34 protein-coding genes and 3 pseudogenes (2 of these 37 only partly in view) are annotated in these 57671 nt (G+C 70.6%); 17 read left to right on the top strand and 20 right to left on the bottom strand.

All coding sequences use genetic code 11. The features are described from left to right. The 4 genes and pseudogenes from F9278_RS37575 to F9278_RS37560 all read right to left on the bottom strand — a co-directional run. A protein-coding gene (locus F9278_RS37575) for a glycosyltransferase family 4 protein (protein WP_152172275.1) crosses the window boundary here: on the bottom strand, positions 1–935 show its 5' portion. It extends 1162 nt beyond the left edge of the window; the window shows 935 of its 2097 coding nt (coding positions 1–935); its start codon is at positions 933–935; its stop codon lies beyond the left edge, outside the window. After that, positions 932–2695, bottom strand: a complete 1764-nt coding sequence (locus F9278_RS37570) for a stealth family protein (RefSeq protein ID WP_152172274.1) — start codon at positions 2693–2695, stop codon at positions 932–934. Before F9278_RS37570 ends, F9278_RS37575 begins: the two co-directional genes overlap by 4 nt. 281 nt (positions 2696–2976) lie before the next feature. Then, a pseudogene (locus F9278_RS37565) lies at positions 2977–4485 on the bottom strand (sugar phosphotransferase); the annotation flags it as partial. A 159-nt stretch (positions 4486–4644) separates the two neighbouring features. Beyond that, positions 4645–6279 carry a stealth family protein gene (locus tag F9278_RS37560; RefSeq protein WP_226967121.1) on the bottom strand — a complete coding sequence of 545 codons (1635 nt, stop codon included), beginning with the start codon at positions 6277–6279 and terminating at the stop codon, positions 4645–4647. Positions 6280–6658: 379 nt separating this feature from the next. Between F9278_RS37560 and F9278_RS37555 the strand changes: the two genes are divergently transcribed. The 7 genes from F9278_RS37555 to F9278_RS37525 all read left to right on the top strand — a co-directional run bounded on the left by F9278_RS37555 (position 6659) and on the right by F9278_RS37525 (position 20398). After that, complete coding sequence (locus tag F9278_RS37555; protein WP_152172273.1) at positions 6659–7756, top strand: LCP family protein; 1098 nt, start codon at positions 6659–6661, stop codon at positions 7754–7756. A gap of 247 nt (positions 7757–8003) precedes the next feature. After that, positions 8004–10529, top strand: coding sequence for a hypothetical protein (locus F9278_RS46500; RefSeq protein ID WP_193241815.1), 2526 nt, complete (start codon positions 8004–8006; stop codon positions 10527–10529). Positions 10530–10635: 106 nt separating this feature from the next. After that, positions 10636–11622, top strand: coding sequence for an AAA family ATPase (locus F9278_RS37545; protein ID WP_152172272.1), 987 nt, complete (start codon positions 10636–10638; stop codon positions 11620–11622). Continuing rightward, positions 11619–12800 carry a DUF58 domain-containing protein gene (locus F9278_RS37540; protein ID WP_152172271.1) on the top strand — a complete coding sequence of 394 codons (1182 nt, stop codon included), beginning with the start codon at positions 11619–11621 and terminating at the stop codon, positions 12798–12800. Before F9278_RS37545 ends, F9278_RS37540 begins: the two co-directional genes overlap by 4 nt. After that, entirely contained in the window at positions 12800–15166 is a 2367-nt protein-coding gene (locus F9278_RS37535) for a DUF3488 and transglutaminase-like domain-containing protein (protein ID WP_152172270.1), read from the top strand. The genes F9278_RS37540 and F9278_RS37535 overlap by 1 nt, the downstream gene beginning before the upstream one ends. Further along, positions 15163–19875, top strand: a complete 4713-nt coding sequence (locus F9278_RS37530) for a caspase, EACC1-associated type (RefSeq protein ID WP_152172269.1) — start codon at positions 15163–15165, stop codon at positions 19873–19875. The genes F9278_RS37535 and F9278_RS37530 overlap by 4 nt, the downstream gene beginning before the upstream one ends. 79 nt (positions 19876–19954) lie before the next feature. Further along, positions 19955–20398: an effector-associated constant component EACC1 gene (locus tag F9278_RS37525; RefSeq protein ID WP_226967367.1), complete on the top strand. Its 444-nt coding sequence runs from the start codon at positions 19955–19957 to the stop codon at positions 20396–20398. A 111-nt stretch (positions 20399–20509) separates the two neighbouring features. On the opposite strand, the gene F9278_RS37520 is transcribed toward F9278_RS37525, so the two are convergent. Further along, positions 20510–21631, bottom strand: coding sequence for a hypothetical protein (locus F9278_RS37520; protein WP_152172267.1), 1122 nt, complete (start codon positions 21629–21631; stop codon positions 20510–20512). A gap of 143 nt (positions 21632–21774) precedes the next feature. Between F9278_RS37520 and F9278_RS37515 the strand changes: the two genes are divergently transcribed. Further along, positions 21775–22149, top strand: coding sequence for a PIN domain-containing protein (locus F9278_RS37515; protein WP_152172266.1), 375 nt, complete (start codon positions 21775–21777; stop codon positions 22147–22149). A 112-nt stretch (positions 22150–22261) separates the two neighbouring features. On the opposite strand, the gene F9278_RS37510 is transcribed toward F9278_RS37515, so the two are convergent. The 9 genes from F9278_RS37510 to ngcE all read right to left on the bottom strand — a co-directional run bounded on the left by F9278_RS37510 (position 22262) and on the right by ngcE (position 34630). Then, positions 22262–23788, bottom strand: coding sequence for an amino acid permease (locus F9278_RS37510; RefSeq protein ID WP_152172265.1), 1527 nt, complete (start codon positions 23786–23788; stop codon positions 22262–22264). 146 nt (positions 23789–23934) lie between these two features. Beyond that, the gene (gene dxs, locus F9278_RS37505; protein ID WP_152172264.1) at positions 23935–25854 is read right to left on the bottom strand and encodes a 1-deoxy-D-xylulose-5-phosphate synthase; all 1920 of its coding nucleotides are present in this window, start codon (positions 25852–25854) and stop codon (positions 23935–23937) included. 226 nt (positions 25855–26080) lie between these two features. Next, positions 26081–27415 carry a sugar ABC transporter permease gene (locus tag F9278_RS37500; protein ID WP_152172263.1) on the bottom strand — a complete coding sequence of 445 codons (1335 nt, stop codon included), beginning with the start codon at positions 27413–27415 and terminating at the stop codon, positions 26081–26083. Then, positions 27412–28203 carry an ATP-binding cassette domain-containing protein gene (locus F9278_RS37495; RefSeq protein WP_152172262.1) on the bottom strand — a complete coding sequence of 264 codons (792 nt, stop codon included), beginning with the start codon at positions 28201–28203 and terminating at the stop codon, positions 27412–27414. The genes F9278_RS37500 and F9278_RS37495 overlap by 4 nt, the downstream gene beginning before the upstream one ends. A gap of 299 nt (positions 28204–28502) precedes the next feature. Next, complete coding sequence (locus F9278_RS37490) at positions 28503–29606, bottom strand: sugar ABC transporter substrate-binding protein (protein WP_404818976.1); 1104 nt, start codon at positions 29604–29606, stop codon at positions 28503–28505. Positions 29607–29730: 124 nt separating this feature from the next. After that, the gene (locus F9278_RS37485) at positions 29731–30930 is read right to left on the bottom strand and encodes an ROK family transcriptional regulator (protein ID WP_152172261.1); all 1200 of its coding nucleotides are present in this window, start codon (positions 30928–30930) and stop codon (positions 29731–29733) included. A 202-nt stretch (positions 30931–31132) separates the two neighbouring features. Next, positions 31133–32068, bottom strand: coding sequence for a carbohydrate ABC transporter permease (locus F9278_RS37480; RefSeq protein ID WP_152172260.1), 936 nt, complete (start codon positions 32066–32068; stop codon positions 31133–31135). Positions 32069–32087: 19 nt separating this feature from the next. Continuing rightward, positions 32088–33017: a carbohydrate ABC transporter permease gene (locus tag F9278_RS37475; RefSeq protein ID WP_152172259.1), complete on the bottom strand. Its 930-nt coding sequence runs from the start codon at positions 33015–33017 to the stop codon at positions 32088–32090. 137 nt (positions 33018–33154) lie between these two features. Beyond that, complete coding sequence (gene ngcE, locus F9278_RS37470; protein WP_152172258.1) at positions 33155–34630, bottom strand: N-acetylglucosamine/diacetylchitobiose ABC transporter substrate-binding protein; 1476 nt, start codon at positions 34628–34630, stop codon at positions 33155–33157. A 480-nt stretch (positions 34631–35110) separates the two neighbouring features. On the opposite strand from ngcE, the gene F9278_RS37465 reads away from it, so the two are divergent. Further along, positions 35111–38908 carry a GH92 family glycosyl hydrolase gene (locus F9278_RS37465; RefSeq protein WP_152174360.1) on the top strand — a complete coding sequence of 1266 codons (3798 nt, stop codon included), beginning with the start codon at positions 35111–35113 and terminating at the stop codon, positions 38906–38908. A gap of 297 nt (positions 38909–39205) precedes the next feature. Here the strand turns inward: F9278_RS37465 and F9278_RS37460 are convergent, their stop codons facing one another. The 3 genes from F9278_RS37460 to F9278_RS37450 all read right to left on the bottom strand — a co-directional run bounded on the left by F9278_RS37460 (position 39206) and on the right by F9278_RS37450 (position 42727). Then, positions 39206–40279, bottom strand: a complete 1074-nt coding sequence (locus F9278_RS37460; protein ID WP_193241814.1) for a lytic polysaccharide monooxygenase auxiliary activity family 9 protein — start codon at positions 40277–40279, stop codon at positions 39206–39208. A 298-nt stretch (positions 40280–40577) separates the two neighbouring features. Further along, on the bottom strand, positions 40578–42224 hold the full coding sequence (locus tag F9278_RS37455; RefSeq protein ID WP_152172256.1) for a PQQ-binding-like beta-propeller repeat protein: 1647 nt from the start codon (positions 42222–42224) through the stop codon (positions 40578–40580). Beyond that, a complete protein-coding gene (locus F9278_RS37450) occupies positions 42221–42727 on the bottom strand; it encodes a hypothetical protein (RefSeq protein WP_193241813.1) in 507 nt (168 codons plus the stop codon). The genes F9278_RS37455 and F9278_RS37450 overlap by 4 nt, the downstream gene beginning before the upstream one ends. Positions 42728–42938: 211 nt before the next feature. Between F9278_RS37450 and F9278_RS37445 the strand changes: the two are divergent. The 3 genes and pseudogenes from F9278_RS37445 to F9278_RS37425 all read left to right on the top strand — a co-directional run. Beyond that, positions 42939–43193: pseudogene (locus F9278_RS37445) on the top strand (VOC family protein); the annotation flags it as partial. Between the two features lie 677 nt (positions 43194–43870). Further along, a complete protein-coding gene (locus F9278_RS37430; RefSeq protein ID WP_152172255.1) occupies positions 43871–47539 on the top strand; it encodes a S8 family serine peptidase in 3669 nt (1222 codons plus the stop codon). Between the two features lie 56 nt (positions 47540–47595). Beyond that, entirely contained in the window at positions 47596–48657 is a 1062-nt protein-coding gene (locus F9278_RS37425) for a response regulator transcription factor (RefSeq protein ID WP_152172254.1), read from the top strand. Between the two features lie 91 nt (positions 48658–48748). Here the strand turns inward: F9278_RS37425 and acnA are convergent, their stop codons facing one another. Further along, positions 48749–51463 (bottom strand): aconitate hydratase AcnA, encoded by a 2715-nt coding sequence (gene acnA, locus F9278_RS37420; protein WP_152172253.1) that lies wholly within the window; start codon positions 51461–51463, stop codon positions 48749–48751. A gap of 305 nt (positions 51464–51768) precedes the next feature. Here acnA and F9278_RS37415 point away from each other — a divergent pair, with 305 nt between their 5' ends. The 4 genes from F9278_RS37415 (at position 51769) to F9278_RS37400 (ending at position 56112) form a co-directional block, all read left to right on the top strand. Next, positions 51769–52521, top strand: coding sequence for a TnsA-like heteromeric transposase endonuclease subunit (locus F9278_RS37415; RefSeq protein ID WP_152172252.1), 753 nt, complete (start codon positions 51769–51771; stop codon positions 52519–52521). 362 nt (positions 52522–52883) lie between these two features. Further along, positions 52884–54413, top strand: coding sequence for a transposase family protein (locus F9278_RS37410; RefSeq protein ID WP_226967366.1), 1530 nt, complete (start codon positions 52884–52886; stop codon positions 54411–54413). Further along, positions 54410–55459: an ATP-binding protein gene (locus F9278_RS37405; protein ID WP_193241812.1), complete on the top strand. Its 1050-nt coding sequence runs from the start codon at positions 54410–54412 to the stop codon at positions 55457–55459. Before F9278_RS37410 ends, F9278_RS37405 begins: the two co-directional genes overlap by 4 nt. Before the next feature lie 341 nt (positions 55460–55800). Then, positions 55801–56112 carry a hypothetical protein gene (locus tag F9278_RS37400; protein WP_152172250.1) on the top strand — a complete coding sequence of 104 codons (312 nt, stop codon included), beginning with the start codon at positions 55801–55803 and terminating at the stop codon, positions 56110–56112. Between the two features lie 67 nt (positions 56113–56179). On the opposite strand, the gene F9278_RS37395 is transcribed toward F9278_RS37400, so the two are convergent. Together F9278_RS37395 and F9278_RS47700 are read right to left on the bottom strand one after the other, a co-directional pair. After that, a complete protein-coding gene (locus tag F9278_RS37395) occupies positions 56180–56620 on the bottom strand; it encodes a hypothetical protein (RefSeq protein WP_152172249.1) in 441 nt (146 codons plus the stop codon). Positions 56621–56752: 132 nt separating this feature from the next. Then, positions 56753–56862, bottom strand: a pseudogene (locus F9278_RS47700) (GNAT family N-acetyltransferase); the annotation flags it as partial. 518 nt (positions 56863–57380) lie between these two features. On the opposite strand from F9278_RS47700, the gene F9278_RS37380 reads away from it, so the two are divergent. Continuing rightward, positions 57381–57671, top strand: partial view of a VOC family protein gene (locus tag F9278_RS37380; RefSeq protein ID WP_152172248.1) — the 5' portion only. Its footprint extends 462 nt past the window's final position; the window shows 291 of its 753 coding nt (coding positions 1–291); it begins with the start codon at positions 57381–57383; its stop codon lies off the right edge, out of view.

Below are 57671 nucleotides of genomic sequence, written 5' to 3'. Positions count from 1 at the left end.
CGGGGGCCCACGGGACAGTCGGTGGAGACCACGGGCAGGCCGCAGCGCATGGCCTCGACCAGGGTCATACCGAAGGACTCGGCGCTCGACGTCACGGCGGCGATGGAGCCCTTGGCCCACTCCGACTCGATGGGTGAGAAGCCGCCCATGAGCAACGCCCGTCCCGCGAGGCCGAGTTCGGTTACCAGGGCGCGGAGCTTCCCGGCCTCACCGCCGTCGCCGTAGATGCGCAGCTGCCAGTCGGGGAACTCCTCGGCGAGCATCCCGAAGGCGCGGACGAGAAGGTCGTACCGCTTGATGTGGTGCATCCGGCCGGCGCTGACGACGACCTTGTGCGTGCAGTCGGAGGGCGGGACGGCGGGCCGGGGCACGCTGTTGGGGATGCCGACGACGGTGAGGCCGGGGATCGGGGTGTGCTCCATGAAGGAGCGGGCGTCGGCCTCGGTGACCGTGGTGATGCCGTCGAGCCGGGGGTAGACGCGGGCCATCTCGGCGCGCACGGCGGGCGGGATGGCCAGGTGGGTCATGTGTTCCTGGGCCACCCGCAGGGCGCCGTCGCGGGTGTGGGCGGCGACGAAGAGATTGAGGCTGGGGCGGGTGCCGACCACGACATCGGCGTCCGTCTTCTTCAACTCGCGGATGATGCGCTGGTCGGTGAATCCGCTGTACTGCGCGAAGAACTCCTCCTGGCGCGGCACCACTTCACTGGGCTCGTCGCTGCCCGCCGCGCCCCGGTCGCCGGATCCGGGCCGCAGGTCGACCAGCGCGCGGACGGTGATCCTCGGGGAGATCTCGAACTTGGTGGCGGTCGTGCGGCGGAACACCGAGACGATCTCGACCTCGTGGTGGACGGCGAGCGCCTCGGCGAGGTTGATGACCGTGCGGTTGGTGCCCCCGATGCCGTAGATGTTGTTGATCAGGAAGGAGATCTTCACCGGACCTCACGCTCCTTCCGCTCGAAGGGACTCGGCACGGGGTAGTAGGAATCGAGGAACCGGCCGAGCATCGCCGTCTGCCGGTCGATGTCGTGGCCGTCGGAGAGGGTGTCGTTGATGCAGAACGCCTGCCGGTCGCGGCGGGCCAGCAGGATGCCCAGGCGCCGCTGGATCTCGGGGCGGGCCAGGTCGAGATAGGCGAAGCTGATGTCGGAGGGCACGGCCCGGCCGGTGAAGTACGCGTAGTAGTGGTACAGCGACGACGGGATGGAGATGTCGTCCGCGCTGCGGAACCGGCTGTGCGAGGTGGCCCGGTGGGCGTCCGCGAACTCCCGCTCGATCTCGTGCAGCACACTGCGGCGCAGGGCGTACGGGGCGTGCCGGACCTTCTGCACGATGACGGAGCCGAAGTTGTCCAGCAGCAGCCGGCGGTTGTTCTTGCCGGCCGCGTCGACCGGGCGGTCGCCCTGGGTGCGCTCCCACCTCGGGACCTGGGAGGGCGAGAAGAACGTACGGGTCATGCCGTTGGAGAGGAAGAAGTCCCCCGGGGTGACGGGGCGGCCCAGGAACATGTCGTCGTTGAAGTAGAGGAAGTGCTCGGCGAGACCGGGGATGTGGTGCAGCCGGCTCTCGATGGCATGGGAGTTGAAGGTGGGCAGGGCGCTCGGGTCGGCGAAGATCTCGGAGTGGTCGACGACCGTGACGCGGGGGTGGCGGTCGAGGAGCCAGGCCGGGCGCTGCCGGTCGGTGACGACGTAGACGTGACGGACCCAGGGGGCGTTCTGCTCCAGGGCGCGCAGCGAGTAGCGCAGTTCGTCGCGGCTGATGTAGCGGGCGGCGTTCGCGGACTCGGTGTGGTAGCCGGTGTGCCCGAAGTCGGCGCGGCGGCGCTGCCAGGCCGGGTCGTCGCCGTCGACCCAGGTGTAGACGACGTCGACGGGGAAGCGGACGTCCTCGGGGAGGGCGTCGGCGCAGGGCGCGATGGTGCGGACCGCGCGGGTGCGGCGGGTGTGCAGGGCGGCGAAGCCGGTGAGCCGGCTGACGGGGACGGTGACCCGGGGCTCGGCGGGCGAGACGTCCTCGGTGACCCGGTTGGGGCGCGGGGCGACCAGGCGGCCGTCCTCGGACCGCCAGAACTCGATGTCGCAGCCGTGTTCCGGGCCGAGCACCAGGGAGCCCGCCGGGTCGCTCCACAGCATGCCGACGCGCAGCACCCGGGCCTCCCCCGCGATCCGCCGGCCGGGCTTGGAGCCGCACAGCGCGGTACGGCCGGTGGCGGTCTCGCCCCGGCAGGCCGTGACGTACACCGGTGCGCTCGCGGCGCAGCGGTCGAGGGCCGCGCGCACCCGGTCCCGGTCGGTCTCGGCGACCGCGAGGCAGGAACGGAAGTCGGAGTTGCCGCGGATCGCGAAGTAGTCGACGCCCGCCTCCTCCAGCAGGCTCACCACCAGTTCGAGGTTGGCCTCGCGCAGCCCGAGCGGCGACACCGTGGGGCGTACGAGGGCGATCTGCGCCCCGGGTCCGGCCAGCGCGGCGAGCCGTTCCTCCGCGCGGAACAGATGCGGCCAGCGGCGGCGGGCGCGGGCCGCGCGGAGCAGCCGGGAGCCCAGGGTGACCGACTGGAGGTGGCGCAGCAGCTGCTTGAGCGCCATGCGCAGCCGCGGCGGGACGCGGCGCGCGATACGGCGGCGCAGCCCGGTCGGGACGAGCGTGCGGTACGCCCCGACCAGGGCGGACGCCTCGGGATTGCCCATGCTCACGACTGGTTGTCCGACCCCTCGGAGTCCCCGTGCTCGAAGACGCTGGGCACGGGGTAGTAGCGGCGCAGGAAACGCAGGACGGCCTCGGTGCCGCCCTGGGCCGGGGCCTGCGGCGGAAGCGGCGTCGTCCGCCCGGAGGGCGGGCCGGGCGGCGTCTGGTGCGTGCTCTCGGCGTGCCGGGCGGAAGGCCTCGTACTGGATGTACTTGGGCTTTCGCCCGGTGCGTCGAGAGTGCGTGCCAGGCGTCGCCCGGCAGGCGCCACTTCCGCCGCAGGCCCCAGGGCCTGTGGCGCGCCCAGGCCGGTGAGTTGGAGCTGTTGGCTGTCCCTGCGGACGAGCAGCCGCTCCAGGTGGTGGGTGAGGCCGGGGAGGGCGGTGTGCAGGGTGACGGTCGCCTCGCCGGAGGGGTCGGCGAGTCCGGCGACGGCGCCGAAGTGGTGGATCAGCCCGTCCATGGGGTGGGTGCCGGTGGCCGCCGGGGCCGTCTGGACGTCGGGCAGCGGCAGGAGCGCGGCGGCGCCCGACTCCGCGAGCCGGGACAGGGTCTCGCAGCTGTACGGCTGCGGGCCCTCGGCATAGCCGTGCGCGGTGACCCGGCCGGTCGCCGCGTACGCGGAGCGGGTCCAGGGCGCGAAGGACTCCTGCGCGGTCCAGGGGCCGCGGCGGGGGCGGGTCACACCGTGCGGGGTGAAGTAGTCGAAGGCCCGCACGGGGCGGCCGAGCAGCGCGCCGGGCCGCAGCAGCAGGAAGTGGTCGGCGATGTCGGGCAGTTGGTGCAGCCGCCACTCGGCGCCCGGCCGGGCGGGCACGATGCTGAGGCGTTCGTCGGCCCGCAGCCAGTCGGGGACGGGGGCCTGCGCGACCACGTGGACGACGTCGGTCCAGGGCGCGTACTGGTGCAGCGAGCGCAGGGCGGCGCGCAGCAGTTCCTCGCCCCAGGGGGTGGCGTGCTGGTGGAGCAGGACCGCGTCGACGGGGAAGGTGATCTCCTCCAGGCGGGCGATGTCGAAGTTCTCCAGGGTGATCGTCGGCTCCATGGCGCCGTCGATGTCGAGATAGCCGGAGAGCCGGTCGAGGCCGATCTCGATGCCGAGGGCGTCGCTGGGCACGGCCCGCTGGACCCGGTTGGGGCGCGGGCCGACGACCCGTTCCCGCGGCAGATCGGTGTTGACGGTCCAGAACTCGATCTCGACGCCCTGGTCCTCGCCGACCCACAGGTTCTCGGTGGGGTCGGTGCGCAGCCAGGTGAGCCGGATCACCCGGGCCTTGCCGAAGTGCTTCCACGCCTTCACATGGCTGCCCGGGATGTCCTGGCTCTCGCTGTTCGCGGGCGAGACGGACACCACGTACCCGGTGTGTTCCTCCAGCAACGCGCGTAGTGCCCGGCGGACCGCGCCCTTGTCCCGCTGCTCCACGGCCAGACAGATCCGCCGGTCGTCGAGGGCGGGCACCGCGAACCAGGGGATGTCGGCGGCGTCGAGGGCGTGGGTGACCAGGTTGTGGTCGAGGCGGCGGGCGAGGTCGACGGTCAGTCCGCTGTGCACATGCCCGATCCGGCCGTCGTACGCCTGGGTGCGGCGCTCGGAGTGCCCGAACTCCGCCTTGCGGACCCGCCGCAGGGCACGCTGGTGCAGCCGGGCCTCGCGGCGGCCGAGGGCACGGGCCAGCGACCGCTTGGCCTTGCGTCGGACGCGTCCGGGGACGGTGGTCGCGGCGACGGTACGGACCGGCTGCGGGACGAGGCGCTGATAGACGTGGGCGGCGGAGCTCAACGACGTCTGGTCGGACACGTCATGAACTCCGTTCCATCGCTCGCGGGGGCTTCGTCGCTTCTGGGGACTTCGTCACTTGCAGGGGCTTCGTCACTTGTAGGGGCTTCGTCACTTGTAGGGGCCATGCATCGGGTCGGAGGTCCGCTCGTCGGTCGAGCGGACCCCGTCGGGCGCCGTTCACCGCTCGTACGGGCTCGGGGTGGGGAAGTACGCGTCGAGGAATCCGTCGAGGAGTTCCTGCTGGGCCTCGATGTCCTCGGGCGTGGAGAACGCGTCGTTGAGACAGAAGCTGTCCTGGTTCCGGCCGTCGAGCAGCCGGCCCAGCCGGTCCGCGAGGTCGGGGACGGCCAGCTGCAGATAGGTGAAGGGCATCGAACCGGGCTGGGCCCGCCCGGTGAGCGCCGCGTAGTAGAGCGCGAACGACGAGGTCGGGGAGAGGTCCGTCATCGCGCGGAACCGGCTGGCCGAGGTACGCGCCCAGGCCTCCGGGAAGTCCCGCTCGGCCTCCTCCATCGCCGAGCGGCGCAGCGCGTACGGGATGTGCTCCATCGGCTGGGTGATCACCTTGCCGAAACGTTCCTTCAGGAGCGCACGGTTGTTCTTGCAGGCCGCGTCGACCGGGGTGTCGGTCTCGGTGACCGGGCCCTGCGGGATGCGGTTGCGGGAGGGGAAGTAGCGGGCGGTGCCGGACGGGGTGAAGAAGGCGTGCGGGGCGACCGGGCGGCCCATGAACATGTCGTCGTTGAAGTACAGGAAGTGCTCGGCGAGGCCCTCGATGTGGTGCAGCTGGCTCTCGATCGAGTGCGAGTTGAACGTCGGCAGGTCCGCCGGGTCGCGGAAGATCTCGCGGTGGCTCGTGATCCGCAGACCGGGCAGGTCCTCGCGCAGCCAGGCCGGGACCTGGTCGTCGGTGACGATGTGGATATTGCGGATCCAGGGTGCGAACAGATGCAGCGACCGGACCGAGTAGCGCAGTTCGTCGCGGCTGATGAAGCGCGCGTCGCTCGCCGACTCGGCGTGGTACGCCTCGCCCTTGGCCAGCGCCTTGCGCCGCTGCCACGCGGGGTCGTTCCCGTCGACCCAGGTGTAGACGGCGTCGACGGGGAAGCCGATGTCGTCCGCGCAGTCGACCAGGAACTCCGGGCGGGTGGCGAGCGCGGGCGCGAGGTGCGGCGGGGTCCAGTCCGACACGAAGCGGCTGAACAGCCGGGCGGCGCCGTACACGTTCACGCCCCGCGCGGCGACGGCCCAGGTGGCGCGGTTGGCGCGGGGCGCGACGAGGTGGTCGCCGTGCGGCTGCCAGAACTCGACGGCGCAGCCGTACTCGTGGCCGAGCAGCAGATGCCGGCCGGGGTCGGTGCGGTACCAGCCGACCTGGACGATCCGGGCCGTGGAGACCCCGCGCCAGGCCTTCGGGTCGCGCGAGGAGACGGGGCGGGCGGGCCGGGGCGCGTCGGGGTCGATCACGCTCAGATGGCCGGGGTACTGGCCGAGGCCCCGGAAGACCGCGCCGAGCACCCGCTCGCGGTCCTGCTCGGCGACGGCGACGACGGTGCCGTGGTCCGAGGTGCCGCGCACGGCGAAGTACGGGACACCGGCCGCGTCGAGCAGGGAGGTGAGGGCGCCGCGGTTGGCCTCGCGGGCCGCCAGCGGGGTCAGGCCCGGCTCGACGTAGACATCACCGCGCTCGGCGGCCACCGCGGGGTTGGGCGGGTGGCCGGAACTCTGCGGCGGAGAGGCGGAGGGGATCCGCCGGGCATGGCTGGAATCACCCGGTGTCCGTTGGACGCCGGGCTCGGAAACGGTTGTCACGCCTACTGCCCCTCAACCCCCGTTGGCCACCCGGCTTCGCACCCCCCGGGGCGAAACGTGACCACTTACACACCGACGACACTGTCGGATTCATTCATATAAAAACTTGAACCTTGCACAGGTCTGGCACATCATCACGACCAAATCAGCCAACTGTCAACAGCAGGCAAAAAATGACAGAAAACACACAGCAAACGACATCGTGACCGAACTCTCGGTAACCGAAGGGTGAACAGGGTGCCACCCGACCCGCCCTGACGGTCGGTTTATAGTTCGGACTCGTCGCATTTTGTCGAACATTCGTATGTCTGTGCCTCCTGTGTCGCCAGGGTCGGCATCGATCGCATCAAGCCACACCACGAGAGGACACCGAGGCGCCATGACGCACGCCCTGACGGAGCCGGACCAGAGCCCGAGATCCAGGCGTGCGCCGTCGAGTCGCCGGGCCGGGCGGCAGCGCGGGCGCCGGGTGTGGCGCTGGATCGCGCTCGGTCTGGTCGTCCTCGTCCTGGCGGCCGGCGGCACCGGCTACTGGCTCTACAGCGACCTCGACGGCAACATCGACGGCGTCGACCTCGACAAGGCGATCGGCGACGACCGCCCGGAGAAGCTGCCCACCTCCGGTCAGAACATCCTGGTCCTCGGCTCCGACTCACGCTCCGGGAAGAACGCCGACCTCGGCACGGGCGATGTCTCGGGCGCCCGCTCCGACACCGCGCTGGTGATGCACATACCCGAGGGCCGCAGCGAGGCCGTCGCGATCAGCATCCCCCGCGACACCCTGGTGACCCGGCCCGAGTGCGTCAAGTCAGACGGCTCCACGCTCGCCTCCGCGAAGCGTGTGATGTTCAACTCGGTCTACTCGCTGGCCGGTCCGGCCTGTGTGGTGAAGACCGTGGAGCAGATGTCCGGCATCCGCATGGACCACTTCATGGAGATCGACTTCGCCGGGTTCAAGGGGCTCGTGGACGCGATAGGCGGCGTGACGGTCACCGTCGACGAGGCCATCCACGACAAGTCCAGCGGCCTCGACCTGGAGGCGGGCACCCACCGGCTCGACGGCACCCAGTCCCTGGCCTTCGTCCGCACCCGGCACGGCGTCGGCGACGGCAGCGATCTCGGCCGTATCGGCCTCCAGCAGCAGTTCATGATCGCCCTGCTGGGCGAGATCAAGAAGCAGGACCTGCTGGGCAGCCCCACCAAGGCCTACAGGATCGCGGACAGCCTCACCGAGTCCCTCACCACCGACTCCGACCTCGACTCCCTCACCGCGCTCTCCGACTTCGCCCGCAGCATGAACGGCGTCGACCCGGCCACCATGGAAACGATCATGCTCCCGGTCGCCTACGACAAGACCGACCCCAACCGGGTCGTCGCCGCCGAACCCCAGGCGACGACGCTCTGGAAGGCCCTGCGCGCCGACAAGGAGATCCCGGACTCGGCGAAGAAGTCCCCGGCGACGGGCGGCGCCTCGTAGGTGTGGGTCCGGTCAGGGGCGCGGGGACCCACCCAACACTCCAGGAACACACGTACGACAGATAACCCATAGGGCTGAATTTCGTACGAACACGGGCGCTTTCTGCGTGCCGGAGGTTTGACTGTGCATCCCGCCGATGGTCGCCGCACGACCACGGCGCGGGGACGGACCTACCGGGAAAACGGGAAAGCGGAGCGCGCGAGAGCCGATGAGTGTCGAGTGGTATCGGTCTCCCCACCCGCGTGCGGTGGACGGAGCGCCTCGGCGCCGCACGCCTCTCGTCCTGGCGCTGGCCGCGCTCACGGCGTTCGCCTCGATGATGGCCTTCGGCAGCCCTGACGACCGGCTCCGGCCGGAGCTGGAGGACGGCTCGGTCTGGCTCCCCAGCAGCGGCCCCGGCCTGCTGACCCAGATGAACGGCGTCGCCGTGTCACCCCAGTTCCAGCTGCCCGTACCCGCGTTGCGCGGCCATGACCGGATGACCGTCGCCGAGGTGACGGGTCCCGGGCGGCGGGCCGTGCCGCCGGACGCCTCCGGCGACACGGCGGCCGACCCCCGCTCCCTGGTCGTCACGGACTCCTCCGGCCGCCTCGGCGGCGACTCCTCGTACTCGTTGGTGGACCCCGTCAGCCTGCGTGTGGAGGGACCGTTCGCCCCGAGCGACACCTGTGCCCACACCGTGATCGGGTCCCGCGTGTACTGCGTCGCCCCGGAGCGCGGCGAACTCGTCGAGGTGACACCCGGCTCCCCTCCGGCCTGGGAGCGGCGGACCCGGCTCGGCGGTCGCCTGGGGCAGTCCGCCGAGGACAGCGACGGCACCCTGTGGGTGGCACTGCCCTCGGACGGGACCGTGGCCGCCGTACGGAGCGGGCGCGGCCGTGAGCGGGTCCGCCGGACGGCCGTCGGGGAACCCGGCGACCAGGTGTGGCTCACCTCGGTGGGCGGCGCGATGTACGCCGTCAACGCCGACAGCGGCCACTTCGTCGCGCTGACGGGCGAGCACGCGCGCACCCGTGTGCCCCTGCCCGAGTCGGTGTCCGGCCGCGACCCCGTGACGGGGGTGGGTGCGGCCTCGGCGTCGGCCGCCCATCTCGTCCTGCTCCTGCGGTCCGGAAAGCTCGTCTCCCTCGATCCGCGTACCGGAGCGGGGATCGCCGTCGTCAGCACAGGGGTGCGCGCGGACGCCGAGCTCGGCCGGGCCTTCGTGGAGGCGGGCGATCTGGTGCACCTGCCGAAGGGGCGCAGCGGGCGGGTTCTGGTCGCCGACATGCGTACGGGTCGGCTGCGCGGGTCGATCCGCGTCACCACCCGGGCCTCCGCCCACCTGCGTCTCGTCGAGCGGGCGGGCGTCGTCTGGATCCACGATCCCCGGGGCCCGGAGGGTGTCGCGGTCCGCCGCGGCAAGGCGCAGCCGTTCCGGAAGTACGAGACGAACCAGCCGCCCCGGGGCACGCACGGCGGACCCGACGGCGAGCCGTCCACGTCCTCCTCCCCCTCACCCACCGCCACCACGGACCCGCCCCCGCCCAGCCCCACACCCTCCACGTCCGCCACCTCCTCCGCCGACACCCGACAATCGGCGCCCCCGGACAGTCCGCGTCCCAGCCGCTCCGGTGGGTCCCCCAGCGGTACGCCGAGCGGTACTCCCTCCGGCAGCCCGAGCGGGACTCCCCGTACCGGCACACCGAGCGGCACCGGCGCTCCCGGAACAGGCGGCGACAGCGGGCCCACCGCCTCGGGCGAGCCGCGCAACGGGCCGTCCGGCGGCACGGGCGGCGCCAACGGTCCCTCCGCCGCGCCCTCGTACACGAAAGGGCCGGACGGCGCACCGACCCGCGTGGCCACACTGCCGGCCGCCGGTCCGGCCAAGTTCCGGCCGGACGGCTCGGTCATCGCCCTCGGCGGTGACCTGTGGGACATCAGCGATCCGGCCGACGCCCATCGCCTCGGCCCGTTGTCCGCCGAAGCCGTCAAGGCAGGCGTGTCCAACCTGGTCTTCACACCGGACGGAAAGACCCTCTTCGCCCGCAGCCGGTACGAGATCTTCGTCCAAGGAGTCGAGGACCCGTCCGCTCCCGTGCTGCTGACCCGCTGGGTCGCCCCGCACAGCACGGGCAACAGACTGGAGCTCTCGGCCGACGGCCGACGGCTCGCCTACGGGTTCTCCGACCTGATGGGCAGGAGCGGCAACTTCTTCGTGGACGACGTCTCGGTGCCCCACGCGCCACGCCCGTTCGCAGGCGGTGGCATCCAGGTGCAGAGTCCCGTCTGGAACACCTCGCTGAGTGCCGACGGAAACCTGATCGCCGTCTCCCTCAGCTCCCAGACGGCCATTCTCGACCTCTCCGGCATCGCCCCCGGAACCGAGGAGTCCGGTCCCGGGCCCGCGGCTCAGCAGAGCCTCGTTCCGAAACTGCGGGAGGCGACCTTCGCACCGCGGGGGCCGCTGCTGGTCGCGGCGCACGACGACGGCGGCTGGGCCGTCCTCAGCCTTGAGAACCCGGCCGATCCGCGAACAGTCGTCAGAAACACCGATGTACGTGATGTCTCCGACTTCGTCTTCAGCGAGGACGGCGGACGGCTCGCGTTCATGGCGAACGACCCGGTCACCGGTGCCCGGACCGCACAGCTGTGGGACATGAGCCGGCCGGAGCGTCCACGGCTGATCCACCGGGTGCCCTCCTCGTCCGGCGACCGCCTTGACCTCGACCCGACCGGCAGGCTCCTCGCGGTGAGCGGCGACGACAAGACGGAGTTGTGGCGCTTTCCCTGACGATCGACCACCTCCCCGCCCACCCCCCTCGCCCTCTTCGCCCCTCCACATCCCCCCATATCCCCCCACATACCCCCACATCCCGCTGAGCGGAAGGCTCCCGACCATGTCCCAGTTCCCGCCGTACACGGCCTTCGACGACGGGGGCCGTGTCGCCGAGGGCTTCCACAGCCTCCTCAAGAACGTCGAGCAGGTGATCACCGGAAAGACGCACGCCGTCCGACTGGCCCTCACCACCCTGTTCGCCGGGGGGCATCTGCTTCTTGAGGATGTGCCGGGCGTGGGCAAGACATCTCTGGGGCGAGCCGTCGCCGCGTCGATCGGCGGCGAGTTCCGCCGTATCCAGTTCACCCCCGACCTCCTCCCCTCGGACATCACCGGGGTGTCCTTCCCGCCCGGCCTGGAGGCGGCACGCCAGGGGGACTTCCGCTTCCTGCCCGGCCCGGTCTTCGCCAACATCGTGCTGTGCGACGAGGTCAACCGGGCCTCGCCCAAGACGCAGTCGGCCCTTCTCGAAGTCATGGAGGAGGGGCAGGTGACCGTCGGGGGCGACTCCCACCCGGTGCCCCGGCCCTTCATGGTGGTGGCGACACAGAACCCGGTGGACTTCGACGGCACCTACGCCCTCCCGGAAGCCCAGCTCGACCGGTTCCTGATGCGTGTCCGGCTGGGCTACCCGAGCGAGGAGGCCGAGTTCGGCCTGCTCAAGGCGGAGGGCGGCGGCATGGCCCGGACGGAACCCAGTCCGGTGCTGAACGTCGACGAGGTCAGGAGGCTCACCGAGGCCGCCCGCAGGATCGTGGTCAGTGATCCGGTGCACCGGTACATCGTGGCGCTGGTGACCGCCACCCGGGCGCCCGATCCGAGGATCAGGCTGGGTGCCAGTCCGCGTGCGGCTCTCGCGCTGCTCCGGGCCGCCCGGGTCTGGGCGGCGGCCGACGGTCGCCACTTCGTGGCCCCGGAGGACGTCCGCGAACTGGCAGGTCCGGTACTCGCGCACCGGCTGCCGCTCACGTCCGAGGCGGACTTCACACGGTCCGACGCGGAGGACTTGGTGGCCGAACTGCTCGGCAGGCTGAAGGTGCCGCGTTGATCACTCGCCGGGGTCTGTTCCTGGTGGCCATGAGCGTCGCGCTGGGCGTCCTGTCCTCGGTGCTCGCCTCCCCCGCTCTGGCCGTGCCCGCCTCGGCCGGAGCGCTGGGACTCGCCGCCGCCCTCGTGGTGACCCGTCCCACGACCGGGGCGCGCGCCACGCTGCACACGACGTCGGCGAGCGTGCCCCGGGGCGCGGAGGCGCGGGTGGAGATCAGACCCCGACCCGGCGCGCACCTGCCGAGGTTCGCGCACCTCCGGCTGGAGCACGAGTGCCCGCACGAGGCACCCGCTTCCCTGCCGCTGCCCGTACAGGCGGAGCGGCCCCTGGAACTCGCCCTGCCCACGACCCGACGAGGACCGCTGCGCATCGGCCCCCTCGTGCTGCGCCAGGAGGATCCGCTGGGCCTGTTCCGCCGCGACACGGAACTGGCCGCCGCCAGGACCGTGGAGGTGCACCCCGCCGTGACTCCCGTGGCGGTTCGGAACCTCGCCCGCGGCCCGGTCGACTCCGGCGACGGGCAGCGGGCCGGGGCCTCGCTCGACGCCGACTTCTTCACTCTGCGCGCCTACGACCACGGCGACGACCCCCGGCACATCCACTGGCTCAGCAGCGCCCGCAGCGGGCAGCTGATGGTCCGCCGGTCCGCCGAGCCCGTCCTGACCCGACTCACGCTGGTGCTGGACCTGGATGCCTCGTCGTACGCGGACGGCATGCTGTTCGAGGAGGCCGTCGACGTGACGGCGTCCCTGCTGGTGGCCGTGGTGCGCCAGGGTGCGACGGCCCGGCTCTGGACCGTCGCGGGCGACGCGCCGTCCTACGAGGCCGAGTTCGGCACCGGCGTCCGGATCCTCTCCGAGCTGTCCCGCGTCGAGGCCGTGACGGAGGCGGACACCCGTCCGGGCAGAACCGGCGCGACGGGGCGGACGGCCCCGCGTCGCGGTGCCGTAGGGGGCCCGGTCACCGTCGTCACCGGGTCCCGCCGGTCCGGGGCGCCGGTCCTCCCCCCACCGCTCCGGGGAGCGCGGTCACGCACGGTCCTGCTGCGCCTTGGCCCACCGGGGCCCGGTCCCGCGCACGTCTCCCGAGGCACCGTGGTGCGGACAGCCACCGACGCCGTTCACGCCCTTGCCCTGTGGTCCGCGGCGATGAGGCCGTCCGCGACGGGAGGGACCTGATGACAGGACAGCGATCGGCACCGGACAGGCTCGTCGTGCCCCTGGTGGCGGGCATGGCCGCCTGGGGCGCGGGACTGGTGTTCCACCGCGCCTTCGGGTACGGGCCGCTGCTGCTCCCCCTCGCCGTCGCGGCGTTCGTACCGCCCCTGTGCCTGGCGCTGTGTGCGGTGCGCCGCAGACTGCCGCCCGTGGAGTGCACCGTGCCCGGCTCCGCGGTGCTGGGTCTCCTCGTCTGCGCCCTGACGCTCTTCGGGGACGGCGGCGGGACCGGATGGTCCCCCTGGTCCGCCGTGGGTGCCGCCGCGGAGGCGGCGCCCCGGGGCTGGATCCGTCTGCTCGGACACGGCCTGCCCGCGCCCGCCACCCCCCGGCTCCTGTGTTTTCCCTTCCTCATGACCTGGTTCGCCGCCCTGCTGGGAACGGAGGCGGCGCTGCGGCTGCGGGCCGGCGGCATCGCCTGTCTGCCCTCCGTGTCACTGCTGATCATCGGTGTGGCGTGGTGCGTGCCCGGCGAGGGCTCCGCTCTGCCGCAGGCGGTCGTCGTCACCGCGGCGGCGGGCGCGCTGCTGGCCCTGCCGCACGCGGACCGCGCCCCCGGCGACGCCATCGCTCCGGCGACGCGGCGACCGATGTCCCGCCGGGCCCTGACGGCAGGCGTCTGGACGACCTCGGTGGCGACGGCGGCCACGGCCGTCACCTGGTCGGTGCCCTGGCCCGCGCAGAGCGAGGGCTACGACGTACGGCGGCATGTGACGGCGCCCGTGCACACGTCCACGTCGGTCGATCCGCTGGCGCAGCTCGCCCACTGGCGGCGGTCGCCCGGCACACCGCTCTTCTCGGCGCGCGGCCCCGCCACGGAACGCTGGCGGCTGTGCGCGCTCACGGTGTTCGACGGACAGCGCTGGGCTCCGGAAGGCACGTTCGCACCGACCGGCGGTCTCGTACCGGCGGGCGCCGAGTCGCGTGCGCGGACCCAGCGGACGGTACGGCACCGGGTCGTGCTCTCCGGTCTCGACGGCGGCTTCCTGCCGGTGCCGGCGGAGCCCGTACGCGTCTCCGGTCCGGCGGTGGCGATCAGTCCCCGGGACGGAGCGGTGCTCGTGACCCGGCCGTCCGGGCGGGGCACCTCGTACTTCGTGGACTCGGCGCCGCGCACCACTCCCCCGCCGGTCGAACGGCCGGGGCTGCGTGTGGCCACGGCGGGACGGGCCGGCCCTGCCGCCGGTGCCCTGCCGCCCGGAGCACCCGGTGCCCTGCGGGAACTGACACGACCGTCCGCCGCCGATACCGATGCCGGTTCCGACGGCCCGTACGCCCGTGCCGCCGTGATCGCCACGAGGCTGCGCGAGGGGTACACCCATGTGCCGGACGCCCCCGGTGTCACCACGTACGGCGGTGTCGCGCGGTTCCTCGCGGAGCGGCAGGGTCCGGCCTCGGTGTTCGGTGCCGCCTTCGTCCTGGCGGCCCGGCAGAGCGGTCTGCCCGCACGTCTCGTGGTCGGCTTCGCGCCGGGCGCCTCGGGCGGCGGCGCTCGCGAGCACCGAACCGTCGAGGTGACAGGGCGGGACGCCCGGGTCTGGGGAGAGGTGTACTTCGAGAACGTCGGATGGCTGCCGTTCGATCCGGTCCCCGGGGCGGGCAAGCCGCGCTCGGTCGATGTCCGTCCGTCCGCGACGCCCGAGCGGCCGACACCGTCACCGTCCCCGACTCGTCCCAGCGCGGCACACGCGCCCTCCCCGTCACCCGAGAGCGCCTCCTCCCCACGACGTGCGACTCCGCGCGCGCTCGCGTCCGATCCGTCGACGTGGTTGCTACCGCTGTCCCTGACGCTGTTCGGGCTGCTCTTTCTCACGCGGGCGCTGCGGCTGACCGTCCTGCCCGTGCTGCGCGAGCGGGCTGCCCGGAGGGCGGCGCTCCCGTCCGACCGGGTCCGCGGTGCCTGGGACTCCGCCGTCCGTCGGCTGGGCCACTGCGGGGTGGAGGTGCCGTCGTCGGCGAGCGTCACCGACGTGGGCCGACTGCTGGCCCAGGCCGCGGGCACCGGGTCCGAGGCCGCCGCGAGCGGCTTGGCACGGGCCGCGCAACGGGCTCTGTACGGCGAGCCCGGACCGTCAGGCAGCGGCCGGACCCCGTGTGTCGGCGCGGAGGAGGCCGACCGCGCCTGGGATCTCGGCGACCGCCTCGCGAAGGGCCTGCGGCGGCGCTCGGGGCTCGGCGGTTCGCCGTGGTGGCCGCTTGTCGTGCCGGGGCCGCTGCTCTCGGCCTGGCGCGGCGCACGGACGAAGGCGCGGGAGTCCCGGGAGAAGGCACGGGAGAGCCAGGGTGCCGACGAGGCAGACACCTCACGGAGGTCGCGAACGCCATGACCGAGACGGCCCGACAACGCACCGCGGCCCGGCCCCCGCTGCTGGGCACCGCCGGAGCGGCGGTACTGGTGGCGACGGCGCGCACCGCCGACGACACACGGTTCCCGCCGGTCGAGGCCGCCGAACGCTCCGCCGACGACCTGGCCCGTGTGCTCACCGAGCGCTGCGGTCTCGCCCCGGAGCGGGTGCGTCGAGTCGTCGACCCCGCCGGGCCCGAGGAGGTCATCGCCGCCGTGGAGAGCGCGCTCGCCCTCGCCCCCGACTCGCTGCTGCTGTACTACGTCGGTCACTCGGAGGTCGGTGAGAGCAACGAGCTCCGGCTGAGCACCGGGCGCACGGGCGCGCTCGGTACGGCCATGCACTACTCCTCGCTCGACTTCGCCCATCTGGTGAAGACCGTCGGCTCGGCCACCCCACGACCGCGCGGCGTCGTCGTCGTACTGGACTGCTGCTACGCGGGCCGCGCCCTCTCCGTGAACTTCGGCCCTCTGCGGCAGAGTTACCTGCTGACGGCGGCCTCGGCGGACGAACAGGCACTGGCTCCGGTCGGCGAGCGCCATACGGCGATGAGCGGTCGGCTGATCGAGTTGCTGGAGCGAGGGGCGGCCGGACTGCCCACCGATCTGACGCTCGGGGACGTCGCGGCCCATCTGACACGGCAGCTGAGCCCGACACCGACCGTCCAGTCCCGTGGCAGAGCCGAACTGATGGTGCTGGGCCGCAACGTCCATCCCGAGGCCGCGGCCGACGACTCGGCGCCCGGGGAGCGGCATGTCCGCGACAGCGGGGTGTGTCCGTACCCCGGTCTCTCTCCCTTCGACGCCGGTACGGCCCACTGGTTCCACGGCCGTGAGCGGATCATCAGCCGCCTCGCGGTCTGTCTGACCGCGCCCTTCGGTCCGCCGCTGCCGGTGATGCTGCTGGGTCCCTCGGGTTGCGGCAAGTCCTCGCTGATCCACGCCGGGCTCCTCCAGGATCTGGCGCGGGCCCGGACCGTGGCGGGCAGTGAGCACCGTCCGCGGATCGTGCTGGCTCCCACCCACCGCCCCCTGGACGCGCTCGCGGAGGCCTTCTCCGCCGACCTGGGCAGACCGCGCGCGACGCTGCGCGCCGAACTGGACCGGGGCGGCGCGGCGACCATGACCACCTGGGTGCGCGAGGTGGCCGCGCGGCGGAGCACACCACCGGGCCGGCCCGCGATCCCGGCACCGCAGTCCGCCGGGGCGGTGGTTCCGCGTCCCGGGGCCGCCGACGGCCGCGTGCCGAGGGCGAAGGACCGGGTTCTCGGGCCCGTCATCGTCGTCGACCAGTTCGAGGAGGCCTTCACCCTCTGTGAGGATCCGCGCGAGTCCTCGGCGTTCGTCGAGGCGCTGTGCGCGGCGGCGCGCGCCACGGACCCGGCCGACGGCGAACCGGCCTCGCTGTCGGCCCATGTCCTGCTGGCTGCCCGAGCCGACTTCCTGGGTGCCCTGGCCTCCCACCCCCACCTGCTCGAAGCCCTGAACGGCAATCAGATCGCGGTCGGCCCGCTCAGCCACGACGAGGTGCGCGAGGCCGTGCTGGGGCCCGCGCACGCGGAAGGGCTGGCGGTGGAGGAGGGGCTCGTCGAGCTGATCATCGCCGACCTGGACGTGTCCCCCGACAGCGACCACGGGCCCGGCATGCCCGCCGCGCCGGCACCGGGCCGGAACAGACCTGCCGAAGGAACATCCGTCCGCGGAACGTCCGTCCGCGGAACGTCCGGGCAGGCCGAGTACGACGCGAGCGTCCTGCCGCATCTCGCGCAAGCGCTGCGGGTCACCTGGGAGAACCGGAGCGGCGGCCTCCTCACCCGTGCCGCCTACCGGTCCTCCGGCGGTATCGCCTCGGTCGTCGCCACGCAGGCCGACAGAGCCTTCCAGGGCCTCGGCCCCAAGGAGCGGCGTATCGCGCGGCTGCTGCTGACCCGGCTGGTCCAGTCGGTGGAAGGCAGACCTCCGACCCGGACCAGGACGACCCGTGACCGGCTGCTGCGTGAACTCGGCGACCCCACGGGTACCCGGCACGTACTGGAGCACCTGCGGGCGGCCCGGCTGCTGGCGCTGGACACCGATCCGGCGACGGGCCGGGAGACCGTGCGGCTCATCCATGAGGCGCTGCTGCCCGCCTGGCCGACGATGCGCGACTGGCTGGAACAGGACCGCGACTGGCTCACCCGCCGACAGCGGATCCTCCAGGCTGCCCACGCCTGGCACGAGGCCGGGGGCGACGAGTCGGTGCTGTACACGGGCCGGATGCTGGACGAGGCCTGGGCCGCCGCCGACACCCGGCCCGCCGACGACCTGGGCGCACTCGGATGGCGTTTCCTGCGGGCCTCCGCCCGGCGGGAGCGTATGTCCGCGCGTTCCCTGCGGAGGCTGCGCCGGTGGCATCGGCTGCTCGCGGCGGCCGTGGTGGCGCTGCTGCTCGTCACGGCCGGTGGCGCGTGGGACCGGGCGCGGATCAAGCACTCCCTGACCGCTCATCAACGGGCGGCGCTGTCCCGGTCCTTGGCCGCCCGGTCGGACGAGGTGCGCGAAACCGACCCGGTGCTGGCGGGCAGGCTCGCCGTCGCCGCGTACCGCACCGCGCGGACCGCGCAGGCCCGCGCGAGCCTGTACGCCAGTGCCGCGACCGCGCTGCCCGCCCAGGAGTCACAGGGTTCGTCGACCGTGCTGCCGGCCGCCGAGACCCTGGCGTTCGACCCGCGCGGGAACCGGCTCGCCGTTCAGGCGCACGGGCGGGTGTGGCTGTGGGACACCGTCCGACACCGGCGGACCGCGACGCTCGATCTGCCGCAGGGCTCGGCGCTGACCGCGCTCCGCTTCAGTCCCGACGCCGCCCTGCTGGTCGGCGTGGACTCCGACGGGCGGCTGCTGGTGTGGCGGACCGGTCCCGGCCGGCCTCGTCCGGGCCCGACCGTGGTGAGGGAGGCAGGAGCCGAGTCGCTCGACACCGCCGACCTCACCTTCCGCGCCGACGGCGGCATGCTGGCGGTAGCCCAGACGCTCCCCTCGTCCATGGGCCAGGAGGGAAACCGCGACGTCACGGAGCTGTGGCGGGTGACCGACGGCGGCGGGCTGGTGGCCGACGGCACCCTGCCGGACGCCTTCGCCGTGTTTGGCCCGCACGGCGACATCCTCGCCGAACGTCGTGCCGACGGCCGCCTCCTGCTGCGTCACGCCCGTACGGACGAGGGCCGGACGCTGAGAGGCCCGCTGCCCAGGAGCAGGCGGGCGGATGTGCGCGGGCTGCCGCTGTCCTTCAGCCCGGACGGACGGCGCCTCGCCGAGGCTCGGGCCGGAGGACGCGTGGCCCTGTGGACCGTGCGTCCCGACGGTGGCGGCGCGGCACTGTCGTCCCCCGCCGAGGGGTTCCGACTCGGTACGGAAAAGGTGACCGGTGTCGACTTCTCCCCCGACGGCCGGGCCCTGGCCGTCGCCGCGGACGGCGTACGCCTGTGGGACGTGAGCCGGGCCGGCGAACCACGGCTCGCCACGACCCTGGAGCCCGGCATCGAGTCGCCCCACGTTTTCCACCCCGCGCCGGTCCACAAGGCGGTCTTCGACGGCCACGCGTCACTGCTGGCGACGACCGGCGGGACGACTCGGCTCTGGAACACGGGCTGGCTGCTGAGCCCCGGGCATCTGACGACGCTGCACCTCGCCGCGGCCCCTTCCGCGGTGGCACTGTCCGATGACGCCGGCACGGTCGCGGTCGGCCTGCGGGACGGCTCGGTCCACGCATTCCCGCTGGACGGCGAGGTGGGCCCCGGCACCCGGGCACCCGAGCCGGTGCGGATCTCCGGCTCCACGGCGGGACCCGTCGGCCTGCTCGCGTTCCGGCCCGGCATCGGCGGCCTGCTGGTCGGGCGGAAGCGGACCACCGAGTCGTGGCGGCTCGGCCCGGGAGCGCCACGACCCGGCACCATCCGGATCCCGGGGCGCACGACGGCGCTCCAGTACGCGCCCTCGTCCGACACACTGCTGACGTCCGACGCCACGGGCCGTCCCCGGCTGTGGGACCTGTCGGCCGCCTCGGGTCCGCGGCGGCTGCCCGCTCTCGGGTCGGAGACCCTGGCCGACACCGCGCAGCCGGCCGTTCTCGGCGGCGACGGCACCCGCCTCCTCGTCCAGGGCGCCTCGGCCCCCGCCCTGTACGACGTCACCGATGCCGGGGCCCGTGCCCTGAAGGTCGCGGGGTCCGACTGGGTCTCCTCCTCGTACACGGTGTACGTCCCTTGGTCCCGAGTCGCCCTGTCCTCCGACGGCCGGCTCCTGGCGACAGCTCACGGGAGCACCCTGACGACCGCTGCGACGAACGATCCGGTGCGGCACGGCTCGCGGGCCGCTCTCCCCGCCACCATCACGGCCATGGCCTTCAACGAGCGGGGCACCCTCCTGGCGACCGGTGACGACGCCGGGCACGTCCGGTTGTGGAGCGCGGACACCCGTGGCCGGCTCCGTGCCCTGACCGATTCCGCAGGCCCGAGCCCGGTCTCCGCCCTGGCCTTCGGCCCACAGGACACACTCGTGGTCGGTCATGAGGACGCGACGGTCACCGTGTCCCGGCCGTCCCCCGAGTTCCTCGTCTCCCGACTCTGCGCCGTGACACCGCCCGACGCCATGACGGCGGCCTGGTCCCGGTACGCGAACGGAGTACGCCCGCAGGACGCGTGCCCCGACCCCTGACCCGCCCACCGCCGCAGGTGCCGACCCGAACCCCTTCCGCCCCGCTCCCCTTTCTCACCCAGGAGACCACGTGGACCAGATGATCCTGACCGTCGCGGCGCACCCCTCGCACCCGATGACCGCCGACGACCTGCGCGACCTGTACCGCAGGCTCGGGGAGGAGCCGGACATCGACGGCGTACGGCTGTGTCAGGAGCCGGCGGCGCCCGGCACCCTGGGCGGCCCCCTCACAGCCCTGGAGATCATCATGACCGGAAGCGCGGTCACCGCCTTCGCCTCGGTGCTGCGCGCCTGGATCCGGGTGCGCGCGGTTCCGGTGAAGGTCTCGGTGCGCAGCTCGCACGGTGATCAGGAGTCGGAGGTCGTCGTGGAGGCGAAGGTGACGGGAATCGACACCGAGGAGTTCCGGCAGACACTCAGCGAAGCCATGGACCGAGCCGGCCTGTCGGCCGACGTACGGGGCACGCTCGGGGCGGGCGGGGACGACGGCCGGTGGCCGCCGGCGACGGGGCAGCGGTCCTGAAAGGCATGGGGCGCAGCCCCTGCTTTTCAGGGGCGCGGGGAACCGCGCGAGCAACCACGAACGACCCGCACCCGCCGACGCACCCACCCCGGTGGATTGGCTCTGGCGCCGTCACACAAGGACAGACGGCGCCAGAGCCAATCCACCCTCGTCCCGCTGCACAGCGACCCGCAGCGCCCCGTCCGCCCCGAGCACCCCCAGCACGACCCGCCCGTACGCGTCCCGGGCCAGCGCCGGCGCCCCCACGCACCGCTCGCCCGTGGGCGACCACCACACCCCGGCCTGCTCGTTCTCCGTTCCGCACGCCGCCAGCATCACCTGCCCCTCGATGTCCCGATGGGCCAGCACCACACAGTCGTAGCCGTCGAGCGGCGCCCGCAGCACGGCGACCGGTCCCTCGGCCGGCGCCCCGCCCAGCGGAATCACCCACCCACCGGGCCGGTGCGCGACGACACCCCCGGTGGCCGGGTCGGTCCAGTAGTACGTGGCCCGGTCGGGCCCGGTCTCCAGCCCCACCGCGCTGCCGCGCAGCACCGACAGCGGAATGGTCGGCGTCTGCGCGAACGCGCCGTCGGGCTTGTCCTGGGTCCAGCGCATGATGAGGTCCTGGCCCCCGGCCATCACCTCGACCCGCCCGGAGGCGTACGCCACCACCGCCACCGGGTCCCGCACCCCGCTGCCCTTGAGGTCGGTCCACGGGCTCCACTTGCCGCCCGCCAGCTCCCGGCGCAGCATGACGCCGCCGCCCGCGTTGCGCACGAGGACATGGACGTCGCCGCCGGCGCTCACGGCCCCGGCCGGTATCCCGAACCGCGCGGCCTTCACCGGGTCCTTGTGCGGATTGCCCAGCGAACGCCACTCGGTGACCGGCCGCCCGGTCTGGTACTGGATGGCGTGCACGATGTCCACGGCGGCCGGACCGTCGCCCTTGGCGGTCTCCCGCCGCCCGAGGAAGTGCACATAGCTGTCCGCGCCCCGCACGAGGTGGAGGTCGGTCAGTCCGGCCACGGGGAAGAGGTCCGGGCCGGTCCACTCGGCGCCGCCGGGCCGGCTCTGCGTCCAGCGCAGCAGCCCCGTACGCGCGCGGGCGTACGCGGTGAGCCTGCCGTCCTTGCCGAGGACGAGCCAGGTACCGGCGAGGGTGGTCTCGGCCCGGTGCCGTCCGCCCCCGCCGTTCGCCGAGGTGTCGGCCGCCGCCCCCTGGGCAGCGGCGCGCCCGGATCTGGTCCGCATGACGTGACCTGCCCTTTCGATGACGCTCGGCGCGGCTCCCCGGCCGCCTTCTCGCACAGGAACGCGGAAGGCCGAGCGGCCCCCATCATAGGATGAACGTTTCACCAACCGGGAGGGGCTGCCGGGCGTGCGACCCTGTCCGCATGGACGACCCCCTGCTTGTGATCGTCGACGCGGCCAATGTCGTGGGCTCCGTCCCCGACGGCTGGTGGCGCGACCGCCGGGGCGCGGCGGAACGCCTGCGCGACCGGCTCGCCCGGGACGGGGTCCCCGGCCGGGACGAGCCCGTCGAACTCGTCCTGGTCGTCGAGGGCGCCGCCCGTGAAGTGGAACCGGTCCCCGGCGTACGGGTCGAGGCGGCCCCCCGCAGCGGTGACGACCGCATCGTGGAACTGGTCGCCGAGGAGGCCCGCGACCGCCCCTGCCTCGTCGTCACCGCCGACCGCGAACTACGCCGCAGAGTGGGCGAGTTGGGCGCCGAGGTGACCGGTCCCCGGGCGGTGCGCGGGGAGTCCTGAACGGGCGTCCACCGCGAGGCCCGCCCCCGTACCGACGACGTGGCCCCGTGGGCACCCGCCACAAGCGGAACCCACGGGGCCACAGCCACCACGGGACTACAGGGCTACCGGCCTACGCGGCGCCGTTCCCCGGCGGCCTCCCGCCGACCTCGTCCACGGTGGTCTCCTCATGGCGTCCGAGGCGGCTGTGCGAGCGGCCGTAGACGAAGTAGACGACGAAGCCGAGCGCCATCCAGCCGGCGAAGCGGAGCCAGGTCTCGGTGGGCAGGTTGAGCATCAGCCACAGCGAGGCGAGCACCGAGAGGATCGGGATGAACGGCACCCAGGGGGTGCGGAACGCCCGGTGCAGATCGGGGCGGGTCCGGCGCAGGATGATCACGCCGATCGCGACGACCACGAAGGCGAACAGCGTGCCGATGTTCACCAGCTCGGCCAGCTCGCTCAGCGGGGTGAAACCCGCGAGGACCGCGATGACCACACCGAGCAGGATGGTCGGCCGGTGCGGGGTCCTGAACCGCGGGTGGACATGGGAGAAGAAGCGCGGCAGCAGTCCGTCGCGGCTCATCGCGAAGAACACCCGGGTCTGGCCGAGCAGCAGGATCATGCACACCGTCGTCAGACCGACGGCGGCGCCGAAGCTGATGAAGCCCGCGAACCACGGATGCCCGGTGGCCTTGAAGGCGTCGGCGAGCGGCGCGGTCACCGACAGCTCGCTGTAGTGCCGCATCCCGGTCACCACGATCGACACCGCCACATACAGCGTGGTGCAGATGACGAGGGAGCCGATGATGCCCCGGGGCATGTCCCGCTGCGGGTTCTTCGTCTCCTCGGCGGCCGTGGCGACGACGTCGAAGCCGATGAACGCGAAGAAGACGACGGAGGCGGCGGTGAAGATGCCCATCACACCGAAGTTGGAGGGCGCCCAGCCGAACATCAGCTGGATCAGCGGGGACTGCAGGCTGTCCCCCGCCGGCACCGCCTGCGCCTTCGGCACGAACGGGTCGTAGTTCTTGCCCTCGACGAGGAAGGCGCCCGCGATGATCACGGTGAGGACGACCGTCACCTTGATGGCGACGACCACCGAGGTGACCCGCGCGGAGAGCTTGGTGCCGACCACGAGGATGGCGGTGAGCACCAGGACGAGCGCGGCGGCGAGGATGTCGAAGCCGAAGCCGTCCGCCCCGTCCCTCGTACTGAGCGCCGCGGGCAGTTCCCAGCCCGCGTTGGCCAGCAGCGAATGGATGTAGCCGGACCAGCCGACCGCCACCACCGCCGTCCCCAGCGCGAACTCCAGCACCAGGTCCCAGCCGATGATCCAGGCGGGCAGCTCCCCGAGGGAGGCGTAACTGAAGGTGTACGCGGATCCGGCGACCGGGACCGTGGACGCGAACTCCGCGTAGCAGAGAGCGGCGAGCGCGCAGACGACGCCGGCCACGACGAAGGCGAGGGCCACGGCGGGACCGGCGTTGTTCTTGGCCACCGTGCCGGTGAGGACGAAAATGCCGGTGCCGATGATGACACCGACGCCGAAGACCGTCAGATCCAGCGCGGACAAGGATTTCTTGAGCGCGTGCTCTGGTTCCTCGGTATCGAGGATGGACTGCTCGACCTTCTTCGTCCTGAAGAGTGTGCTGCTCACTGGCGAACCTCCCACGCTTGTCGTCCTCGACATGATCGAGAGGGGGCGTGGTCCGTATGCCCCGGCGCGAGCGATTTCACGCGAATGGGCCGGTCTCACCACCGTAAAGGATGGTGGGACCGGCCCGAACAGCCCAACCGGACGGCTCAGTCGCGCGTGGACTCCACCTCCGCGGCGGTGTCGTCGTACCGGCCGTCGATCTTGGAGACCAGTCCGGTGACCTGGCGGGCGATGTCGGGCGCGGTGAGCCCGATCTCGGCCAGCACCTCGGCGCGGGTGGCGTGGTCCAGGAAGCGCGGCGGGATGCCGAAGTCCCGCAGCGGGATGTCCACACCGGCGTCGCGCAGCGCCTGGGCGACGGCCGAACCGACGCCGCCGACACGGGAGTTGTCCTCGACGGTGACGACCACGCGGTGCTTGTCCGCGAGCGGCGCCATGTGCTCGTCGACCGGCTTGACCCAACGCGGGTCGACGACGGTGGTGGTGATGCCCTGCTTGTCGAGCAGGTCGGCGATCTCCAGGCACATCGGGGCGAGGGCGCCGACCGAGACGAGGAGCACGTCTGGGGTGTCGGTGCCCGGCTCGCGCAGTACGTCCATGCCGCCGACGCGGCGCAGGGCGGGTACGGCGGGGCCGACGGCGCCCTTGGAGAAGCGGACCACGGTCGGCGCGTCCGTGACCTCGACGGCCTCGCGCAACTGGGCGCGGACCTGGTCGGCGTCGCGCGGCGCGGCCAGCCGGAGCCCCGGGACGACCTGGAGGATCGACATGTCCCACATGCCGTTGTGCGAGGCGCCGTCGGTGCCGGTGACACCGGCCCGGTCCAGGACGAACGTCACCCCGCACTTGTGCAGGGCCACATCCATCAGGACCTGGTCGAAGGCGCGGTTGAGGAAGGTGGCGTAGACGGCGAAGACGGGGTGCAGTCCGCCGGTGGCGAGGCCCGCCGCCGACACGGCGCCGTGCTGCTCGGCGATGCCGACGTCGTACACCCGGCCGGGGAAGGCCTTGGCGAACCTGTCGAGGCCGACCGGCTGGAGCATGGCCGCCGTGATGGCGACGACGTCCTCGCGCTCCTTGCCGAGCTTGACCATCTCCTCGCCGAAGACGGAGGTCCAGTCGGCGCCGGAGGAGGCGATCGGCAGACCGGTGTCCGGGTGGATCTTGCCGACGGCGTGGAAGCGGTCCGCCTCGTCCTGGAGGGCGGGCTGGTAACCGCGGCCCTTCTCGGTGAGGCAGTGCACGATGACCGGCCCGCCGAACCGCTTGGCGCGGGACAGCGCGGACTCCAGGGCCTCGATGTCGTGTCCGTCGATCGGCCCGACGTACTTGAGGCCGAGGTCCTCGAACATGCCCTGCGGGGCGATGAAGTCCTTCAGCCCCTTCTTGGCGCCGTGCAGCGTCTCGTAGAGCGGGCGGCCGACGACCGGGGTGCGCTCCAGGAGGTCCTTGCCGCGGGCGAGGAACCGCTCGTACCCGTCGGTGGTCCGCAGGGTGGCGAGGTGGTTGGCGAGGCCGCCGATGGTCGGCGCGTACGAGCGCTCGTTGTCGTTGACGACGATGACCAGGGGTCGGTCCTTGGCGTCCGCGATGTTGTTGAGCGCCTCCCAGGCCATACCGCCGGTGAGCGCGCCGTCGCCGATGACCGCGACCACGTGGTCGTCGCGTTTCAGCACCTCGTTGGCCTTGGCGAGGCCGTCGGCCCAGCCGAGCACCGTGGAGGCGTGGCTGTTCTCGATGACGTCGTGCTCGGACTCGGCCTGCGAGGGGTAGCCGGAGAGGCCGCCCTTCATCTTCAGCCTGGAGAAGTCCTGACGCCCGGTGAGGAGCTTGTGGACGTAGGACTGGTGGCCCGTGTCCCAGAGCACCTTGTCCTTGGGCGAGTCGAAGACCCGGTGCAGGGCGATGGTCAGCTCCACCACGCCGAGATTCGGGCCGAGGTGACCGCCGGTCTTCGACACCGCCTCGACGAGGAAGGTCCGGATCTCCTCCGCCAGCTGGTCCAACTCCTCCAGGCTGAGCCGGTCCAGATCGCGCGGTCCCCTGATGCGGGTCAGCAGCGGCACCCGTGCCTCCTTGCGATAGTGCTGTTCGAGCGTTACCGGGCTCGTCGAAGTCTAATCTTCCGCGTGCACGGCCGACCGCCGGGCGGTCGACTCCCACGTCACACGAACGGCCGTAAACCATCCTGCGCAGACGTACCCGTACGAAACGTCCGACAACAAGGAGAAGTGCCCGGCGCCTGAAAGGCACCGGGCACCTGCGCGCCCCGAAGGGCGCCGGGCCGGACCGCTACGCGCGGCCCGCCGCCTTCTGGCTCCGGCGGCTGACGGAGTCGATGACGACCGCGCCCAGCAGCACCGCACCCGTGATCATGTACTGGATCGAGGTGTTCATGTTCAGCAGGTTGAGGCCCGTCGTGATCGACTGGATGACCAGCATGCCCAGCAGCGCGGACCACACCGATCCCCGCCCGCCGAAGAGGCTGGTGCCACCGATGACGGCTGCGGCGATCGCGAGCATCAGGACGTTGCCACCACCGGCGGACAGCGTCGCGCTCGCGGTCTGACCGGCGAAGAACATGCCGCCGATCGCCGCGAACCCACCGGAGATGGCGAACACGGTGATCCGGACCATCGGCACATTGATACCCGCACGGCGGGCCGCCTCGATGCCGCCGCCGACCGCGAACACCTGACGGCCGTAGGTGGTACGACGCAGCACGAAGTCCACGATCACCAGTGCCGCCAGGAAGATCACCAGCGCGTTGGAGACACCGGCCGCGTCGTTGAGCACGGCGGCAGCGACGAAGGACACGACGGCGAGCGCGCCGACACGCAAGCCGATCTCGCTGGTCGGCCGGAACGGCACACCCGCGGCCCGACGACGGCGCTGCTCGTTGACGTTGCCGACGAGCGAGAGCGCCACAGCGAGGCCGGCCAGGATGTACGCGCCGATGATGGCCTGGTCCATGAAGAAGGAGCTCTTGCCGAGCAGATGGACCGGACCCGTGTCCGACGGGATGTTGATCGTGCCGCTGTCACCCAGCATCCACAGCATCACGCCGTTCCAGCCGAGGAAGCCGGCCAGGGTGACGACGAACGCGGGTACGCCGACCCTGGCGAAGAACCAGCCGTGCAGGGCGCCGATGGCGAGACCGGTGACGATCGCGAGGAGCAGTGCCAACCAGGAGTTCATGCCCTGGTTCACCGCGAGCACGGCGAACAGGGTGGAGGCCAGACCGCTGACCGAACCCACGGACAGGTCGATCTCGCCGAGCAGCAGCACGAACACCAGGCCGATGGAGAGCATGCCGGTGGCCGAGAGGAAGTAGCTGATGTCCGAGAGGTTCTCGGCGCTCAGGAAGAGGTCGTTCTGCAGCTGGAAGATCGTCCAGATGACGATCAGCCCGATGGCCACCGGCAGCGAGCCCAGCTCGCCGCCCTTCACCTTGCGCTTGAACTCGGTGACGTAGCCCTTGAGACCCTCTTCGCGGACCAGCAGACGCGGGTCGACGACGGTGACCGGCGCGGCCGTGGGGTCGTCGGCGGGGGCGACCGTGGTCTGCCCCTCGGCCCCGGTGTCCGGCGCGGAATCGCTCTTCACGGTCTTGGACGTGTCGCTCACTTTGCCGCCTCCGTGGTGCGCCGCCCCGCACGACGGGTCACGGCGTTGTCCGTGGCACCCGTGATCGCGGCGATGATCTCTTCGTGACTGGTGTCCTTCACGGAGAAGGAACCGTTGTTCCGGCCCAGCCGCAGGACGGCGACGGTGTCCGCGACCGCCTTCACATCGGCCATGTTGTGGCTGATGAGGATGACGGCGAGGTCGCGCTCGCGCAGCCGCTCGACCAGGTCGAGGACCTGCGCGGTCTGCTCGACACCGAGGGCGGCGGTGGGCTCGTCGAGGATGACGAGCTTGGGGTCGCCGATGAGGGCGCGGGCGATGGCGACGACCTGGCGCTGACCTCCGGAGAGGCTCGCGATCGGGATACGGACGCTGGGGATCCGGATGGAGAGCGTGGACAGCAGCTCGCGGGAGTTCTTCTCCATCGACACCTCGTCGATGACACCCCTGTGCAGCAGCTCGCGCCCGAGGTAGAGGTTGCCCACGACGTCGAGGTTGTCGCAGAGCGCGAGGTCCTGGTAGACCGTCGCGACGCCGAGTCCCTGGGCGTCGTGCGGCTTGTTGATCCGGACCGGGTCGCCCTGCCACTCGATGACGCCCTCATCGATGGGGTGGACACCCGCGATCGTCTTGACCAGGGTGGACTTTCCTGCGCCGTTGTCGCCCACCAGGGCGACCACTTCTCCGGCGTGGACCTCCAGATCGACGTCGGTGAGTGCCTGCACCGCACCGAATCGCTTGGAGACTCCGCGCAACGCCAGCACGGGCGTAGCGGACACGTGAACCATCTCCTTCGCCGCCTGACCGGCGGGGATGCCGCGCCTGGAATCAGGCGCGGAAATGTGCCGACCCCTTCGACTCGGGGGCCGTGCACAAGGCTTACAAGGGGAACATGGGGGGAGCCGCCGCGCTCCCCGAGCCCTGAAGGGGCGCGGGGAACTGCGCGACCAGCCACGACGGCGCGTTCGACGACCGACGGCCCGTCGTGGCAGTTCCAGCGGAGCGTCGAGGTTCCGTCCGGCGCCCGCCCCGGAAGCGGGGTCTGAAGGTGGGGCGGGCGCCGGACAGGCTCAGCGGGCCGGAGTGACTACTCCAGACCGGCGGACTTGCACGCCTTGGCGTACTCGGCGGTGCAGATGTCGGCGACCGTGTACAGGCCGTCCTTCACCACCGTGTCCTTGATGTTCTCCTTGGTGACGGAGACCGGGGTCAGCAGCTTCGCCTGGACCTTGTCGCCGGAGCCGCTGGTCACCTCGGTGTCGGCCAGGGACTTGATGTCCTTGCCCTCCAGCAGGTTGACCGCCAGCTCGGCGGCCGTGTCGGCCTCCGGCTTGTAGGCCTTGTAGACCGTGGAGGACTGCGTGCCGGCGACGATCCGCTGGATGGCGGCGAGTTCGGCGTCCTGACCGGTCAGCGGGATGCTGCCGATCTTCGCACCCTTGAGGGTGTTGGCGATGCCACCGGCCATGCCGTCGTTGGCGGCGTAGACGCCCGCGATGTTCTTGGCGCCCAGCTGGGTGATCGCCGCGGACATCTTCTCGGCGGCGACGGTGTCCTTCCAGAGGCCGGACTGCTCGTAGGCGATGTCGACCTTGCCGTCGAGGGCCTTGTGCGCGCCCTCCTTGAACTGACCGGCGTTCGGGTCGGCGTCGTCACCGTTGATCATGACGACCTTGGCCTTGGGGGTCGCCTTGTCGCCGAGGGCGTCGAGGAGGGCCTGGCCCTGCAGCTCGCCGACCTTGACGTTGTCGAAGGAGACGTAGGCCGAGACCGGGCCCTGGGCGAGACGGTCGTAGGCGACGACCTTGACGCCCTTGTCCACCGCGGCCTGGATGGAGGACTTGATGGCGGCGGAGTCCTGGGCGGAGACGACGATGACCTTGACGCCCTTGGTCACCATGGTGCTCATCTGCTGAGCCTGCTTGTTCGGGTCGGCCGCGGCGTTCGCGTACTGGACGTCGCAGTCGTCGCAGAGTTCCTTGACCTTGGCCTCGAAGTAAGGCTTGTCGAACTTCTCGTAGCGCGCGGTGACCGAGTCGGGCAGGAGCAGGCCGATCGACTTGCTGTCCGAACCGCTGGTGCTGCCGCTGTCCGAGTCGCCGTCGTCGCCGGCCTTGCCACAGGCGGCCACGGACAGCGCCAGCGAGATCGCGGTGGCGCCGATCGCGACTCTACGCATCGTTGCGTTCATTTGGGTTGTGCCTCCCTGACACGGGCCGCAGCACTGCGGCCGAGGTGGCTGGAAGTCAACTCGGCCACACGTGCGACGTCAAGAAGTAAATCCTTAACGGGTTGGCAACGGCGTGTTTCGTTCTCTAAGTGAAGACAGGGGTTGCTGCGGAGAGGGTCCCGTCCAAAAGGGTCGAATCACCCATCTCACTGAGGGCCAGGGCCAGTGCCCCGAGCACCTCCGCGCGACCGCCAAGCGCCCCTGGCAGCACCGAGAGTTGACGTGCGGCACTCGGGATCGCGTACCGGCCGACCGACTCCCTTATGGGTCCGAGAACCAGCTCTCCGGCCTCGGCGAGATCGCCACCGAGGACCACGCGGCTCGGGTTCAACAGATTGCAGAGATTGGCGACTCCACTTCCGATGTGTCGGCCGACGTCGGCGATCACCCGACGGCAGCCCGGGTCCCCGTCCCTCGCCAACCGTACGACCCCTTCCATGGTCAAACCGGTGCCGTGGCTGGACTGGAGGAGCGGCAGCACATAGCGCGCGGCGGCGAAGGTCTCCAGGCAGCCCCGGTTGCCGCAGCGGCAGACCGGGCCGGATTCATCAAGAGTAATATGCCCGATTTCTCCCGCCGTGCCACCCGGGCCCCTGTAGATCTTGCCATCGATCACCAGTCCGGCACCAACGCCGCTGGACACCTTGATGTACGCCAGGTCCCGCACCCCCCGGCCGCTGCCCCAGACCAGCTCGCCGAGGGCGCCCAGATTGGCGTCGTTGTCCACGTGCACGGCGACGCCGAGACGGCCCTGCATCTCGGCGGCGGGCTTGGTGCCGGTCCAGCCCGGCAGGATGGCGGTGGAGCCGAGCGTCCCGGATTCCACGTCGATCGGGCCGGGCACACCGAGGCCCACCCCCGCGATCTTCGTGGGGTCGACGCCCGTCGCCTCGACCAGCCGGGTGACCAGCTGCTCCGCCCGGTCGAAGCCCTGGGCCGAGGAGGCGTCCACGTCCAGCGGCTCGGACTCCTCGGCCAGCACCTGGTGCGCGAGATTCCCGATCGCGACGCGCAAATGCGTATGGCCGAAGTCCACGCCGATCACGATCCCGGCGTCGCCGCTGAGCGAGACCGCGCGCGCCCGGCGACCGCCCGCCGAGGTGGGCGTGACCTCGACGGTTCCCCCGTCCTTCAGCTCGCGCACGATGTTGGAGACCGTGGCCGCGGAGAGGCCGGTGCTCCTGGCGATCTCCGCCTGCGTCAGCGACCCGGCGAGCCGCACCGCCCGCACGACGCGTTCGAGATTTGCTCGGTGCAGCGACGACTGCGATCCCGGAGTCTCCATCGACTCATCCACTCCCGTCCCAGGACGGGCGGCCCGCACGCCGCCCATGACCCAGGTCACAGCCACGGGACCCGGGTCACTTACAAGTTGTGAACTCCAAACTCCGCTGAACGGGTTACCGCAGTCAAGTCCTTGACGGAAACTGGGGTCGCCGAATGACCACTAAATGTCACTCTGCGGCTACTTGGGGTCCCGGGGCGGGCTACTTGAGCGTGGCCGAGGTGAGGCCCGCCTGTACCTGGCGCTGGAAGGAGAGGTAGACCACGAGCATGGGGATCATGGCGATGGTGACACCGGCGAAGAGGACGGGCAGGTCGGAGGCGTAACCCTGCTGCTGCTGGAGCTGGATGAGGCCCTGGGTGAGGACGTACCGCTCGGGATCGTCGCCGCTCTGCGGCTGCATCAGGACCGTGGGCAGGATGAACTGGTTCCACTGGCCGAGCGTGTTGAAGATCCCGACGCTGATCAGGCCCGGCTTGGCCATCGGCAGCATGACCTGGAAGAACGTACGGGTGTGCGACGCCCCGTCGAGGATGGCCGCCTCGAAGACCGCGGTGGGCAGCGTCCGGAAGAACGCGTGCATGAAGAACACGGTGAACGGCAGCGAGTAGGCGACGTAGACCAGGATCAGCCCCTGGTAGGTGTTCAGCATGTCCAGCCGTCTGACCATGAAGAACAGCGGCACCAGGGCCAGGAACACGGGGAACATCGCCCCGGCGACGAAGAAGTAGTAGAGCAGCCGGTTGCCCCGGAACGGGTAGCGGGCCAGCACGTACGCGGCCATCGAACCGAACAGCATGGTCAGCGGGACGGAGAAGACCAGCACGATGACCGTGTTGACGAAGTAGTCGCCGATGCCCTTGTCCCAGGCGCGGGAGAAGACGTCCAGGGTCCAGTTCTCGGGCCAGCCGAAGGCCGAGCCGCCGATCTGGGCGTCGGTCTTGAAGGCGCTGAGCACCAGCCACAGCAGCGGCAGCACGATCAGCAGGGCCCACAGGGCGAGGAAGCCGTGCGAGAAGACGTTGAGGACGACGCCTTCGCCGCGCTCGTCGCCGGGGCCGCCGGGTCCCCGCTTGGTCACGGTCGGGCCGGTGGGGACCGATTCGCCGCGCGAGGCGGTCTTGAGGGGTGCGCTCATCTTGTGTCGTCTCTCCCGCTCAGAACTCGACGCGCTCGCGACGGGTGGCCCGCAGCATGACCACCGACACGATCAGGGTGAGGAGCAGCATCACGACGCCCATCGCACAGGCGTAGCCGCTCCTGCCGTACAGCAGGAAGTTCCGCATCATCACGGTCGCCATGACCTCGCTGTGGTGGTCGGGGCCGCCCCCGTACTCGCCCGCGGTCATGGTGGAGACCAGGATGAACATGTCCATCGCCGCGATGCCGAGATAGACCCAGGCGGTCTGCACGGAGTCCCACAGCAGCGGCAGGGTGATGCGGAAGAAGGTGTGGGCGCGGCCGGCGCCGTCGATCAGCGCGGCCTCGTAGATGTCTCTGGGGATGGCCTGCATGGCGGCGGAGAACAGCACCAGATAGAAGCCGACGCCGTGCCAGACGACGACCAGGATGAGTGCCCAGAGCACATAGTTCGGCTCGTTCAGCCACTCGACGGGGCTGTTCTCGTCGACGAGCCCCAGGCGCATCAGGAAACCGTTGAGCATGCCGCCGCTGTCGCTGCGGTACACGGCCCCGAACAGGACCGCGAGGATCGCCAGCGACAGCACCTGCGGGAAGAAGTACACGATCTTGTAGAAGCCGGATCCGGCGACCCCGGAGACTCCGCCGGCCCGCCCGCGACCGCCCGCGTTCAGCATGAACGCGAAGAACAGCGCGAGCAGGATGGTGATCACCGGGATGAAGACCAGGAACAGGATGTTGTGCCAGATCGCCTGGAGGAAGATGTCGTCCTCGAACAACGCCGTGTAGTTGTCGAGTCCGATGAACGAGAACGTCTGGGACTGCCCCTTCCAGTCCGTCAGCGAATAGCCGAATGTCTGGATGTACGGCCAGATCACGAAGATCAGATAAAGCGCCACGGGGACGAGGAGAAATCCCGCGACGAACCGGTTCTGCCCTTTACGCATTGGCGTTTCCCTGCCTCGGGTTCCATGAGACGAAAAGCGCGCCCCGTCATCTCAGGGGCGCGGGGAACTGCGCGACAAGCCACGACGAACCCGCAGCTCACCACAGTGCGCAGCTCCCACGGCGCTCCGACGCCCCACTAGTCCCGGCGGTTCTTCTTGGAATCCGGGTCCTTGGCCTGCTTGTCCACCGCGGCCTGCGCCCGCTTGAGCCACTCGGCCGGCTGGATCCGCTTCGCCATCAGTTCGTTCGACGCGTTCTGGATCGCCGTGTCCATCTCGCTGTACCACTCGGTGTACAGGTAACGGAACGTGTTGTCACCGGCGGCCTTGGAGACCTCCACCGTCGACTGCGTACCGGGCCGCAGCGAGACGCCGGTGTCGACGCCGTCCTTCACGATCGTCAGGGAGTTCGCCTCCTTGGCGAACAGCGTCGACCATTCCCTGGAGAGCATCATCCGCATGAACTCCTTGGCCGCCGGCAGGTTCTTCGCCTTGGCCGGGATGATGAACGGCTCCCCGGAGCCGGCCCGGATCGCCTCGAACGGCATCACGCTGTCGGGGAGGACGGGCATCGGCATGAACGTCATCTCGAAGTCGTCCGGCGTCTGCGTCAGCTGCTCGTTCTCCAGCCAGGAGCCGGAGGTGATGAACACGGCCTTGTACTGGTTCCAGCGGGCCTGGGACTCGGTGTGCGTCAGGCCGTTCGTGCCGGGCATCAGATAGCCCTTCTCGACGACCTCGTAGATCGCCTCGACGCCGGCCTTGGCGGCGTCGGAGCCGACGAACGCCTTCGGGTCGAGGTTGTCGATGGCCTTCATGGCCTCCAGGCCGCCCGTCTTGGCGATCAGGTCCATGATGGCGACGTTGATGTAGTACGGGTACTTGCCCTGGTGGGCGAGGCCGCCGATCTCCTTGGCCTTGGCCTCCTTGCAGATGGTGAGGAAGTCGGCCCAGGTCTTCGGCTCCTCCCAGCCGTTCTCCTTGAAGAGCTTGCCGGAGTACCACAGGCCCCACACCGTGTAGATGTAGTTGAGGGCGACGACCTTGTTCTCCTGCATGCCCGCGTCGAGCGTGCCGGGGATCAGCGTGTCGCGGACCTTCTTGCTCGGGTCGTCGATCGACGGCGAGTCCAGCACCTCGGCGAGGTCGAGGAGCTGGCCGTTCTTGTAGAGGACGTCGATCGGGATCTGCTGGGCGCCGGAGTCGTCGACGATGTCCGGCGGGTTGCCCGCGTTGAACCGGGGCTGGAGCTTGCCGGTGATCTCCTGGGTGCCGGTGTGGGTGGAGGTGACCCCCCACTTCTTCTGGAAGGCGGCCTCCCAGGCCTTGGCGTAGGCGTCGCCGTAGCCGCCCTTGAAGATGACGACGTCGAGTTTGCTGCCCTTCTTGACGCCGAAGGGGTTGGACTCGGAGGCCTCGCCCTGGGTGTCCTCGGAGGTGTCGTCGTCCCCGCCGCCCCCACTGGCACACGCGGACAGGAAGCTCATCGTCGGGACGGTGATCAGGCCGAGCGCGGCGGAACGCTTGATCAGATCGCGGCGGCCCACGCCTTCGAGGTCGGTGGTGCCGGCACCCTCGGGGCCGTGGTCGTTCTCGGCGGTTGTGGATCCCATGCTCAAGTCCTCGCCTTCTCCAGGACTCAGGCGGTGAACCGGATCCTCCCGGCACCGCGGTCGGTTCAAGCTGGGGTCGTGCGTGAGGATTCAACAGGGGCAACACGGCGGTCGGCGCGCGGACACGTCCGCGACCACCGGTAATTCCCCCCAGGTAGCGCCTGTCCACGGTTGTGCGACCTGTGCGACCACTATGCGGACGCCGACAGGTATAGTCCACTTCCCGCCAACGGGGCAAGATCGAATGCAAGGTTCGTCTTCGGTCTTTTCCGAGTTGAGACCTCTCGGAAATATGAGCGCCCTTGCGCCACCTGACCGGAAAATCCCCGCCATTCACCCCGGATGGCGCACTCAACACCCTTGACATCAGACGTCACTTCAACCACTACTGGTCCCTGCGTTACACGGTCGACAACGTTGTCCTCTTTCGATCATTTCTTGATCGAAAACTGTCTGCTGGACGTAGGGAGGGTGCTGCTGATGCGGCACGGACGGGGTTCCACGGCGGCGCTCGGCGCCGCCGCTTTCGCTCTGGTGGTGGCCTCGCAGGGCGCGGCCGTCGCGTTACCGGACCGACCGGCGGCCGGGGAGCGGGAGTTCGCCTCCTCCTTCGAACCGGACGACCCGGCTCCGGACTGGCTGAGCACGGTCGACACCGCGCCCGACGGCTCCCCCCGCGCCTCCGGCGTGGACGGCGGCTACACCACCGGCATCCCCGGCAACATCACCGACCATGTCACCGATGTCCGGGCCAGCGGCGAGAACGCGGGCAGCGGGGAGGTGAAGGAGAACCTGGTCGACGGCGAGTCCGGCACCAAGTGGCTCACCTTCCAGCCCACCGGCTGGGCCGAGTTCGACCTCGACCGCCCGACCAAGGTGGTCACCTACGCGCTGACCTCGGCGAACGACTTCGAGACCCGCGACCCCAAGGACTGGACCCTGAAGGGCTCCACCGACGGCAAGGAGTGGAAGACCCTCGACACCCGCTCCGGGGAGAGCTTCGGGGAGCGGTTCCAGACCAGGTCGTACGACATTCCGGGTGACGCGGCGGCCGAGTACCGGCACTACCGGCTGGACATCACGAAGAACAACGGCGCCTCGATGATCACCCAGCTCGCCGATGTGCAGTTCTCCACGGGCGGCGGGCAGGCACCCGCGCCGAAGGAGATGCTGTCGCTGGTCGACCGGGGCCCGAGCGGCTCGGCGACCGCGAAGGCCGGCGCGGGCTTCACCGGCAAGCGGGCCCTGAGATACGCGGGCCGGCACACGGCGGACGGCCGGGCCCACTCGTACAACAAGGTCTTCGACGTGAACGTGGCCGTCGAGCGGGACACCGAGCTGGCGTACCGGATCTTCCCGTCGATGGCGGACGGTGATCTGGACTACGACGCCACGAACGTCGCGGTCGACCTGGTCTTCACCGACGGCACCTCGCTGAGCGAGCTGGGGGCCGCGGACCAGCACGGATTCCCGCTGTCGCCGCGCGGCCAGGGCGCGGCGAAGGTGCTGTACGTCAACCAGTGGAACGACGTGGTCGCGCGGATCGGGTCGGTCGCGGCCGGACGGACCGTGGACCGGATCCTGGTGGCCTACGACTCCCCGAAGGGCCCGGCGAGGTTCCGCGGCTGGCTCGACGACGTGACGCTGCGCGTCCGCGCGCCGGAGCCGCCGAAGAAGCATCTGTCCGACTACGCGGTGACCACCAGGGGAACGAATTCCAGCGGCGGTTTCTCCCGCGGCAACAATTTCCCGGCGACCGCGGTGCCCCATGGCTTCAACTTCTGGACGCCGGTGACCAACGCGGGCTCACTGAGCTGGCTGTACGACTACGCCCGCGCCAACAACGCGGACAACCTGCCGACCGTCCAGGCGTTCAGCGCGAGTCATGAGCCGAGCCCCTGGATGGGCGACCGGCAGACCTTCCAGGTGATGCCCTCGGCGGCCTCCGGGACCCCCGAACTGAGCCGTACGGCACGGGCGTTGGCGTTCCGGCACGAGAACGAGACGGCCCGGCCGTACTACTACGGGGTGCGCTTCGAGAACGGCGTCAAGGCCGAGATGGCGCCCACGGACCACGCGGCGGCGCTGCGCTTCACCTATCCCGGCGACGACGCGAACGTGATCTTCGACAACGTCACGGACCAGGCGGGGCTGACCCTGGACAAGGAGGCCGGGGTCGTCACGGGATTCTCGGATGTGAAGTCGGGGCTGTCGACGGGCGCGACCCGGCTCTTCGTGTACGGGGTCGTCGACGCCCCGGTCACGGACGGTGCCTCGGCCGGGGTGAAGGGCCACCTCCGCTTCGACGCGGGCGACGACCGCGCGGTGACGCTCCGCCTCGCCACCTCCCTCATCAGCCTCGACCAGGCGAAGGACAACCTGCGCCAGGAGATCCCGGAGGGCACCTCCTTCGAGACGGTGAAGGACCGGGCGCGGGCGCAGTGGGACCGCGTACTCGGCAAGGTGGAGGTCGAGGGCGCGACCCCCGACCAGCTGACCACGCTGTACTCCAGCCTCTACCGGCTGTATCTGTACCCCAACTCCGGTTTCGAGAAGGTCGGTTCGACGTACAAGTACGCTTCTCCCTTCTCCCCCATGACCGGCCCGGACACCCCGACCCACACGGGCGCGAAGATCGTCGACGGCAAGGTGTACGTCAACAACGGCTTCTGGGACACCTATCGGACGACCTGGCCCGCGTACTCGCTGCTGACGCCCGGTCAGGCGGGGGAAATGGTCGACGGGTTCGTGCAGCAGTACAAGGACGGCGGCTGGACCTCCCGGTGGTCCTCCCCCGGCTACGCGGACCTGATGACCGGCACCTCCTCGGACGTGGCGTTCGCGGACGCATACGTCAAGGGAGTCGACTTCGACGCGAAGTCGGCGTACGAGGCGGCCCTGAAGAACGCCACGGTCGTCCCGCCGTCGGCGGGCGTCGGCCGCAAGGGCATGGCCACCTCGCCCTTCCTCGGCTACACCGGCACCGACACCCACGAGGGCCTGTCCTGGGCCCTGGAGGGCTGTCTGAACGACTACGGCATCGCCCGGATGGGCCAGGCGCTGTACCGGGAGACGGGCGAGCGGAGATACCAGGAGGAGTCCGCCTACTTCCTCGACCGGGCCCAGGACTATGTGCAGTTGTTCGACGACAAGGCCGGCTTCTTCCAGGGCCGGGACGGCAACGGGGCCTGGCGGGTGGACTCCGCGAAGTACGACCCGCGTATCTGGGGCCACGACTACACGGAGACCAACGGCTGGGGGTACGCCTTCACCGCGCCGCAGGACAGCAAGGGCCTGGCCAACCTGTACGGCGGGCGCGGCGGGCTGGCGCAGAAGCTGGACACGTACTTCTCCACGCCGGAGACGGCCTCCCCCGAGTTCGTCGGGTCCTACGGCGGGGTCATCCATGAGATGACGGAGGCCCGTGACGTCCGTATGGGCATGTACGGCCACTCCAACCAGGTCGCCCACCACGCGATCTACATGTACGACGCCGCCGGACAGCCCTGGAAGGCGCAGGAGAAGGTCCGCGAGGCGCTCTCCCGCCTCTACACCGGCAGCGACATCGGGCAGGGCTACCACGGCGACGAGGACAACGGCGAGCAGTCGGCCTGGTATCTCTTCTCCGCGCTCGGCTTCTATCCGCTGGTGATGGGCAGCGGTGAATACGCCGTCGGCTCGCCGCTGTTCACCAAGGCCACCGTGCATCTGGAGAACGGCAGGGACCTGGTGGTCGAGGCGCCGAGGAACAGCGCGAAGAACGTGTACGTGCAGGGTCTGCGGGTCAACGGCAAGGCCTGGACGTCGACTTCACTGCCGCACTCCCTCATCTCCCGTGGTGGCGTGCTGAAGTTCGACATGGGCCCGAAGCCGTCCCGCTGGGGCACCGGTGAGCAGGCGGCGCCGGTGTCGATCACCAAGGGCAAGCGGGTGCCGAGCCCTCGCTCGGACGCCGTCGAGGGCGACGGCGCGCTCTTCGACGACACGTCGTCGACGAAGGCGTCGGTGGAGACGGTTCCGCTCCCGACCCCGGCCCGGACCAAGGCGGTTCAGTACACGCTGACCTCGGCCGACCGCGCCGAGGCACCGAGCGGGTGGACCCTCCAGGGCTCCAGGGACGGCACGACCTGGAAGACCCTCGACGAACGCTCCGGCGAGTCCTTCACCTGGGACCGCCAGACCCGGGCCTTCTCGGTCCCGGCCCCGAAGGCGTACGACCACTACCGGCTCGTCCTCGACGGCACGGCGACGCTCGCGGAGGTGGAACTGCTGTCCTGACCGCACGGGCTCGGGTGCGGCGACCCGTCCGACCGCACCCGACCCCGTCCGACCCGTCCCACCCCAACCGGCTTGACTTGGTTGCCCGTTGAAACGATAGAGTCTTGTCCAGACCACTCGACAACGTTGTCCAGTTCTTCGAGGGGTCCCACAGCCGCACTCCCACCGCGCCCGGTCTCCCCCGTACCGGGTCGCGGCTCGCGGACCGGGTGGGCACGCACCGCCCGCCCACCCGGTCCGCCCCGAGCGCGCCGCCCGCCCCCGCACAGGGCGGGTGACGTGGTCGGGTGCCGGGCCTCAGCCCACCCGGCAGGGCAGCGTGGTCGCGGGATCACCTCCCGACCCCTGCACCACATAGCCGAACGTCGCCGTTTCGCCGGGATCCAGCGAGCCGTTCCAGTTCGCGTTGTGCACCATCACGTTCTGCCCGGTGTATGTCGCGGTGCCGCTCCAGAGACTGTCGACCCGTTGTCCCGCGGGAAGCGTCCAGTTGACCATCCAGCCGAGCATCGGCACGTCGCCGGTGTTGGTGACGACGACCTCGGACTGATAGCCACCGGTCCAACTGCCCGTCGTACGGCGGGTCGCGGCGCACTGGCCCGGTACCGGCTCGCTGGGGTTGCCGGGCTCCTTGATACCGGTGACCTCGCCGTTGCCGCCGTCGAAGACGACGTCGGAGCAGGAGTAGAAGGTCTCGGCGCTGTCGGAGCGCTGCCACACCATGTAGATGAGGTGGCGGCCCGACTTGTTGGCGGGCAGCTGGCCCCGCCAGGAGTAGTTGGCCTCGACCGTGCCCGGACTGCCGTTCAGCGGCGGGTGGTCGACGCTCAGGAACGGCTGCGCCTCCATGTCGTTCCAGGTGAGCGTCTTCGTCGGGTCGAAGCCGTCCTTGGTGATGTAGACGTAGAACCAACCCGGGTGCGCCGCCCACGCGTTGTACGAGAAGTCGACGGTCGCGCCGGAGGTGAGATGGGTCAACGGCCAGTCCGCGCTGGGGGTGTTGAACCCGGTGAAGTTGGTGTTGCCACCGCTGCACAGCTGGCCGTCCGGGACGAAGCCTCGGGTGCGGCCGGCGCCGTCCGAGCGGAGCACCGAGAACCAGTTGTAGAACGGCGTGGTGCCGCTGACCTGTTGAGCCGTCTTGCAGGCCGGGTTGATCGCCTTGATCTCGCCGGTGTCGGTGAGGGCGTCCTGCCAGCACAGGAAGGTGCGGCTGCCGGGCTTCATCGGAGTGCCGTGCGCCTCCGCCTTCCCGCTGCCCGCCGTGACGACCAGGCCGAGCGCCGGGATCGTGGTCACTAGGGCGAGCAGAACGAGCAGGAGTGCTCTGTGGCGCCGGAGCAAACTTAATCGTGGATCTGTCATGTGCATGACAAATACTCCTTGCGTGTACGGCTTGGAGGTGGGGGAACGTGCGGGTGCCGCTGTGGAGCTGCCGATCCGGACATGCCGGTGTGCGGAGGGCTGGTGTGGGGCGGGAGCGGATCCGACGGCGACGGGTTCCGGTCCGCCACCCCGAATGGGAGCGCTCCCACCCCACCTGCTTCGGAAGCTAGCGCGGAGCGCGGCGCTTGTAAACGGGTGACGCGGACTGACGCGTGCGGGGGGGGCGGGGGGGGAGGGGGAGGGGCGGGCCTGGGTGGGTGCGGGCCTCGGGAGGGCGCCGTGGTCAGTCGGCCGAGCAGACCAGGATCCGTCCGTCGCTGGTCCCGATCAGCAGACGGCCGGGGCCCGCCACGGTCAGCGCGGTCGGGAGGACGGGCACCGCGGCCACCGTCAGCGGACGGCGGTCGCGCACGGTGCCGTCGTGGAGATCGAGCGCGACGATCTCGCCGTCGTCGTACGTGACGTACACGGTCTCGGCGTCGGCGTCGGCATCGAGCGCGGTGGCCTTCCGGTCCGTCCGGAAGACCCAGTCCGGCTCCCCCGTCGTCGCCGAGCGGCGTACGACGAACGAGCCGCCGGGCCGCAGCCCGTGACCGTGGTGGACGGTGCCGGCGTGCACCAGGTCGCCCTCGGCGGTCTCGATCCCGGGACCGGCGAAGTGCGTCTCGCCGGGTACCCAGGAGTACGGGAACAGCCGGCTGGTCGTCCCGGCGGCCGGCTCGCTCGGGCGGCCGGCGGCCGGTGTCGTGACCGGGGCGGCGGCGGAGAGCCAGTGCTCCGCCGGCTCGGGCCATGGCTCGTCCCGCGCCCGCACGGTCTCGCGGAAGTAGCTCCGGCTGCCGCGCCGGATGCGTAGTCTGCCGCGCTCTCCGTTGGACCCGGCGGGCGCGAGGGCCGGCCGGCCGTCGGCGAGACGCACCAGGGACACCGGGGCGGACGGGGTGAGCCGGTCGCGCAGTGCCCCGTCGTCGAGGGCGAGCCGGAGCACGGACTGCGGGCGTTTCTCCCACTCCGGCCGCACGAGCCCGACCCAGGCCGAGCGCTCGCCGTCGGCGACGACGAGGTCACGGCCGCCGCCGGGGGCGTCGTCGGGGGCGTCGTCGGGGACCGCCCACTGTCTGCCGCCCCCGGGCGACCAGCACTCCAGCCGGAGCCCGTCGAGCGTCGCCAGGATCCTGCCGTCGGACAGTTCCTCCACCGCGCGGACGTTGCGGCGCGCATCCCAGCCCGTGGTCAGGTCTGTGGTGAGCCCGGCGTTCAGATCCGTGGTCAGATCCGTGGTCAGGTCTGTGGTGAACCCGGCGTTCAGATCCGTGGTCAGATCCGAGAGCGTTCGGTGGGCGTGCTCGCGGCCGTCGGGGCGTGGGGCCGCCACCCGTGGGCCGACCAGGTCCTCGCTGGGGACGGATCGCGGCGGTACGGCCCTCCAGTTCGGGCGGCGCACCACGGCGACATGCCTCTCGGCCCACGCCTTCTCGTCCTCCCAGTCGTCGTGCGGTGCCATCAGCACGCGCAGCCGCTGTGCGTCGAGCCACTCCAGGCCCAGGACCTGGCGGCCGAGTTCATGCGCGATGAGCGAGGTGGCCGTGCCCGACTCCAGGTCCAGCAGGAGCAGTTCGCCCTCGAAGAAGTAGCCGCCGTCGTAACTCCCCGTGCCGACCGCGAGGAGGGGGAGCCCGGGGTGGAAGGCCAGCGCGTGGACGGGGTGGCGGGCGTGGAGGAGGGCGCGGCAGGTCAGGTCGTCGGTGCCGTAGACAGCGACCGGTGCGATACGGCCGAACTCGTTCATGCCCGCGAGCGCTCCGCATGTGCCCGCCACCGCCAGCAGGCGCCGGCCCCTGTCCTCCAAGGCGAGGGCGGGATCACCGATCTCGGCGAACGGGCGGTCGCCGAGAACGCGATCGAGGCGGAGGTGGAAACGGGCCGTCATGCCGGTGATGGTCGCCAAGGGCGTTCGGCGCGCAGTCGGACGGTGGTCAGGAGGCGGCGGGTGAGTCTGGCGTGGGTGCCGGTGCCGAGGACGAGGAGGCGGTAGAGGCCGCCGGCCGGGCCCGGGAAGGTGGCGCGGGTCTCGGCGCGGAGGCGGACCCCGCCCGGCTCCGCCTCGTCCAGGCGGAAGGTCAGGGTGTACGAGGAGAAGCGGTGGCGGCCCAGGAGGGTCAGTTCACGGGGCGGGATCGCTGTCGCCGTACGGAAGCCCGGGAACGTCGTCGCGCCCTCGACGGGCGGGCGCGGTCCGGCCGCCGTGTGGTCCGCGCAGCCCACGAGCTTCGCGCAACGGACCGCGGAGGGGCGGGAGAAGGCCCAGTCGAGCGTCTCGGCCAGGGCCCACCAGACGTCCTCGGCGTCCGCCGCGACGAGGATCGTGTGCTCGTCGACGAAGGGCAGGGGGCGTACGAGGCGGGGCATCGGTTCATCCGGAGGGACATCCATGGGACGAGTCTTCGCCCTTCGGTGGCCCCGCCGCCAGGGGGTTCCGCCAGAGGGTTCCGCCAGGAGGTTGTCCGACGGGTTCGTGAGACCGGGGCACGGGGGCACGGGGGCTTCGACCGCCGCGCATCACCGCAGACGACCGCAAGTGGCCACGGGTGGCCGCAAGATGGCCACGGGTGGCCACACGTGGTCGCGCCCATAGGATCGCCGCATGGCGCTGCGACCCGTTCATGTGATCATCAAGGCCCTCGACGCCTCGGCGGTCGGCCGGTTCCGGGCGGAGGCGCTCGGGTGGACGGCCCACAGCCCCGGTGTGACGACGTACGTCGGTCCCGGCGAGGAACTCGTCTGGCCCGACCCGGTCGTCATCGGCGTCGACGTGGTTCCCGTCGCGGAGCGCAAGCCGCCGGTGAAGAACCGGGTGCATCTCGATCTCGCCACCACCTCGGCGGCCCATCAGGCGGAGGCCGGGCACGGTCCGGGTGTGCGTGGAGCCGTCGGCCGCGAGGCCGTCGAGGGCGGTCCGCTGCGCGGTGCTGAGGGCCGTCGGATCGCCGTCCGCGCCGACGACCTCGGCGGAGGTGATGTTCCCTGAGCCGTCGAGCCGTGCGACGAGGGTGCCGACGGCCTGGCCCTGCTCGCGGAGGAACGCCAGGTCGGTGTGGTTGCGCGGGCCGACGCTCGCCCCGCCGAGGCTGCGCTCGGCGGCGTCGGTGACCCGTTCGTCGAGGGCGCCGAGCAGTGAGGCGCGCTGCGCGAAGACCGTGGCCAGCGTCATCGCGGCGCACACCGCGACCAGGGTGACGGATCGGTGAGCCCGGGTTCGTCGTCGACGATGAGGACCCGGACTCGGCCGTTTCGGGTCGCGGAGGTGCCAGCCATGTCCTGATCCTGTCCCTGTTGCCTGGGGGAAGCCTGTGTTCCGGCTGACCCGGAGCCGTGCGACCCGGTCGGCGGGCACGGACGGCACCCCGCACCGAGACGTACCGAAACCGCCAACTGGCTTGACCGAAGAGGGCGTTGGCACGGACCGGCCACAGGAACCCCTTGAGCCTCTCTCGGCGCGCCACCCACCCTGATCACTGGCTTCCGCCCATCAGGCCGGAAGCGTTCGTCAGCGTTTCAGGGGAGGACGCACCACCCATGCGAAGACTCCACACCCTCGGTGCCGTGGCGGGAGCGGCCGGTCTGCTCGCGGCGGCGATCACGCCCGCGACGGCCGACCCCACCACCGCCGCCGGCCCAGAACCCGTCAACTCGACCGCCCCCACCACCCGGACCGTCACCCTCATCACCGGCGACACCGTCTCGCTCACCGCCGGACCGGACGGCAAGCACGCCGTCGACGTCCGGCGCGGCGCGGGCCGGGAGTCCGCCACGTTCCTGTCGAGCGAACGGGACGGCGAGGTCAGCGTTCTGCCGGCGGACGCCGTCCCGCTGGTACGGGCGGGCCGCCTCGACCCGGCGCTCTTCAATGTCACCCGGCTGGTGCAGCAGGGATACGGCGACGACAGGACCGGCGCCACCCCGCTGATCGCGACATACGCGAAGGGCCGTACGACCCCCGAAGGCGCCCGGCGCACACTGGCGTTGCCCGGGATCGACGGCGCGGCGCTGAGCGCGGAGAAGTCGACCGCGTTCTGGGCGGACATCGCCCCCGCCCTCGGCACCGAGCCCACCACGAAGGCCGCGCGGCAGCTCGGTGAGGGCATCGACAGGCTCTGGCTGGACGCCCAGGTGAAGGTGTCCCTGGAGACGAGCGTCCCGCAGATCGGCACACCCGAGGTGTGGCGGTCGGGCCACGACGGCAAGGGCGTGAAGGTCGCGGTCCTGGACACGGGCGTGGACACCGGGCACCCGGATCTCGTGGACAGGGTCGCCGAGTCCCGGACGTTCGTGCCGGAGCAGTCGGTGCAGGACGGTCACGGCCACGGCACCCATGTGGCGTCCACGATCGCCGGTTCGGGCGCGGCCTCGGACGGCCTGCGCAAGGGCGTGGCGCCGGGCGCGGAGCTGCTGGTCGGCAAGGTGCTGGGCAACGACGGCCGGGGCCAGTCCTCCTGGATCATCGCGGGCATGGAGTGGGCCGCGAACTCCGGCGCGAGGATCGTCTCCATGTCGCTGGGCGGCACCGCGACCGGCCCCTCGGACGTGCTCAGCGAGACCGTCGACGAGCTGTCCGCGTCCACCGGCGCCCTCTTCGTGATCGCCTCGGGCAACTCGGGCCCCGGCGAGCAGACCGTGGGCACCCCGGGCATCGCCGACTCGGCGCTCACCGTGGGCGCGGTCGACGAGTCGGACCGGCTGGCCCCGTTCTCCGGACGCGGCCCGCGCCCCGGTGACTTCGCGGTCAAGCCGGAGATCACCGCGCCGGGCGTGGCCATCACCGCGGCCCGTGCCGCCGGCACCGCCATGGGGACGCCGGTCGACGACCACTACACGACGGCGAACGGCACGTCGATGGCGACCCCGCATGTCGCGGGCGCGGCGGCGCTGGTCGCGCAGGCGCATCCGGACTGGACGGGCGAGCGGATCAAGGAGGCCCTGGCCAGCACGGCGAGGACGAACGCCGACAACTCCGTGTTCGAGCAGGGCGACGGTCGGGTCGACGTCGTACGGGCCGTCGGTCAGAACGTGTTCGCGACCCCGACGCTGAGCTTCGGCAAGTTCGAGGACGGCGACACGGAGATCGCCACCAAGGACATCACCTACACCAACACCACCGACAAAGCGGTGGGGTTGAAGATCTCGTCGTCGCTCGCCGACATCACCCAGGTCGACGGCACACTGACCGTGCCCGCGCGCGGCACCGCGACGCTCCCGGTCGGCGTGGACCCGGCGGACAAGGCCGAGGGCCGGTACGCGGGCCACATCACGGCGACCGCCGACGACGGTGTACGGGTCACCACGGGCGTCGGCTTCGAGAAGGCACCGAAGACGTACGACCTCGCCGTCTCCCTCCTGGGCCGGGACGGCAAGGCGCCCACCGGCGGGTCGATCTACACCCTCATGGAACTGAGCAACGCCATCCCCGACGAGTACGGCTTCCTCGGCACCGGCTGGACGTGGGAGGTCCCGGCCGGCAAGTACTCCATGTCGACCTGGATCCCGGACCGCGACGCGGGCGGCCTCCCCGTCGGCACCTCGGTGGTCGTCGCCCCCGAGATCAAGGTGAACGGGGACACCAAGGTCGTCCTGGACGCCCGCGAGGCGGTGGAGATCAAGCCGAGGACGAAGCAGGACTCCGAGTTCCAGGGCTTCAGCACCAATGTGCACCGCGAAGGGCCGGGCGGTGGCTGGGGGCTGACGTACAGTCAGGGTTGGTGGACCGACCATGTCTATGTGACACCGACCGAGCAGGTCACCGAGGGCAGTCTGGAGTTCTCCGCCAAGTTCCGGCTGTACGCCAAGGAGTTGACGGCGAGCGTCACCAGCCCGGAGAAGACCGAGCTGTCCTCGCTGTACTACTCGCAGACCTATGAGGACTTCCCGCTGAGGATCAGCGGTGACCACAAGGTCCGCGCGGTGGACGCGGGCGGCGGTACCGAGGCCGACTTCGCGGGGCTCGACGTCAAGGGCAAGGTGGCGGTGGTCGCGCTCGGCGCCACGGAGCGGGCGCAGAACGCCCTGGACAACGCCACCAAGGCCGGGGCGGGTTACCTCATCGCCTACCGCAAGACGCCCGGCTTCTGGATCGAGGCCGTGGACCGCGCCACCACCGTCCCGCTGATGATCGCCACCGGTGAGGAGGGCACCGGGCTCACCGCGCTGCTGAAGACCGGCGAGAAGGTCACGCTGAAACTGAGCGGCACCCCGGTCAGCCCGTACGCCTACAACCTGCTCGCCGCGGACAGCGGCGCCATCTCCGCCGACCAGACGTACACGCTGGACGCCTCCAACACGGTGCGGCGGAAGGCCCGTTACCACGGGGCGACGGCCGGCGAGATCGGCGCGGACGCCCTGTACACCTTCCGTCCCTGGCAGCTGTTCGGCATCGAGAGCAGCGACTACATGGAGCTGGGCACGGATCGCGAAGAGTACTACTACGTCGACCCCGACACCCGTACCTGGCATGTCGTCTACCCGAACTGGAAGACGCTCAGGGGCCAGTGGAGCCCGCTGCGGACCTTCACCGAGCCGGCCACGGAACCCACCGAGAACTGGCTGCGCCAGGTCGTCCGCCCGGGAACCAGCGAGGAGTACGGTCTGTCCACCCGCTCCGGTGACAGACTCACCTTCTCCGTGGCCGAGTTGACCGACTCCACACCGGGCCACTACGGCTACGTCGACGGCACCGACAACACCGCCAAGGGCAAGCTCTACGCGGACGGGAAGCTGGTCGGCGACTCGACGCTCGGCGGGTACGGCACCTTCGACGTGGCGGCGGACAAGGCCTCGTACCGCTTCGAGCTGGATGTGGCGCGCCGGGCGGCCTGGGCCAAGTACTCCACCAGCACGCACACCGAGTGGACCTTCGCCTCGGCGCGCACCGCCACCGAGACGGCGCTGCCGCTGCTCACGGTCGGTATCGCCCCGAAGGGTCTCGACCTCCTCAACCGGGCCAAGAGCGGACAGGCGGTGAAGGTCGATCTGCCCCTCGCCGATCAGCTGGGCGCCGTGAAGGCGAGCAGTCTGCGGGCCTGGGTCTCCTATGACGACGGCACGTCCTGGGAGGAGGTGACGGTGAAGAGCGGCAAGGCACGGTTCACGCCGGCGACGGACGCCGAGTCGGTGTCGCTGCGGGTGCGGGCCACCGACCGCGACGGCAACGGGATCGACCAGACCGTGCTGCGGGCGTTCGGCCTGAAGTAGGCGCCACCCGCCACCCGTGCGTCGGCGTTAACAGAGTTCGTCTACCGTGCCCGGACATGGTGAACACGGCACACGACACGGCGCACGAATCAGTGCACGACACGGCGCACGAATCAGTGCACGACGCAGCGCACGACACCGCAAGACCGGCCCCTGCCGCGAGCCCTTGGTCCGCGGTGGGGGTCTCCGCCTTCGACGAGTTGGTGTACCGGTCGATCCTCCACCAGCCCGACGCGGGCGCGGCCGGCTGGGCGCTGCTGAGCGGCGCCACCCCGGCCCTGGTCCGCGACTCCTGCAACCGGCTGCTCGCCCTCGGACTGCTCCAGCCGCCGGACTCCATGGGCGGGTTACGCGCGGTCGACCCCCGGGTGGCGATCCGTGCGCTGATCCGGCGGCGGGAGACCGAGTCCGAGCTGCTGGCCGCCACCGCCGAGGAGATGGCCACCGCGCACGAGGCCGGACTGCTGCGGGAGGAGCCGTCCCGGCTGGTCGAGGTGGTCTCCGGCGAGGGCGCCAACGCGGCCCGGCTGGAGGAGCTGTACGCGCGCGCCGAGCACGAGGTGTGCGTCTTCGACACTCCCCCGTATCTGGCCCCGCGCACCCCGCAGTTGGACCTCCAGTCGGATCTGCTCAGCCGGGGCATCACCTATCGCACGGTGTACGCGGCGACCGCCCTGGAGGACCCGGACGTCCTCTACCACGCCTGGAAGATGGTCGAACTCGGCGAGCAGGCACGGGTGTTGCCCTCGGTGCCGGTCAAGTTGCTGGTGGTCGACGGCCGTCGGGCGATGCTGCCGCTGACCGCGTCCGAGGCGGGCGGCTACTGCGCGGTGGTCGTACGGCACTCGGCGGTGACCGAGGCGCTGCAGAAGCTGTTCGACCTGGCCTGGCAGCAGGCGACGCCCCTCGGTCAGCCGGTCGGGGACGGTGAACTCTCCGAGGGGGAGCGGACGTTGACCCGGCTGCTGGCGGCCGGGATGAAGGACGAGGCGGTGGCCCGCCATCTGGGGGTGAGCCTGAGAACCCTGCGGCGCCGGGTGAGCGAGCTGCAGGACCGGCTCGGCGCGGCGAGCCGCTTCCAGCTGGGGGCACGGGCGGCCCAGCGCGGCTGGTTGTAGGACCGCACGCAGGTCGCCGAAAGGCCGACGCGAAGGGCCGCACCCCCGTGTCCCACCGGGGATGCGGCCCTCAATCGCCGTACCGGACCGCTTACTTGCGGATCAGGCTGCGCAGCACGTACTGCATGATGCCGCCGTTGCGGTAGTAGTCGGCCTCACCGGGGGTGTCGATGCGGACGACCGCGTCGAACTCGACGCCCGTGTCGGTGGTGACCTTGACCGTGCGCGGGGTGGTGCCGTTGTTCAGCTCCTCGACGCCGGTGAAGGAGAAGGTCTCCTCGCCGGTGAGGCCGAGGGAGGAGGCCGAGACACCCTCCGGGTACTGCAGCGGCAGGACGCCCATGCCGATGAGGTTCGAGCGGTGGATGCGCTCGTACGACTCGGCGATGACGGCCTTGACACCGAGGAGGGCCGTGCCCTTGGCCGCCCAGTCACGGGACGAGCCGGAGCCGTACTCCTTGCCGGCCAGGATGACCAGCGGGATGCCCTGGTCGATGTAGTTGCGCGAGGCGTCGTAGATGAAGGCGACCGGGCCGCCGTCGACGGTGAAGTCGCGGGTGTACCCGCCCTCCGTCCCCGGCGCGATCTGGTTGCGCAGACGGATGTTGGCGAACGTGCCGCGGATCATGACCTCGTGGTTGCCCCGGCGCGAGCCGTAGCTGTTGAAGTCACGACGCTCGACACCGTGCTCCGTGAGGTACTTGCCTCCGGGGGTGTCGGCCTTGATCGCACCGGCCGGGGAGATGTGGTCGGTGGTGACCGAGTCGCCCAGCTTGGCGAGGACGCGGGCGCCGGCGATGTCCGAGACCGGGGTGGTCTCCATCGTCATGCCCTCGAAGTACGGGGGCTTCCTGACGTACGTCGACTGCGGGTCCCATTCGAAGGTGTTGCCCTCGGGGATGGACAGGGCCTGCCACTGGGCGTCGCCCGCGAAGACGTCGGAGTAGGACTTGGAGAACATGTCCTCGCCGATGGCGTTCGCCACGACGTCGTTGACCTCGGCCTCGGAGGGCCAGATGTCGGTCAGGAAGACCGGCTTGCCCTCCTGGTCCACACCGAGCGCGTCACGCGTGATGTCGACCTTCATGGAGCCCGCGAGGGCGTACGCGACGACCAGCGGCGGGGACGCCAGGTAGTTCATCTTGACGTCGGGGTTGATCCGGCCCTCGAAGTTCCGGTTGCCGGAGAGCACCGAGGTCACGGCCAGGTCGTGGTCGTTGACGGCCTTGGAGACCTCCTCCGGCAGCGGGCCGGAGTTGCCGATGCAGGTGGTGCAGCCGTAGCCGACGAGGTTGAAGCCGACCTTGTCGAGGTAGGGGGTGAGCCCCGCCTTGTCGAAGTAGTCGGTGACGACCTTGGAGCCGGGCGCGAGGGTGGTCTTGACCCAGGGCTTGCGCGTCAGCCCCTTCTCCACGGCCTTCTTCGCGACCAGCGCGGCGGCGACCATGACGTACGGGTTCGAGGTGTTGGTGCAGGAGGTGATGGCCGCGACCGTCACCGCGCCGTGGTCGATCTCGTACGTGGAGCCGTCGGGGGCGGTCACGGTGACCGGGTTGGACGGGACGCCGTTGGAGACGGCCGGGGCGTCGGAGGCCGGGAAGGACTCCTTGCCCGCCTCGGAGTCGTCCGCGACGTAGTTGCGCACGTCCTGGGCGAACTGCTCGGCGGCGTTCGCGAGGACGATACGGTCCTGCGGGCGCTTCGGACCGGCGATGGACGGGACGACCGTCGCGAGGTCCAGCTCCAGCTTCTCGGAGAAGTCGGGCTCGGCCTGCGGGTCCAGCCAGAGACCCTGCTCCTTGGCGTACGCCTCGACGAGCGCGAGCTGCTGCTCGGAGCGGCCGGTGAGCTTCAGGTACTTGATGGTCTCGCCGTCGATCGGGAAGGTCGCGGCGGTGGAGCCGAACTCCGGCGACATGTTGCCGATGGTGGCGCGGTTGGCGAGGGAGGTGGCGGCCACGCCCTCGCCGTAGAACTCGACGAACTTGCCGACGACACCGTGCTTGCGGAGCATCTCGGTGATCGTGAGCACGAGGTCGGTGGCGGTGGTGCCGGGGGTCAGCTCACCGGTGAGCTTGAAGCCGACGACGCGCGGGATGAGCATCGAGACGGGCTGCCCGAGCATGGCGGCCTCGGCCTCGATACCACCGACGCCCCAGCCCAGCACACCGAGGCCGTTGACCATGGTGGTGTGCGAGTCGGTGCCGACGAGGGTGTCGGGGTACGCCTGGCCGTTACGGACCATGACGGTCCGCGCGAGGTGCTCGATGTTCACCTGGTGGACGATGCCGGTGCCGGGGGGTACGACCTTGAAGTCGTCGAAGGCGGTCTGGCCCCAGCGCAGGAACTGGTAGCGCTCGCGGTTGCGGCCGTACTCCAGCTCGACGTTCTGCGCGAAGGCCTCGTTGGTGCCGAACTTGTCGGCGATGACGGAGTGGTCGATGACCATCTCGGCCGGGGAGAGCGGGTTGACCTTCGCCGGGTCGCCGCCGAGCGCCTTGACGGCCTCACGCATGGTCGCGAGGTCCACCACACAGGGCACACCCGTGAAGTCCTGCATGATCACGCGGGCCGGGGTGAACTGGATCTCCTGGCTGGGCTGGGCCTGCGAGTCCCAGCCGCCGAGGGCACGGATGTGGTCGGCGGTGATGTTCGCGCCGTCCTCCGTGCGGAGCAGGTTCTCCAGCAGGACCTTGAGGCTGTAGGGCAGGCGAGCCGAGCCCTCCACCTTGTCCAGCCGGAAGATCTCGTACGACTCGTCGCCCACCTGCAGCGTGCTGCGGGCGTCGAAGCTGTTCGCCGACACGACAGTCTCCTTCATTCCATGTGCGCGTACCACCGCATCCTGCCGCCACGCCCCCTCGGCCGATCCGCTAAGGTAAGGCTAAGTTAGGTAGCCCTTACCGCCAGATTGGCCGTGACGTGCGGCCGAGGTGCGCCTCGGCAGATATCTCGATGTCGAGATAACAGTAGTACATGGGCGCGGGCTGGTCATGCCCGGCCCGATGTTGTCCGCTGTCATCCAATCGAGTCGTTTGACAACGGGCCTAGTCGTTTCAGCTTCCTTGCCAGCGAACCTAGTCGTACGAGGTGACGTGCTGGGGGTGCTGGGTGGCCGTACCGGTCGGGGCGGATCTTGCGGAGCCGTACGTAGAGCTGTCGTACGTGGATGCTGTACGCGAGCGTCGACGGCGGCCGCTGCTGGACTGTGCCACGGCCCGGTTCGAGGACGTGCCCGCCGTGCGGCCGTTTCGCTGGTCGCGTGGTGAGCGTCACTTCTCGGGCTGGTACTGGTCGGCGACGACCGGCCGTCACGTCGGTTTCGAGTCGTGGCTAGAGCGGGACCGGCTTGTGCTCATGGACTTCGATCCCGAGATCGCGGGGATCGCCTCGCAGCCGTTCTGGCTGCACTGGCACGACGGCGAGCGTGAGCGTCGGCACGCTCCGGACTATTTCGTACGTCGCGCGGACGGCTCTGCGGTGGTCGTTGATGTCCGTGCTGATGAGCGGATCGGGCCGACAGACGCGGAGGCATTCGATGTCACCCGTCTGGCCTGCGGCCGAGCGGGGTGGGGTTTCGAGCGGGTCGGGGTGCCGGAGGCGGTGCTGCTGGCGAATGTCCGATGGCTGTCGCGTTACCGGCATCCCCGGTGTCTGCGCGGGAGGGTCCAGGACCAGCTCCGGGAAGCTTTCGCGGCCCCGGTCCCCTTGATGGCTGGAGCCGATGCGGCCGGTGACCGGCTTGGGACACTCCCCGCCCTGTTCCATCTCCTCTGGCTCCAAGAGCTGGTCGCCGAGGGACTGGCGGTCGAGTTGCTGGGGCCGTCCACCCTCGTGCGCTTGGCAGGCGGAGGTGACCGGTGACGGAGGTGGGAAGAGGGCGGCGGGTGCCTGCGACGGCCAGGATCGCGGAGTTCCCGCAGACTGCTGCGGAACAGGCCCGCTGGTGGGAGAGGCACATTTTGGAGGTTCTGGACGGCTTGCCGCCGGACGCTCCTGCGGGGACGGCGCCACGGCCGGAGTTCGACCCGGAACGGAACTCGCTGGCTCAGAGGGAGCGGGCCAAGGCTGCCGAGTTGACGGCGGCCGGGCACGCGATGACGGCCAGCGGGGTCAAGCAGCGGCGCCAGCGCTACCAGCGTGACGGGCTGGTCGGGCTGGCCGACGGCCGGTCGGCCAAGCAGATGCCGTCGTTCGGCCGGGTGGCCCCGGCGGTGGTCGAGGCGATGCGGCAGGCAATCGACGAGACGACCGAGGCATCGTCGAAGACGATCGGCTTCGTGGTCTGGCGGGCGACACAGATCCTGGCCTCCCGCGAGGACGCGCGGGACATCGAGGTTCCCTCACAGCGCACGCTCTACCGGCTGTTCGACAGGCTGGCCACCGGCACCCACGCGACGGGCTCGGCGACCACGCGCCGTTCGGTGAACGCGCGTCCGGCCGGGCCCTTCGGGGAGGTGCCAGCCTGCGCGCCGGGCGAGTGGATGCAGATCGACTCCACGCCGCTGGATGTCCTGGTCCGTCTGGACGAGGGCATTGCCGAGAAGGTCGAGCTGACAGCCATGATCGACCTTGCGACCAGGTCACTCGCCGCCGCAGTGCTGCGACCGACGACGAAAGCGGCCGACGCTTCCGCTCTCCTGGCCCGGAGCATCACTCCTGAGACGATGCGTCCTGGCTGGTCGGACGCGCTTCGGATGTCGAGATCAGTGCTGCCACACCGGCGACTGCTGGCTCTTGACGAGCGGCTGGAGCATGCCGCTGCGAGGCCCGTGATCGTGCCGGACACGATCGTCTGCGACCACGGCAAGGTCTTCATCTCGAACAACTTCCGTGCCTCGTGCCGCTACTTGGGCATCAGTCTCCAGCCGACGCACAAGGCGTCGCCCTTCGAGAAGGGCGCGATCGAGAAGACACTGGGTTCGGTGGCCACCTTGTTCGCGCAGTTCGTCGCGGGTTACACGGGCCGGTCGGTGGACCGCCGGGGCCGGGGCCTGGAGGACGGACCGCTGTGGTCCCTGCCCGAACTCCAGAACTTGCTGGACGAGTGGATCGTCATCTGGCAGAACCGTCCGCACGATGCACTGCGGGACCCGGACTCACCGAAGCGGGCATTCACACCGAACGAGAAGTACGCGATGCTGCTGGAGTCTTGTGGCTATGTTCCGGCCCCGTTCAGCGGCGAGGACTACGTCGAGTTGCTGCCCGAGCGCTGGCAGGCGATCAACTCCTACGGCATCCGGATCAACCACCGCACCTACGACGACGGCGAGCTGACTCCGTTGCGCCGACAGCACTCCGGGGTGGCGGAGAAGAAGGGGCTGTGGGAGATCCACTACGACCCCTACGACGTCTCCCGGGTCTGGGTACGCGACCGCCGCAGCGAACCGGCCCGGTGGATCACAGTTTTCTGGAAACACCTGCACCGCGTCGGCGTCCCGTTCGGAGAGATGGCCTGGGACCACGCCCGTGAACAGGTTCCAGGCGGGACGGAGAAACAGATCGCCGCTGCTGCCGCTGCCCTGCTGCGGCGGGCCCACGACGGCCCTGGATCTGAGGAGAAGGACCGCCCGGCCCGACGCTCACGGCGCGACCGGCGGGTCGCTGCCCGCACTCGGGCCACCGCCACCGACCGGCCACCGCCTGAGCCACGCACCAACGAACCCGTGCCCGGCGACGCGACCGGCACCGAGGTGGCGAAGGTCATCCCGCTGGGCCTGTTCGATCCGCTCGCCAACCCCTGGAGACGCACGTGACCCTGGCCGAACCAGCGACCCGACACCCCGCGCTGCACAAGGTCGATGCCGAGGCCAACCGGCAGCTGACCACCCTGGACGGCTGGCGGAAGTTCATCGAGGGACCGCCCCCGCCCCCGGCACTTCTGTCGCCTCGTGATCTGCGACTCCGGACGCCGGTCGAGCAGGACCTTTACGACGAAGACCGGCTGGACCATCACGCCCGGATGCTTGTGGTTGCTACCTCGTTCGTCGAAAAGACCGTGGTCTGCGGCCGACGTCTGGTCCTGCTCAACCGCCATGCGATCAGCGCCCGCCGCGGCCTGATGGTCTCCGGGCGCCCCGGAACGGGCAAGACCAGCGCCATCACCCAGCTCGGACGCGCGCACGAACTCCTCGACCGGACCCGTCATCCGAACGTTCCCGACCGCATCCCGGTGCTTTACGTCACCGTCCCGCCCGCTGCGACCGCCCGCATGGTCGCGGCGGAATTCGCCCGCTTCCTTGGCCTGCCGGTCCGGCACCGGTCGAACATGACGGACATCATCGAAGCCGTGGTCGGCGTCTGCACCGACACCCGCACCGGCCTGGTACTCGTAGATGAGATCCACAACATCTCGCAGGTCACCCGGGCAGGCGCCGAAGTGTCCGACACCCTGAAGTACTTCTCCGAGCGCATCCCCGCGACGTTCGTCTACGCGGGCATCGACATCGAGAACAGCGAGCTTCTGGCCGGCACTCGGGGCGCACAAATCGCGGGCCGCTTCACGCTCGTCCCCACCCGCCCGTTTCCCTACGGCGACGAGTGGAAGGGGCTGGTCGCGACCATGGAGGAGACCTTGCTCCTGCACGATCACCCGCCAGGCACGCTGGCCAAACTGGACCGCTATCTCCACAACCGGACCGACGGCATGATCGGCGCCCTTTCCCACGCTATCCGCGGGGCCGCGATCGACGCCATCCTCAACGGCACCGAACGCGTGACCAAGGACGGGCTCGACGCAATCCCACTGGACCACACGGCAGAAACCCCCAGGACTCCGCTGAAGAGGGCGGCACATCGGTGACCACAACGTTCCCCCGGAGTCTGGCCCGGCTCCCCATCCAGGTCGCGCCACGACTCGGAGAGTCAACCGACTCCTACATCCGCCGGCTTGCCCGCGCGAACCACCTCAAGCCCAGCTACCTGCACTGCTTCCTCTGCGGTCCGCCTCGGTGGTTCGGAAAACCCCGTCTCGAAAGCCTCGCCATTGTCTCCGGCCGATCTCCCGCAGCTCTGGAGCGGGCACTTGCGGATGCCAGCTCACCACGCGGACGCTCCAAGCCGAACCCTCGCTACCCCAGCAGACACCCCTTCCGTGACCGCCTCGACCTGCCAGTCCTCATCGCCAACGATGCCCGCAGGGGCATGACGGTCCGCTCACTGGCCGAGCAATACAAGATCCCGCCACGGACAGTCCGTCTCGCGCTGGACACCTCACGCCCAGCCGAGAGGGAAGTTTCCCGGGGAAGGGACCCGCTCAGAGGCAGGCTCATCGGCCTGATCGACAGCATGATCACCGACAACCTCAACGTCAGGGGCATCTGGACCAAGCTCATGGACGACCACGACTACTCGGTCTCCTACGCATCCATCCGCTACCACCTCAAGCAGCAACAGGACGAGGGAGCTCACCCTGGAGACGAAGCCGCCCAGTCCAGGCTCAACCGAACACCGTGACCGCGGACCACACGCCGTGCCACTCCTCGGCGCCCCACTCCTCGAACCGGAGCTTCCTGGACTCTCTTCAGCACCCTCTATCCCACCACGGCACGCCAGGGTCAGCCGGGATGGCGGCGCACAGTGCTGCGACGTCATCCTGCTGGTCGAGCTTGTCGAGCAAATTCTGGGCGGCCGCACGAGCGCCTGGCGGGAAACAGTCCGGGTTCTGCACCACAACGGTCATCGCATAGCGCCATTCCGACCGTATCTCGGCGCTGTCCGTTTCCTTGTCCAACGTCCCCGTGCGCTGCCCGCTTGCCTTGAGGGACTTCTCCGCCTGCATGCACACGCTACTGGCGTTGTCGTCACCGCCGATGGCAGCTGTTATCCGGCCGATGACTACACCGGCCATCACGAGCGCGGCCGCCACCACGGTGGCAAGCACGTAGCCCAGCACCCCCCAGCGCCGTCGGCGTTCCCGTCTGGCAGACCCCTGATCGAAATCCTGCATCAGCTCGTCGTCCATCCCCACCCCTGTTCCGCCGTGCTGGGCGGATCCTAAGACGCCTCACAACCCCTTTACCAACGCATGAGGGACCACTTCGGTTGGTCTCTCCGTCCTTCATCGGCCCACGGCACACTGACCAGCCAAGAGAGTTTCGATGAACGGCGCACGGTCCCGGACCTCGGACTCGCGGAGCACGAGCCGTTCGGTCCTTATCGGGCACGTGGCCAGGCGACGGGTCCGAGCTCAGTCGTGGCGGGCAACCTATCGCACGCCCGTGAGCGTGATCCGAAAGAGATGGCCCAGGCCAAAGATCCTTTCGAGGCTCTGTCATTCAACATAGTCGCCGCAGATCAGCGCCCGCCTGCCGACTAACTTCACTGCCAAAGGACAGATGTGGCGTGCGCCAATCCCCGGGCGCACGGGCACGGCGCCCCCGGGCGACAGGCAGGGCGCGGGCACCGCGCCGGCGCCGGGTATTTCCCGTTGCGGGGCGTTCCCCGGGGTTCCTAGGTCGTGTCCGCAAAGTCCCGTCGTCGCCCGTAGGGCGGCCCCGCGGTGCCCGGTGCGTGCTCTCGGCGTGCCGGGCGAAAGCCCTCGCACTTGGAGTACTTGGGCTTTCGTCCGGTGCGGCGAGAGTACGTGCCAGGTGTCGCGGGGCAGGCGGGACTTTGCGGACACGGCCTAGCATTGCTGTCCTCATGGGCAGGGGGGCCGGCCCGCCTGCGGCTCGGTGAGTCCCGATCGCGGCCGTGAGCCGGCGGATCGGAGACCCCGCGACATGACCTCCCACCTCCACGCGCTCGGCTTCGACGCGAACGACCCCGTCGGCCTCGCGCGCTTCTGGGCCGGCGTCCTCGACTGGGAGACGGTCGAGGACCCGTATGGCGCCGTCGCGCTAGCGCCGAACGACGACACCGGGTTCCGGCTCCGCTTCCTGCCGAGCCGGGAGAGGAAGACCGTCGCGAACCGGACGCACTTCGATCTGACCAGCCGCTCCCTGGACGACCAGCGGCGGACGGTGGAGCGGGTGCTGGAGTTCGGCGGACGGCACATCGACATCGGCCAGCTC

Origin of the sequence: Streptomyces phaeolivaceus (assembly GCF_009184865.1) — a bacterium.
In the GTDB taxonomy this organism is placed as follows: Bacteria; Actinomycetota; Actinomycetes; order Streptomycetales; family Streptomycetaceae; genus Streptomyces; species Streptomyces phaeolivaceus.
The sequence above is the reverse complement of the archived record's forward strand: the minus strand, read 5'-3'. Positions and strand labels throughout refer to the sequence as shown.

Coding starts and splice junctions, on each gene's coding strand:
- F9278_RS37430 (WP_152172255.1), top strand. CDS start 43,871: ATGCGAAGACTCCACACCCTCGGTGCCGTGGCGGGAGCGGCCGGTCTG.
- F9278_RS37495 (WP_152172262.1), bottom strand. CDS start 28,203: ATGGTTCACGTGTCCGCTACGCCCGTGCTGGCGTTGCGCGGAGTCTCC.
- F9278_RS37465 (WP_152174360.1), top strand. CDS start 35,111: ATGCGGCACGGACGGGGTTCCACGGCGGCGCTCGGCGCCGCCGCTTTC.
- F9278_RS37515 (WP_152172266.1), top strand. CDS start 21,775: ATGGACGACCCCCTGCTTGTGATCGTCGACGCGGCCAATGTCGTGGGC.
- F9278_RS37525 (WP_226967367.1), top strand. CDS start 19,955: ATGATCCTGACCGTCGCGGCGCACCCCTCGCACCCGATGACCGCCGAC.
- F9278_RS37490 (WP_404818976.1), bottom strand. CDS start 29,606: ATGAACGCAACGATGCGTAGAGTCGCGATCGGCGCCACCGCGATCTCG.
- F9278_RS37545 (WP_152172272.1), top strand. CDS start 10,636: ATGTCCCAGTTCCCGCCGTACACGGCCTTCGACGACGGGGGCCGTGTC.
- F9278_RS37425 (WP_152172254.1), top strand. CDS start 47,596: ATGGTGAACACGGCACACGACACGGCGCACGAATCAGTGCACGACACG.
- ngcE (WP_152172258.1), bottom strand. CDS start 34,630: ATGGGATCCACAACCGCCGAGAACGACCACGGCCCCGAGGGTGCCGGC.
- F9278_RS37475 (WP_152172259.1), bottom strand. CDS start 33,017: ATGCGTAAAGGGCAGAACCGGTTCGTCGCGGGATTTCTCCTCGTCCCC.
- F9278_RS37400 (WP_152172250.1), top strand. CDS start 55,801: ATGACGGTCCGCTCACTGGCCGAGCAATACAAGATCCCGCCACGGACA.
- F9278_RS37480 (WP_152172260.1), bottom strand. CDS start 32,068: ATGAGCGCACCCCTCAAGACCGCCTCGCGCGGCGAATCGGTCCCCACC.
- F9278_RS37395 (WP_152172249.1), bottom strand. CDS start 56,620: ATGGACGACGAGCTGATGCAGGATTTCGATCAGGGGTCTGCCAGACGG.
- F9278_RS37450 (WP_193241813.1), bottom strand. CDS start 42,727: ATGGATGTCCCTCCGGATGAACCGATGCCCCGCCTCGTACGCCCCCTG.
- F9278_RS37530 (WP_152172269.1), top strand. CDS start 15,163: ATGACCGAGACGGCCCGACAACGCACCGCGGCCCGGCCCCCGCTGCTG.
- F9278_RS37485 (WP_152172261.1), bottom strand. CDS start 30,930: ATGGAGACTCCGGGATCGCAGTCGTCGCTGCACCGAGCAAATCTCGAA.
- F9278_RS37410 (WP_226967366.1), top strand. CDS start 52,884: ATGCGGCAGGCAATCGACGAGACGACCGAGGCATCGTCGAAGACGATC.
- F9278_RS37520 (WP_152172267.1), bottom strand. CDS start 21,631: ATGCGGACCAGATCCGGGCGCGCCGCTGCCCAGGGGGCGGCGGCCGAC.
- F9278_RS37535 (WP_152172270.1), top strand. CDS start 12,800: ATGACAGGACAGCGATCGGCACCGGACAGGCTCGTCGTGCCCCTGGTG.
- F9278_RS37455 (WP_152172256.1), bottom strand. CDS start 42,224: ATGACGGCCCGTTTCCACCTCCGCCTCGATCGCGTTCTCGGCGACCGC.
- F9278_RS37555 (WP_152172273.1), top strand. CDS start 6,659: ATGACGCACGCCCTGACGGAGCCGGACCAGAGCCCGAGATCCAGGCGT.
- F9278_RS37460 (WP_193241814.1), bottom strand. CDS start 40,279: ATGCACATGACAGATCCACGATTAAGTTTGCTCCGGCGCCACAGAGCA.